The 57,671-nt window shown below is 64.9% G+C and carries 49 protein-coding genes (2 of these 49 only partly in view); 35 read left to right on the plus strand and 14 right to left on the minus strand.

Annotated features, from left to right (window positions below):
- On the minus strand, positions 1 to 677 hold the 5' portion of the coding sequence (locus F4827_RS21625; protein WP_311674076.1) for a YdcF family protein. It extends 13 nt beyond the left edge of the window; only the first 677 of its 690 coding nucleotides appear in the window; it begins with the start codon at positions 675 to 677; its stop codon lies off the left edge, out of view.
- 345 nt (positions 678 to 1,022) lie between these two features.
- Here F4827_RS21625 and F4827_RS21630 point away from each other — a divergent pair, with 345 nt between their 5' ends.
- On the plus strand, positions 1,023 to 1,346 hold the full coding sequence (locus tag F4827_RS21630; protein ID WP_183726914.1) for a hypothetical protein: 324 nt from the start codon (positions 1,023 to 1,025) through the stop codon (positions 1,344 to 1,346).
- Positions 1,347 to 1,634: 288 nt separating this feature from the next.
- Here the strand turns inward: F4827_RS21630 and F4827_RS21635 are convergent, their stop codons facing one another.
- Both F4827_RS21635 and F4827_RS21640 read right to left on the minus strand, forming a co-directional pair.
- Positions 1,635 to 1,952: a hypothetical protein gene (locus F4827_RS21635; protein ID WP_183726916.1), complete on the minus strand. Its 318-nt coding sequence runs from the start codon at positions 1,950 to 1,952 to the stop codon at positions 1,635 to 1,637.
- Positions 1,953 to 2,343: 391 nt separating this feature from the next.
- Positions 2,344 to 2,745: a transposase gene (locus F4827_RS21640; RefSeq protein ID WP_027818239.1), complete on the minus strand. Its 402-nt coding sequence runs from the start codon at positions 2,743 to 2,745 to the stop codon at positions 2,344 to 2,346.
- 423 nt (positions 2,746 to 3,168) lie between these two features.
- On the opposite strand from F4827_RS21640, the gene F4827_RS21645 reads away from it, so the two are divergent.
- The 9 genes from F4827_RS21645 to truB all read left to right on the plus strand — a co-directional run bounded on the left by F4827_RS21645 (position 3,169) and on the right by truB (position 15,754).
- Positions 3,169 to 4,071 (plus strand): LysR family transcriptional regulator, encoded by a 903-nt coding sequence (locus tag F4827_RS21645; protein ID WP_183726918.1) that lies wholly within the window; start codon positions 3,169 to 3,171, stop codon positions 4,069 to 4,071.
- A 99-nt stretch (positions 4,072 to 4,170) separates the two neighbouring features.
- Positions 4,171 to 5,412, plus strand: coding sequence for a pyridoxal phosphate-dependent aminotransferase (locus F4827_RS21650; protein WP_183726920.1), 1,242 nt, complete (start codon positions 4,171 to 4,173; stop codon positions 5,410 to 5,412).
- Between the two features lie 360 nt (positions 5,413 to 5,772).
- Positions 5,773 to 6,738, plus strand: a complete 966-nt coding sequence (gene scpB, locus F4827_RS21655; protein ID WP_183726922.1) for an SMC-Scp complex subunit ScpB — start codon at positions 5,773 to 5,775, stop codon at positions 6,736 to 6,738.
- 63 nt (positions 6,739 to 6,801) lie between these two features.
- Positions 6,802 to 8,676 (plus strand): 23S rRNA pseudouridine(2605) synthase RluB, encoded by a 1,875-nt coding sequence (gene rluB, locus F4827_RS21660; RefSeq protein WP_183726924.1) that lies wholly within the window; start codon positions 6,802 to 6,804, stop codon positions 8,674 to 8,676.
- Between the two features lie 487 nt (positions 8,677 to 9,163).
- A complete protein-coding gene (gene rimP, locus F4827_RS21665) occupies positions 9,164 to 9,622 on the plus strand; it encodes a ribosome maturation factor RimP (protein ID WP_183726926.1) in 459 nt (152 codons plus the stop codon).
- Complete coding sequence (gene nusA, locus F4827_RS21670) at positions 9,619 to 11,094, plus strand: transcription termination factor NusA (protein ID WP_183726928.1); 1,476 nt, start codon at positions 9,619 to 9,621, stop codon at positions 11,092 to 11,094. Before rimP ends, nusA begins: the two co-directional genes overlap by 4 nt.
- Positions 11,095 to 11,271: 177 nt before the next feature.
- Positions 11,272 to 14,217, plus strand: coding sequence for a translation initiation factor IF-2 (gene infB, locus F4827_RS21675; protein ID WP_183726930.1), 2,946 nt, complete (start codon positions 11,272 to 11,274; stop codon positions 14,215 to 14,217).
- Positions 14,218 to 14,418: 201 nt separating this feature from the next.
- Positions 14,419 to 14,784 carry a 30S ribosome-binding factor RbfA gene (rbfA, locus tag F4827_RS21680; RefSeq protein WP_183726932.1) on the plus strand — a complete coding sequence of 122 codons (366 nt, stop codon included), beginning with the start codon at positions 14,419 to 14,421 and terminating at the stop codon, positions 14,782 to 14,784.
- A 10-nt stretch (positions 14,785 to 14,794) separates the two neighbouring features.
- Positions 14,795 to 15,754: a tRNA pseudouridine(55) synthase TruB gene (truB, locus tag F4827_RS21685; protein WP_183726934.1), complete on the plus strand. Its 960-nt coding sequence runs from the start codon at positions 14,795 to 14,797 to the stop codon at positions 15,752 to 15,754.
- A 103-nt stretch (positions 15,755 to 15,857) separates the two neighbouring features.
- Here truB and F4827_RS21690 read toward each other — a convergent pair whose 3' ends face one another.
- The 4 genes from F4827_RS21690 to F4827_RS21705 all read right to left on the minus strand — a co-directional run bounded on the left by F4827_RS21690 (position 15,858) and on the right by F4827_RS21705 (position 21,120).
- Positions 15,858 to 17,426 carry a DHA2 family efflux MFS transporter permease subunit gene (locus tag F4827_RS21690; protein WP_183726936.1) on the minus strand — a complete coding sequence of 523 codons (1,569 nt, stop codon included), beginning with the start codon at positions 17,424 to 17,426 and terminating at the stop codon, positions 15,858 to 15,860.
- Positions 17,427 to 17,550: 124 nt separating this feature from the next.
- On the minus strand, positions 17,551 to 18,777 hold the full coding sequence (locus F4827_RS21695; RefSeq protein ID WP_183726937.1) for an EmrA/EmrK family multidrug efflux transporter periplasmic adaptor subunit: 1,227 nt from the start codon (positions 18,775 to 18,777) through the stop codon (positions 17,551 to 17,553).
- A gap of 78 nt (positions 18,778 to 18,855) precedes the next feature.
- The gene (locus tag F4827_RS21700) at positions 18,856 to 20,460 is read right to left on the minus strand and encodes an efflux transporter outer membrane subunit (RefSeq protein WP_183726938.1); all 1,605 of its coding nucleotides are present in this window, start codon (positions 20,458 to 20,460) and stop codon (positions 18,856 to 18,858) included.
- 135 nt (positions 20,461 to 20,595) lie between these two features.
- Positions 20,596 to 21,120: a MarR family winged helix-turn-helix transcriptional regulator gene (locus F4827_RS21705; protein WP_183726939.1), complete on the minus strand. Its 525-nt coding sequence runs from the start codon at positions 21,118 to 21,120 to the stop codon at positions 20,596 to 20,598.
- Between the two features lie 407 nt (positions 21,121 to 21,527).
- Between F4827_RS21705 and typA the strand changes: the two genes are divergently transcribed.
- The 6 genes from typA (at position 21,528) to F4827_RS21735 (ending at position 31,324) form a co-directional block, all read left to right on the plus strand.
- A complete protein-coding gene (gene typA / locus F4827_RS21710; RefSeq protein ID WP_183726940.1) occupies positions 21,528 to 23,348 on the plus strand; it encodes a translational GTPase TypA in 1,821 nt (606 codons plus the stop codon).
- A 360-nt stretch (positions 23,349 to 23,708) separates the two neighbouring features.
- Positions 23,709 to 26,573 (plus strand): 2-oxoglutarate dehydrogenase E1 component, encoded by a 2,865-nt coding sequence (locus tag F4827_RS21715; RefSeq protein ID WP_183726942.1) that lies wholly within the window; start codon positions 23,709 to 23,711, stop codon positions 26,571 to 26,573.
- Between the two features lie 119 nt (positions 26,574 to 26,692).
- Entirely contained in the window at positions 26,693 to 27,958 is a 1,266-nt protein-coding gene (gene odhB / locus F4827_RS21720; protein ID WP_183726944.1) for a 2-oxoglutarate dehydrogenase complex dihydrolipoyllysine-residue succinyltransferase, read from the plus strand.
- 124 nt (positions 27,959 to 28,082) lie between these two features.
- Complete coding sequence (gene lpdA, locus F4827_RS21725; RefSeq protein ID WP_183726946.1) at positions 28,083 to 29,513, plus strand: dihydrolipoyl dehydrogenase; 1,431 nt, start codon at positions 28,083 to 28,085, stop codon at positions 29,511 to 29,513.
- Positions 29,514 to 29,642: 129 nt separating this feature from the next.
- A complete protein-coding gene (gene zapE / locus F4827_RS21730; RefSeq protein ID WP_183726948.1) occupies positions 29,643 to 30,740 on the plus strand; it encodes a cell division protein ZapE in 1,098 nt (365 codons plus the stop codon).
- A 128-nt stretch (positions 30,741 to 30,868) separates the two neighbouring features.
- Entirely contained in the window at positions 30,869 to 31,324 is a 456-nt protein-coding gene (locus tag F4827_RS21735) for a transposase (protein ID WP_183726950.1), read from the plus strand.
- A gap of 99 nt (positions 31,325 to 31,423) precedes the next feature.
- On the opposite strand, the gene F4827_RS21740 is transcribed toward F4827_RS21735, so the two are convergent.
- The 4 genes from F4827_RS21740 to F4827_RS21755 all read right to left on the minus strand — a co-directional run bounded on the left by F4827_RS21740 (position 31,424) and on the right by F4827_RS21755 (position 37,256).
- Positions 31,424 to 31,906 (minus strand): DUF2147 domain-containing protein, encoded by a 483-nt coding sequence (locus F4827_RS21740; protein ID WP_183726952.1) that lies wholly within the window; start codon positions 31,904 to 31,906, stop codon positions 31,424 to 31,426.
- Between the two features lie 182 nt (positions 31,907 to 32,088).
- Entirely contained in the window at positions 32,089 to 33,810 is a 1,722-nt protein-coding gene (locus F4827_RS21745; RefSeq protein WP_183726954.1) for a ShlB/FhaC/HecB family hemolysin secretion/activation protein, read from the minus strand.
- Between the two features lie 235 nt (positions 33,811 to 34,045).
- Positions 34,046 to 35,527, minus strand: a complete 1,482-nt coding sequence (locus F4827_RS21750) for a collagen-like triple helix repeat-containing protein (RefSeq protein ID WP_183726956.1) — start codon at positions 35,525 to 35,527, stop codon at positions 34,046 to 34,048.
- A gap of 70 nt (positions 35,528 to 35,597) precedes the next feature.
- Complete coding sequence (locus tag F4827_RS21755; protein WP_183726958.1) at positions 35,598 to 37,256, minus strand: collagen-like triple helix repeat-containing protein; 1,659 nt, start codon at positions 37,254 to 37,256, stop codon at positions 35,598 to 35,600.
- Between the two features lie 733 nt (positions 37,257 to 37,989).
- On the opposite strand from F4827_RS21755, the gene F4827_RS21760 reads away from it, so the two are divergent.
- From F4827_RS21760 to F4827_RS21825, 14 genes are all read left to right on the plus strand, one after another.
- Positions 37,990 to 38,160 (plus strand): Flp family type IVb pilin, encoded by a 171-nt coding sequence (locus F4827_RS21760; RefSeq protein ID WP_183726960.1) that lies wholly within the window; start codon positions 37,990 to 37,992, stop codon positions 38,158 to 38,160.
- 113 nt (positions 38,161 to 38,273) lie between these two features.
- Entirely contained in the window at positions 38,274 to 38,795 is a 522-nt protein-coding gene (locus F4827_RS21765) for a prepilin peptidase (RefSeq protein WP_311674088.1), read from the plus strand.
- A complete protein-coding gene (locus tag F4827_RS21770; protein WP_183726963.1) occupies positions 38,792 to 39,304 on the plus strand; it encodes a TadE/TadG family type IV pilus assembly protein in 513 nt (170 codons plus the stop codon). Before F4827_RS21765 ends, F4827_RS21770 begins: the two co-directional genes overlap by 4 nt.
- A gap of 91 nt (positions 39,305 to 39,395) precedes the next feature.
- Positions 39,396 to 40,328 (plus strand): Flp pilus assembly protein CpaB, encoded by a 933-nt coding sequence (gene cpaB, locus F4827_RS21775; RefSeq protein ID WP_183726965.1) that lies wholly within the window; start codon positions 39,396 to 39,398, stop codon positions 40,326 to 40,328.
- Between the two features lie 54 nt (positions 40,329 to 40,382).
- Entirely contained in the window at positions 40,383 to 41,840 is a 1,458-nt protein-coding gene (locus tag F4827_RS21780; protein ID WP_183726967.1) for a type II and III secretion system protein family protein, read from the plus strand.
- Between the two features lie 77 nt (positions 41,841 to 41,917).
- Complete coding sequence (locus F4827_RS21785; protein ID WP_183726969.1) at positions 41,918 to 43,156, plus strand: fimbrial protein; 1,239 nt, start codon at positions 41,918 to 41,920, stop codon at positions 43,154 to 43,156.
- Positions 43,157 to 43,159: 3 nt separating this feature from the next.
- On the plus strand, positions 43,160 to 44,500 hold the full coding sequence (locus F4827_RS21790; protein WP_167059613.1) for a CpaF family protein: 1,341 nt from the start codon (positions 43,160 to 43,162) through the stop codon (positions 44,498 to 44,500).
- Positions 44,493 to 45,578 (plus strand): type II secretion system F family protein, encoded by a 1,086-nt coding sequence (locus F4827_RS21795; RefSeq protein WP_183726971.1) that lies wholly within the window; start codon positions 44,493 to 44,495, stop codon positions 45,576 to 45,578. The genes F4827_RS21790 and F4827_RS21795 overlap by 8 nt, the downstream gene beginning before the upstream one ends.
- A complete protein-coding gene (locus F4827_RS21800; RefSeq protein ID WP_183726973.1) occupies positions 45,575 to 46,639 on the plus strand; it encodes a type II secretion system F family protein in 1,065 nt (354 codons plus the stop codon). Before F4827_RS21795 ends, F4827_RS21800 begins: the two co-directional genes overlap by 4 nt.
- 40 nt (positions 46,640 to 46,679) lie before the next feature.
- Positions 46,680 to 47,570, plus strand: a complete 891-nt coding sequence (locus tag F4827_RS21805) for a pilus assembly protein (protein WP_183726975.1) — start codon at positions 46,680 to 46,682, stop codon at positions 47,568 to 47,570.
- Positions 47,571 to 47,614: 44 nt separating this feature from the next.
- Positions 47,615 to 47,965: a DUF3613 domain-containing protein gene (locus F4827_RS21810; RefSeq protein ID WP_260175367.1), complete on the plus strand. Its 351-nt coding sequence runs from the start codon at positions 47,615 to 47,617 to the stop codon at positions 47,963 to 47,965.
- 1 nt (position 47,966) lies between these two features.
- The gene (locus F4827_RS21815) at positions 47,967 to 49,886 is read left to right on the plus strand and encodes a TadG family pilus assembly protein (RefSeq protein WP_183726977.1); all 1,920 of its coding nucleotides are present in this window, start codon (positions 47,967 to 47,969) and stop codon (positions 49,884 to 49,886) included.
- Positions 49,887 to 49,896: 10 nt separating this feature from the next.
- Positions 49,897 to 51,285 carry a sigma 54-interacting transcriptional regulator gene (locus F4827_RS21820; RefSeq protein ID WP_183726979.1) on the plus strand — a complete coding sequence of 463 codons (1,389 nt, stop codon included), beginning with the start codon at positions 49,897 to 49,899 and terminating at the stop codon, positions 51,283 to 51,285.
- 55 nt (positions 51,286 to 51,340) lie between these two features.
- Positions 51,341 to 52,087: a DUF2968 domain-containing protein gene (locus tag F4827_RS21825; RefSeq protein ID WP_183726981.1), complete on the plus strand. Its 747-nt coding sequence runs from the start codon at positions 51,341 to 51,343 to the stop codon at positions 52,085 to 52,087.
- 82 nt (positions 52,088 to 52,169) lie between these two features.
- On the opposite strand, the gene F4827_RS21830 is transcribed toward F4827_RS21825, so the two are convergent.
- Together F4827_RS21830 and hfq are read right to left on the minus strand one after the other, a co-directional pair.
- Positions 52,170 to 52,367: a hypothetical protein gene (locus F4827_RS21830; protein WP_183727290.1), complete on the minus strand. Its 198-nt coding sequence runs from the start codon at positions 52,365 to 52,367 to the stop codon at positions 52,170 to 52,172.
- Positions 52,368 to 52,536: 169 nt separating this feature from the next.
- Positions 52,537 to 53,043 (minus strand): RNA chaperone Hfq, encoded by a 507-nt coding sequence (hfq, locus tag F4827_RS21835; protein WP_183726983.1) that lies wholly within the window; start codon positions 53,041 to 53,043, stop codon positions 52,537 to 52,539.
- Positions 53,044 to 53,748: 705 nt separating this feature from the next.
- Here hfq and F4827_RS21840 point away from each other — a divergent pair.
- The 5 genes from F4827_RS21840 to F4827_RS21860 are packed head-to-tail and all read left to right on the plus strand — an operon-like array spanning position 53,749 to position 57,421.
- On the plus strand, positions 53,749 to 53,916 hold the full coding sequence (locus F4827_RS21840; RefSeq protein WP_183726985.1) for a hypothetical protein: 168 nt from the start codon (positions 53,749 to 53,751) through the stop codon (positions 53,914 to 53,916).
- 12 nt (positions 53,917 to 53,928) lie between these two features.
- On the plus strand, positions 53,929 to 54,540 hold the full coding sequence (locus tag F4827_RS21845; RefSeq protein WP_183726987.1) for a sigma-70 family RNA polymerase sigma factor: 612 nt from the start codon (positions 53,929 to 53,931) through the stop codon (positions 54,538 to 54,540).
- Positions 54,537 to 55,388 (plus strand): anti-sigma factor, encoded by an 852-nt coding sequence (locus F4827_RS21850; protein WP_260175368.1) that lies wholly within the window; start codon positions 54,537 to 54,539, stop codon positions 55,386 to 55,388. The genes F4827_RS21845 and F4827_RS21850 overlap by 4 nt, the downstream gene beginning before the upstream one ends.
- Positions 55,389 to 55,431: 43 nt before the next feature.
- Complete coding sequence (locus tag F4827_RS21855; protein ID WP_183726989.1) at positions 55,432 to 57,030, plus strand: FAD-binding oxidoreductase; 1,599 nt, start codon at positions 55,432 to 55,434, stop codon at positions 57,028 to 57,030.
- 31 nt (positions 57,031 to 57,061) lie between these two features.
- Positions 57,062 to 57,421 (plus strand): hypothetical protein, encoded by a 360-nt coding sequence (locus tag F4827_RS21860; RefSeq protein WP_183726991.1) that lies wholly within the window; start codon positions 57,062 to 57,064, stop codon positions 57,419 to 57,421.
- Here F4827_RS21860 and F4827_RS21865 read toward each other — a convergent pair.
- Positions 57,405 to 57,671, minus strand: partial view of an AMP-binding protein gene (locus F4827_RS21865; protein WP_183726993.1) — the 3' portion only. 1,527 nt of this gene lie beyond the right edge of the window; 267 of the gene's 1,794 nt are visible here — the last part of the coding sequence; the start codon falls outside the window, past its right edge; the stop codon is at positions 57,405 to 57,407. The genes F4827_RS21860 and F4827_RS21865 overlap by 17 nt on opposite strands.

Below are 57,671 nucleotides of genomic sequence, written 5' to 3' on the forward strand. Positions count from 1 at the left end.
AGCATCACGTAGACGTGAAACTGCGCAATCCCGATCAATTCGTGCAGGGCAGTTTCGACGTTACGCAGATTGCCCAGACGCGGCCACAGTCCGAGACGCACGTACCGTACCTCGGATACGGCCGGTACCGGATGCATGCCGAAGCGCTCGAAGTCCAGCATCGCACGCGCCATATGATAGGACGAGGTTACGACGAAGAGCGTATCGGCGCGCTGCGAGTGCACGATCGGGGCAACATTACGCGCGTTCTGCCAGGTCGTGAGGCTGGTGTTTTCCAGCACGAGATCGTTGCGCGCGATGCCTGCGCGCAACAGCCACGGGGCATAGGTATCGGCCTCGCTCGCACGATGACGTTGCGGATTGCCGCCGCTCGCGATCACCTTGCACTCGCCGCCGGCCGCGAGGCAGCGTGCCTGTAGCGCCGCCGCTAGCGCAATGCGCGCATAGACGTCCTGCTGTGGCGCGAGCGAGCCATCGGGCATCAGGTCGGTGCCGCCGCCCAGCATGACGGTGGCGGTGCGTGCGCCGAACCGCGCCTGCGCCGGATCATAGGGAGTCCGATATGCCGCGGGCTGGGCCAGATCGAGCAGCGGTTTCGCGAGCCAGCCCGACGCGAGCAGCCAGAAAAAGATGACAGTCGTGAGGACGATAGACCGTCGGGCGCGACGCCACAGCACGAATAGCGCAAAAAATAGCGCAAATAAACCGAATAGAATCAATTTGAATGAGGTAACGTATTGGTTTCGGGATGAAGCGTGTCTCGTGCGCATGAGCGGCAACCACGGCCGCCGCGTCGATCATGCCGGAAGTCACCGCCTCGCGCGGCGCGGCCCTCCATCATGAGCGGGCGGCGCGGCGCGCAGTGCCCAACGCTTTCGCGGGGCCCGAATAACCTGCAGTCCGTGCCACGGTGCAGGATAGCGGCTAGGCGCGTAGTGCCGGCCGATATTGCGCTGCACCAGGTCACACCGGGTCACATCAGACGCAATGGCAGCAGGACTGCATTTTAAGAAAGAAGTGAGATGACCACGTATTCCAACGAAGCAGTACTCGAAGCCTTGCGGCGGGTGCAGTATCGGCAGGTCCCGTGGGCGCGTAGTCCAAAAGTTTTCCAATATCTGCGTAACCTGGGTCTGATGGATACCGTCAGGCAACGCACCGTCGCTCCCGCACCGGGATTTCACGCTCCCGTCGATATCGCCGTGCTGACCGATCGCGGTCGAGCGGAATTCGCGCGGCTGGCGCGCGACGAACGCACCCTCCAATGGACCGACCAGCGTACGGCCGATTACGTCGCCGAAGCGCTTGTCCAGTCGTCCGACGCCGCGGGCTCCACCGCTTTATAGCCAGCCAAAAAAAAGCCCGTATCGAAAGATACGGGCCTACCGGAATTACTGCTGCCACGCTGTGCTTAATGGCAATAGATAGACCGCGCGCCGGCGCGGTGGTTCCCGTCATCGTCACGCCTTAGAGATGTCATCGATACGACGCGCGTGATCGTGCGCGTCCGACTGGTCGTCGATTTCATTGATCTCGCATTTATTTCTCATTGAGCTATTTCGCTTTGCCATGCGAGGCGTGCGCTTGGCCGTTGAGGTGCGATAGTCGCCGCGATAGCGACCGTAATAGCCGCGCTAATGGCGCGAACGCGGCGGCTGCGCTTGCGGATTCGGTGGCGGGCTACGACGGGCGTTGTCGACGATATCGCCGCGCAGATCGCCACGCGGCACCGGCTGTGCGGCGTTGTCGGCAGCACGGTTTCCTGTGGGGGGCCACGCATGGGCGCCCGTACGCGCGATCGGCCAATGAGCGGCGGCGGATTGCGGCGGCTGGGCCGAAGCGTCGTCCGACAGCCACGATGCCAGTTGGCCGGGCAATGTGAGCGACGCAAGCAGCGCGAGGGCGGACAGCGAAACCATGATGCCCCGATTGCGCAGAGTCATGGGATTCATGGCGGCCTCCCGTCAGAGCGGGAAATTGACGTAAGTGAACATGCTCCTAAGGTACGGGCGGGCGCGAAAGCATGCTGTAAATATTGGTAAATAGATGTTTCGCGCGCATCGATCTCGCGGACATCCGTGGGATGTTCGCGCAAATCGGAGGAAGCGCAGTTGCAGGCGTGAAACGCGTGCGCCGTCGCACCATAGTGTGGCGGGCAGACAACGGCTCGAACGCGTGGCTCAGAAGCGGCACCGGCAGCGTGTGCCGCGGGAAATGACAGCCGGGCGCAGATTGCGCCCGGCGGAGAGAGCGTGAGGAGTCAAACCGGGCGCTTTCACGCCCACCGGGTTCGGTCGATTGAACCCGGCCTACAGCAGATCCAGTCGCGGGATCAAGACGGCATCAAGCCATCTTGACAGGCGCGCGCCACGATTCCGGGTTGGTCCAGAAGGCTCCGCGCAAGCGGTCGCGGCTAGGCGGCGCGGGCGGCTTGGTGGCCGTCGCGCCAATGCGTCCGCGCAGCGAAATTTCGCGGCCGCTCGTGCCCAGGCGCTTCACGATTTCAGCGAGCGTGCCGTCGGCCTGCCATTCGTCGAAGCGGCGGCGGCAGGTAGGCGGCGAAGGGTAGCGGCCCGGCAGCTTGGACCAGCCTTCACCCGTCGACAGCACCCAAAGCACTGCGTTGACCACGGCACGCGCTTCGACGCGAGGCCGTCCGCGTCGCTCGCTCCGTGCGGGTTCCGCACAGAACAGCGCCTCGACCAGGGCCCATTCGTTATCTCTCAAATCGTCGAACAGCATCATGTTTCACCTCAGCGAAGCTATCTCCGGTGCGCTGCCCCGCGCTGCGCACTCTTCATGTACATCCGGCCGGTTGGCGGAGTACCAGGCGGAATCGGTTTGGACGGCCCAGTCTCATCAAGCATCGGACCGTCCGCCGATCCTGTGTCTGCCTTAATGCGAGAAGCGTGCCAGCTCGCACACTTTCGTCTCGAAGCCGCGTGCTATCAAGCCTGCGCGGGTGCTTGCCAGGGCCGTATTCGACTCGAAAACGCATCATCGGGAAATCGGGACAATCACCAATCTTGTGCAAACAGGCCCACCAGGCGTGCGCTTTCGCTGTATTGCTGCACTGCGGCGAACAATTGACGGGCGGATTCACCATGCTGTAACGATCCAGCAAGCGGCTAGAATTGCATCAAACTTAGTGATTCATGAGGGAAACGGATGAATGTGACCTTGCGGCAGTTGCGGGTGTTTATCGAAGTCGCGCGTCTGCAGAGCTTCAGCCGTGCCGGCGATGAAATTGGCCTCACGCAGTCGGCGGTGAGCCGCTGCGTGCGCGAGCTGGAAGCCGAGATGGGCGTCAAGCTCGTTGATCGCACCACGCGCGACGTGCAGTTGACCGACGTGGGCGCCAATCTGATCGCGACGATTCCGCGCCTGATTGGCGATCTGGACGACGCCCTGCGCGAGATCCGTGAAATCGGCGAGCAGCGGCGCGGGCGGGTGGTGGTGGCCGCGAGTCCGACCGTTGCCTGCCGTCTGATGCCCGAGGTGGTAGCCGCGTGCGGGCGACAGTTCCCCTACGTGACGCTTGGCCTGCGCGACGACGTGCAAAGCGACGTGCTGCGCAAGGTACGCTCGGGCGAGGTGGATTTTGGCGTGGTGATCGGGCCCTTCGTGGGCGCGTCGGCGGCCGAGGATCTGCAAACCGAGCTGCTCGCCAAAGATTCGTTCTGCGTGGTCGTGCGCGGCGATCATCCGCTCGCGGGCGGCGACGAGGTGCCGTGGAGAGCGCTCGATGGCGAGCGCCTCGTCATGCTCGATCACGCTTCGGGAAGCCGCCCGCTGATCGACGCGGTGATGCGCGAGCAGGGCGTCAATGCGCGCATCGTGCAGGAGTTGGGCCATCCCGCGACCGTCTTTGGACTGGTGGAGGCGGGCGTGGGCGTGAGCGTGCTGCCCTGGCTCGCCTTGCCCGTGCCGGCGGGATCGTCGCTGCAGGCGCGCTCGCTGGTACCGCGCGCCGAGCGCACGGTCGAACTCGTGCGTCGGCGCGACCGCTCGCTGTCGCCAGCGGCCGAGGCCGTCTGGGCGCTGATCCGCGAACTCGGCGCCCAGCGCTGAGGTCTGCTAAAAATTGGCGCCGGCGTGCGCGGCGCTACACTGGTGCGCGGCGGATTTGCGTCGCTCCGCCCACTTTCCACGCTTACCAGGGATTCCTCGATGCGCGCTCTCGACCTGTCTTCGCCCGCCACGCCTTCGCTGAACACGGTGTTTTCGTCGTCAAACGCGCCCGCCAACGCGCGCGAGGCGGTGCAGGCGCTGCGCGCGTCGCAGATCCGCGAGGTGGCGAATGCGGGTTTCGGCGTCGCCGACGTGCTGCCGTTCTGGTTCGGCGAATCGGATCGCGTCACGCCCGCCTTCATTCGCGAAGCCGCCGCTCAGGCGCTCACGCGCGGCGACACCTTCTACACGCATAACCTCGGCATTGCGCCGCTGCGCGAAGCGCTTTCGGGTTATGTGAGCGAGTTGCATGGCGCGACGCCGGCTGACCATATCGCCGTCACCAGCGCGGGCGTGAATGCGTTGATGCTGGCGGCGCAACTGGTGACCGGCGCAGGCGATCGCGCGGTCGCGGTGACGCCGCTGTGGCCGAATCTCGTCGAAATTCCCAAGATCCTCGGCGCGAATGTCGAAACTGTGGCACTCGACTATGGTGCGCTCGGCTGGACGCTCGATCTCGACCGCCTGCTCGCCGCGCTCAAGCCCGGCACGAAGCTGCTCATGATCAACTCGCCGAACAATCCGACCGGCTGGGTGATGAAGCGCGACGAACAACGCGCCGTGCTGGAGCATTGCCGCCGCCACGGCATCTGGATCGTGGCGGACGAGGTCTATGAGCGCCTGTACTACGGCGCCGCCAATGAGCGCACCGCGCCGTCGTTCCTCGATCTTGCCTCGCGCGATGAGCGTTTGATTTGCGTCAATTCCTTCTCGAAAGCGTGGCTCATGACGGGCTGGCGGCTGGGCTGGCTGGTCGCGCCGCGTGCGCTGATGGACGACCTGGGCAAGCTGGTCGAGTACAACACGTCCTGTGCGCCGTCTTTCGTGCAGCAGGCCGGTATTGTGGCGCTGGAGCAGGGCGAAGCTTGCACCCAAACGCTGGTGAACGATCTGCGCGCCTCGCGCGACCACCTCGCGGCGGCGCTCGCGCAATTGTCGGGCGTCGACGTCAAAGTCCCGCATGGCGCGATGTATCTGTTTTTCCGGCTCGCCGGCGCGCAGCATAGCCTCGAATTGTGCAAGGCGCTGGTGCGCGAAGCTGGTCTCGGACTCGCGCCGGGCAGTGCATTCGGCCCCGAAGGCGAGGGTTTCGTGCGCTGGTGCTATGCCTGCGACGTGGCGCGGCTCGATGCCGGCGTCGAGCGCCTCGAACGTTACCTGGCGCAGCACGGCGGGCGCTGAAACGCGCAGCGAGGGAGCATCGGCATGCGGACCGCATCGATCCTTGAACGATCCATGCGGTATTGACGCAAACGGGTTAAAACACGCCTCCGAGCGACTTTACGCCCCCGTTGTTTTTGCGTAAGATGATGTCCAGTCACGCGATTCCCTGCGGGAATTTCGCTGCTCCGTCCGGCTGGGTCTGGCACTTTGTCTCTCTCCAAGTGTACAAAGCGTCGTTTAGCGGCCCCCCGGTGCGTGCTCCCATCAATATGACCGATCAGAATCGGGCGAGCGCGTCTCCAGTTCCATATCGTCTTTCGTCTGTCTGATCCGGTTCCCTGAACCTGATTTACCTTACTTAGGGTCTGACCTGGCTGCATGAATACCCAAGAGGCGAAGATCGTCCTCGAGACTGCATTGATCTGCACGCAGGAGCCGCTGAAGATCGGCGAGCTGCGCAAGCTGTTTGCCGACGACATTTCGGCTGACACCGTCCGTAACCTGCTCGAAGACCTGCGGCAAGAATGGTCCGGGCGCGGCGTGGAACTGGTGGGTCTTGCGTCCGGCTGGCGCTTCCAGAGCAAGCCGGCCATGCGTACGTATCTAGACCGCCTGCATCCGGAAAAGCCGCCGCGCTATTCGCGCGCGGTGCTCGAAACGCTCGCCATCATCGCGTACCGGCAGCCGGTCACGCGCGGCGATATCGAGGAAATCCGCGGGGTCACGGTCAACACGCAGGTCGTCAAGCAACTCGAAGACCGCAACTGGATCGAAGTGATCGGTCATCGTGACGTGCCCGGGCGCCCGGCGCTGTACGCTACGACGCGCCAGTTCCTCGACGATCTCGGTCTGAAATCGCTCGACGAACTGCCACCGCTAGACGATCCGTCGAACCAGCTGGGCGAGCAGTTGCTCGCGCAGCACGCGATCGAATTCCCGGAAAGCGAAGTGGCGCAGCTGATCGCCGAGGCCGCTTCCGGGCGTGATGAGCAAGCGACGGGCACGGACGATGCGGATGCCGATGCCGATGTCGATGCGAACGCACCGGAGGCCGTCGAGGAACCAGCTGCTGACGCAGCGACGCACGACGCGACTGAACACGCGGTTTCGCAACCTGCCGCCGTGCAGGCGCATCTCGATGGAACCGCGTTCGCGCAGGACGCGCATGACGCGCAGGAACTCGACGTCGAGCTTGCTCATGCAGGCGCGACGCAGGCGAATGCAGCGCAGCCCGCTGGCCACGCCGCCGGCGAGCCCGCAGAAGAACACGAAGACCGCCGCGATGCGGCGCAGGACGACCCCGTCTCGACGACGGACGACGCCGCCGCCCAACGCGGCATCTGAAGCAACAAACACACTGACGCGCCCCTCTCATACGGGCGCGCAACCTGACATTTCGAGGTTGTTTTGACTGATATCCACGACACCGATTCGACCGACGCGTCCGAATCCGCGCGTCGCGTGTCCTCCACGCGCGATGACGACACGCGCGCCGCCCACGATGGCGGCGAAGTCGCTGGCCCGCAGGCAGGCGAGCACGCCGCCGAGGGCGAAGACCGTCCGCGCCGCGGCCTGCGCCGCGGTCCGCGCAGCCTGATCGCACGCCGCCGCGCGGGCGCCAAGGGCAAGAACGAAGGCGCCGCCGATGACGCGCCGGAAGCGGGCGCAGCCATTGAAACGCCGCCCGACGGCGTGGTTGCCGCGCAGGTGCGCACGCCGCGCAAGGACAAGGACGCAGGCGCGCCCGCGAAGAAGGGCCGCCGCAGCGCCGCACCCAAGGCCGCGGAAGGCGCGAACGCCGCTGCTCCGGTGGCCCGGGCCGCGAAGGGCGCCAAGGGGGCAAAGGGCGCGAAGGGCGCTGGTGGCGGCAAGGGCCGCGCCGAAGCGCCGGCTGCAGTCGAGGCGAGCGAAGGCAACCAGGACGACCTGTTCCTGTACGTCACCTCGCCGGCGTTCGACGCCGACAACGGCGCAGGTACCGGCGTGCGTGCGCCGATGCTGCGCCGTGGCGGCCGCATCCAGCAGCCCAAGCGCGTGCTGAGCCCGGACGACGACGCACCCAAGCTGCACAAGGTGCTGGCGGATGCGGGCATGGGCTCGCGCCGCGACATGGAAGAGCTGATCATCGCCGGGCGCGTCTCGGTGAACGGCGAACCCGCGCATATCGGCCAGCGCATTCTGCCGACCGATCAGGTCCGCATCAACGGCAAGCCGATCAAGCGCAAGCTGGCCAATAAGCCGCCGCGCGTGCTGATCTATCACAAGCCGACCGGCGAGATCGTCAGCCATGCCGACCCGGAGGGCCGCGCCTCGGTGTTCGACCGCCTGCCGCCGATGAAAACGGCGAAGTGGCTGGCCGTCGGCCGTCTGGACTTCAACACCGAAGGTCTGCTGATGCTGACCACCTCGGGCGATCTGGCCAACCGCTTCATGCACCCGCGCTACAGCGTGGAGCGTGAATACGCGGTGCGCGTGGTCGGCGAGCTGAGCGAAGGGATGCGTCAGAAGCTGCTCAAGGGCGTCGAGCTCGAAGACGGCCCGGCGAGCTTCCTGCGTATCCGCGACGGTGGCGGCGAAGGCACGAATCACTGGTATCACGTCGCGCTTGCCGAAGGCCGTAACCGCGAAGTGCGCCGTATGTTCGAAGCGGCGGGGCTGATGGTGAGCCGTCTGATCCGTACGCGCCACGGCCCGATCGATCTGCCCAAGGGCCTCAAGCGCGGCCGCTGGGAAGAGCTCGAAGACAACCAGGTGCGCGCGTTGATGGCGTCTGTCGGCCTGAAGGCGCCGAGCGAAGAGAAGGGCGGTCGCGGCGCGAAGGAAGAGCGTCGCCAGCCCGACCCGATGCAGACGTCGATGGGCTTCATCAATCGCGAGCCGGTGCTCAGTTCGCACGGTGCGATGGGTCAGCCGCGTCAGCAGCGTGGCGGTGGCGCAGGCCGCCGTGGCGCGCAGACGGGCGGGTTCGGCGCGGGCAGCGGCGCGGGTGGATTTGGCGGTGGTTTCGGCGGGGGCATGGGCGGCAACGCCGGTGGCCACCGTGGCAGTCGCGCCAATGGCGGCGGCAATGGCCGTAGCGGCGGCGCGCGTGGCGACGTCGATGGCAACCGCGCACCGTCCGGCGGCAAGCGGGCAGGCGGCAATGCCGGCGGCAACGCAGGCGGCAATCGCCGTGGTGCAGGCAACAATGCCGGCAGCAACGCCAACGCCAATCGTTCAGGCGGCGGTGGCAATCGCCCCGGTCAGCGCGGCGCTCCGCGCGGACGTACGCGCGGGCACTGAGCGGTGGCACCCGCGAGCGCGCTGGATAATCAGGCAGCGCTCGCTAAGGCGGCTGCTCGCCCCCGCAGCAATCAACTGCACGCCGTTCCCCGTGAATCGCCCGGAACCGGGCTTGAAAGGCTTTCGGCACGGCCATATCCGCCCTCGGATATGGTGGCGCCAGAGCCTCGCGGTTTGCGTTAAAAGCGAAAAAAGGCTACAATCTCGAAGTCGCTGGGCGTGCGGCTTTTATTTGCGTCCCAGGTGCGACCACCTGGCTAAGTGAGAAGATGGGCGTTTCGCCCATTTTTTTTTGGTTCGGCCGATTGTGTTCGTTGCTTTTAACTGGCATCGGGCGTCATCGTGCAATAAAACCAGTCATCACGTCAGGTCGGGCTCGCCAATCTGGGTTGAAGTGCAAGAGCGCGCGCTCACCTGGCGCGCGGCCCGCGAATCCCGAATCAAAGGAAGTTGCCGGCTCGCTGCGCGAACATCTGGAGTGGGCATTGTGCAACTGACGGAACTGATTGAAACCACGGTCACCGGGCTCGGTTACGAGCTGGTCGACCTCGAGCGCACCGGGCGCGGCATGCTGGCCATCTACATCGATCAGCCAGCAGGTATCGCGATCGAGGACTGCGAGAAGGTCACGCGTCAGCTGCAGCACGTTCTGTTCGTCGAGAACATCGACTACGAACGTCTTGAGGTCTCGTCGCCCGGCCTCGACCGTCCGCTGAAGAAACTGGCGGACTTCGAACGCTTCGCGAGCTGCGAAGCGGTCATCACGTTGAAAAAGCCATTGGACGGACGGAAATCGTACCGCGGCATCGTGCATGCCCCGGAAGGCGAAACCATCGGTCTGGAATTCGAAGGGAAGGCGGGACCTGCGATGCTCGATTTCACGCTCGCGGACATCGACAAAGCCCGTCTTATCCCCAAAGTTGACTTTAGGAGCCGCAAACAATGAGTCGCGAAGTGTTGATGCTGGTGGATGCGCTGGCACGCGAGAAAAATGTCGACAAGGACGTGGTGTTTGCCGCCCTTGAAGCGGCGCTTGCGTCGGCCTCCAAGAAACTCTTCGACGAGGATGCGGACATCCGTGTGCATATCGACCGTGAAAGCGGCGAGCACGAAACGTTTCGTCGCTGGCGCGTCGTGCCGGACGAGGCGGGTCTGCAGGAGCCGGATCAGGAAATTCTCCTGTTCGAAGCTCGCGAGCAGAACCCCGAAGCGCAGATCGACGAATTCATCGAGCAGCCGGTGCCGTCGGTCGAGTTCGGCCGTATCGGTGCGCAGGCCGCCAAGCAGGTGATCCTGCAGAAGGTCCGTGACGCCGAGCGCGAACAGATCCTGAACGACTTCCTCGAGCGCGGCGAAAGCATCATGACCGGCACGGTCAAGCGCATGGACAAGGGTAACTTCATCGTCGAATCGGGCCGTGTCGAAGCGCTGCTGCGCCGCGACCAGCTGATTCCGAAGGAAAACCTGCGCGTGGGCGACCGCGTGCGCGCCTGGATTGGCAAGGTCGACCGCACCGCGCGCGGCCCGCAGATCGAACTCTCGCGCACGGCGCCGGAGTTTCTGATGAAGCTGTTCGAGATGGAAGTGCCGGAAATCGAGCAAGGCCTTCTCGAAATCAAGGCGGCGGCGCGCGATCCGGGCGTGCGCGCCAAGATCGGCGTCGTGGCTTACGACAAGCGCATCGATCCGATCGGCACCTGCGTCGGTATCCGCGGCTCGCGCGTGCAGGCTGTGCGCAACGAGCTCGGTGGCGAAAACGTCGACATCGTGCTATGGTCGGAAGATCCCGCCCAGTTCGTGATCGGCGCGCTCGCGCCGGCAGCCGTGCAGTCGATCGTCGTCGACGAAGAAAAGCACTCGATGGATGTTGTCGTCGACGAAAGCGAACTTGCAGTCGCCATTGGCCGCAGCGGCCAGAACGTGCGTCTTGCCGGCGAGCTGACCGGCTGGCAGATCAACATCATGACGCCGGACGAATCCGCGCAGAAGCAGAACCAGGAGCGCACGGTGCTGCGCGACCTGTTCATGGCGCGTCTCGACGTCGATGAGGAAGTCGCCGACATCCTGATCGACGAAGGCTTCACGAGTCTCGAAGAGATCGCCTACGTGCCCCTCAACGAAATGCTGGAAATCGAGGCGTTCGACGAGGACACCGTGCACGAACTGCGCAACCGCGCGCGCGACGCCCTGCTCACGCAGGCCATCGCGAACGAGGAAAAGGTGGAAAGCGCCGCGCTGGACCTCAAGAGTCTGGACGGCATCGACCCGGAGCTGCTCGCGAAGCTGGCGCAGCACGAAGTTCATACCCGCGACGAGCTCGCCGAGCTGGCCGTGGACGAACTGACGGAAATGACGGGAATGGAAGAGGACGCCGCCAAGGCGTTGATCATGAAGGCACGTGAGCACTGGTTCGAATGATCCGCGGGGGAGCGATCCCCTCAAGATGATTCACCAGGGCGTGACGAGCAGGAAGCGACCATGACCCACTGAACTGATCGCGGCCGCCCCGCAGCTAGCAGTATGAGCGCGGGGCAAACGGTGCCGCATGACCCGATGTCAACCGCAAGGAATCGGTCCTTGCACTAAGAGGAATGAATGGCGAGTAACAACGTAGCCCAATTTGCCGCGGAACTGAAGATGCCTGCTGGCGTGCTGCTTGAACAGCTGCAGGCGGCGGGCGTCACGAAAGCGAGCGAAGCTGACTCCTTGTCCGAAACGGACAAGGCGCGTCTGCTCGACCACTTGCGCAAGTCTCACGGCTCGACTGATGCAGACAAGCGCAAGATCACGCTGACGAAACGGCATACGTCGGAAATCAAGCAGTCCGATTCGACGGGCAAGGCTCGTACCATTCAGGTCGAGGTGCGCAAGAAGCGCACGTTCGTCCGCCGCGACGAATCCGCCGAACAGGCGGAGGCATCGAATCATGCCACCGACGCCGCAGCCGCCGCTGAAGAAGCGGAACTGCAGCGCCGCGAAGAAGAAGCTCGCCGCGAGGCCGAGCTTCTGGAGCGTCAGGCTCAGGAACTCAAGGAGCGCCAGGAGCTTCTCGCGCGTGAAGAGGCCGAGCGCCGCGAACGCGAAGAAGCCGCCGAGGCGCAACGCCGCCGTGCCGAAGAAGAGGCCGCCAACAAGAAGGCCGCGGCAGATACCGCTGCGCGCGAACTGGCCGCTCAGGCCGTCGCTGCCCAGCGCAATGCCGAAGCAGAAGCGAAAGAAGTGAAGCAACAGCAAGACGATGACCGCGCAGCCGCTGAGCGTGCTGCGCAACGCGAAGCCGCACAGAAGGCCGAAGTAGCCGCGCGTGAAGCCGCCGAAAAGGCGCAGAAAGAACAGGAAGAGATCGCTCGCCGCCGCGCGGCTGCAGAAGCCGAAGCGCGCGCGATCCGCGAAATGATGAACACGCCGCGCAAGGCGCAGGTCAAGGCGGTCGAACCGCCGAAGCCCGTCGAGCCGGCCAAGCCCGCCGAAGCCAAGGGCACGCTGCACAAGCCGGCCCGTCCGGAAGGCGCCGCAGCGCGTCCGGCAGCCGGCGCCGCTGCGAAGAAGCCTGCCACCACGGTAGCGCCTTCGACGAGCGCACCCGGTGCCGGCGCGGGCGACCGCAACAAGAAGCCGGGCGCAGGCAAGGGCGGCTGGCAGGACGACGCTTCGAAGCGCCGCGGCATCAAGACGCGTGGTGATTCGTCGGGCGGCGTGGACCGCGGCTGGCGCGGCGGCCCCAAGGGCCGTGGCCGTCACCAGGATGCTGCATCGTCGTTCCAGGCACCGACCGAACCGATCGTGCGCGAAGTGCACGTGCCGGAAACCATCACCGTGGCTGACCTCGCGCACAAGATGTCCGTGAAGGCGTCGGAAGTCATCAAGGTGATGATGAAGATGGGCCAGATGGTCACCATCAACCAGATGCTGGACCAGGAAACGGCGATGATCATCGTCGAAGAACTGGGCCACCGTGCCGTCGCTGCGAAGCTCGACGATCCGGAAGCGCTGCTGGTCGAAGGTCAAACCACCGTCACGGACGCAGAGCAACTGCCGCGTCCGCCGGTCGTCACCGTCATGGGTCACGTCGACCACGGCAAGACCTCGCTGCTCGACTACATCCGCCGCGCGAAGGTTGCAGCGGGCGAAGCCGGCGGCATTACGCAGCACATCGGCGCTTATCACGTCGAAACGCCGCGTGGCGTCATCACGTTCCTCGACACGCCGGGTCACGAGGCCTTCACGGCCATGCGTGCTCGCGGTGCGAAGGCAACCGACATCGTCATTCTGGTGGTCGCGGCCGACGACGGCGTGATGCCGCAGACGAAGGAAGCGATCGCCCACGCCAAGGCTGCGGGTGTGCCGCTCGTCGTGGCGATCAACAAGATCGACAAGCCGGATGCGAATCCGGAGCGCGTCAAGCAGGAACTCGTCGCTGAAGGCGTCGTGCCGGAAGAGTACGGTGGCGATTCGCCGTTCGTGCCGGTGTCGGCCAAGACCGGCGCAGGCATCGACGATCTGCTCGAAAACGTCTCGCTGCAAGCCGAAGTGCTGGAACTGAAGGCACCGGTCGCAGCGCCGGCCAAGGGTCTGGTCATCGAAGCGAAGCTCGACAAGGGTAAGGGTCCGGTCGCAACGATCCTCGTCCAGTCGGGTACGCTCAACCGCGGCGACGTCGTGCTGGCAGGCAGCGCCTATGGTCGCGTGCGTGCAATGCTCGACGAAACCGGCAAGCCGACCAAGGAAGCCGGCCCGTCGATCCCGGTCGAAATCCAGGGTCTGTCGGAAGTGCCGGGCGCAGGCGAAGAAGTCATCGTGCTGCCGGACGAGCGCAAGGCGCGTGAAATCGCCCTGTTCCGTCAAGGCAAGTTCCGCGACGTGAAGCTGGCCAAGCAGCAGGCCGCGAAGCTCGAAAACATGCTCGAACAGATGGCGGAAGGCGAAGTGCAAAACCTGCCGCTCATCGTCAAGGCCGACGTGCAGGGCTCGCAGGAAGCGCTGGTGCAATCGCTGCTCAAGCTGTCGACCGGCGAAGTGCGCGTGCAGATCGTGCACAGCGCGGTCGGCGCGATCAGCGAGTCGGACGTCAACCTGGCGACGGCTTCGAAGGCGGTCATCATCGGCTTCAACACGCGTGCGGATGCACAGGCGCGTAAGGTTGCCGAGGCGAACGGCATCGACATCCGTTACTACAACATCATCTATGACGCAGTGGATGAGGTGAAGGCGGCGATGTCGGGCATGCTCGCGCCGGAGAAGCGCGAAGTCGTGACGGGTATGGCGGAAGTGCGCCAGGTGATCCGCGTGCCGAAGGTTGGTCTGATCGCGGGCTGTATGGTCACGGATGGTTTCGTCAAGCGTTCGTCGTCGGTGCGCGTGATCCGCAACAACGTGGTCATTCATACCGGCGAACTCGACTCGCTCAAGCGCTTCAAGGACGACGTCAAGGAAGTCAAGCAAGGCTTCGAATGCGGTATGTCGATCAAGAACTTCAACGACATCGTCGAAGGCGACCAGTTCGAAGTGTTCGAGATCACGGAAGTCGCGCGCACGCTGTAATCCAGCGGCGCACGCGGGCGGGCCCTGCAATAGCAGGGCCGCTCGCGGGCTTAGCCGAAAAAGGGCGGGGCGGGCGATAGCCAGCCTCGCCCTTTGTCTTTTCCCGACAGTTTATTGTCAGCCAGTGTTGCGCGGCCGCGCGCCGGGATGTTCCTGATAGCAGCGCGCCGCAACGAATGCCGCCACAGAGGTGGAATCATCATGCCGAAAAAACGTACTTCCCCGAATCGCAACGTGCAGATCGCCGATCAGATCCAGCGCGATCTTTCCGAACTGATGCGCGAAGTGAAAGACCCGCGCGTGGGCCTCGTGACGATCCAGAGCGTTGAGCTGACGCCGGACTACGCGCACGCCAAGGTCTACTTCACGACGCTCACGGGCGATCCGCAGCAGACCCAGGACGCGCTCAACCACGCGGCCGGTCATCTGCACAACCAGCTCTTCAAGCGCCTGCACATCCATACCGTGCCGACGCTGCATTTCCATTACGACCAGTCGGTCGAGAAGGGCGTGGCGATGTCGCGTCTGATCGACGAGGCGAACGCTTCGCGCGCCAAGGACGACTGATCTCGCCAGCATGACTGCATCATCGAAGAAGAATCAGGGCGAGCAACGTCCCAAGGTGCCGCGCCGCCTGCTGGACGGCGTGCTGCTGCTCGACAAGCCCGTGGGGCTGTCGAGCAACGATGCGCTGATCCGCGCCAAGCGCCTGTATCGCGTGAAGAAGGCGGGGCACACGGGTACGCTCGATCCGCTCGCTTCGGGTCTGCTGCCGCTGTGCTTTGGCGAGGCCACCAAGTTTTCGCAGGATCTGCTCGAAGCCGACAAGACCTACGAGGCGACCATGCGCCTGGGCATCCGCACCACGACGGGCGACGCCGAAGGCGAAGCGCTCGACACGCGCGAGGTGCTCTGCGACGAAGCTGCGGTGCGCCAAGCGATGGCGCGTTTTCTGGGTGACATCGTGCAGATTCCGCCGATGTACTCGGCGCTCAAACGCGACGGCAAGCCGCTTTATGAGTACGCGCGCGCGGGCCAGACGGTCGAGCGCGAAGGGCGCAACGTTACGATCATCGCGCTCGATATGATCGCCTGCGAACTGCCCGATGTGACGTTCCGCGTGACCTGCACCAAGGGCACGTATGTGCGCACGCTCGCCGAGGATATCGGCGAGGCGCTGGGTTGCGGCGCGCATCTGGTGATGTTGCGTCGCACGGGCGTGGGTGCGCTCACGCTCGAGCATGCGGTGACGCTCGATGCGCTCACGGCGATGGACGAACCCGCGCGCGATGTCTGGTTGCAGCCGGTGGATGCGCTGCTTTCGACTTTCCCGCGCGTCACGCTCGACGCCGAATCGGCGCGACGCTTCACGCATGGCCAGCGTCTGCCGCTCAACGCGCTGGTGATCGATCGCGTGGAATGCGAAGCCGCCGAGCGCGTGCGTGTCTATGACGAAGCCGGGCGGCTGCTGGGCGTGGCCAAGGCCGCAAACGGCGTGCTTGCGCCGGAACGCCTGGTGGTGAGCGGGGCGGTCTGATCGACTGCCACGATCCGCGAAAGCAAAAAAACGGCACGCCGGTTTCGAACCGGACGTGCCGTTTTTTATGGGTGCGCGCGAAGCGCTTCTTGCAGTACGCTGTTTAGTGCGCCGCCGAAGCGGCCGCGCCTGCATCGGCGCTGCCGGCGCGCTCGGGGCGTGTGATCCAGATCAGCGCGATCAGCACGATAAAGATCACCGACGAAATCCAGAACAGGTCGTTCACGCCCAGCTGTGCCGCCTGCTGCGTCACCATGCGGTCGAACATGCCGTGCGATTGCGCCGGATCGAGACCCACCGAGTTCTGCATTTGCTGCATCGACTGGTTGAATATCGGGTTGGTCGGCGTGGCCTGCTCGGTCAGGCGCGCGTGGTGGAAGATGGTGCGATGGTCCCAGGCGGTTTCGAAGATCGAGGTGCCGATGCCGCCGCACATGATGCGCACGAAGTTCGACAGCCCCGACGCCGCCGGAATGCGGTTGCCAGGCAGACCCGACAGCGTGATCGACACCAGCGGAATAAAGAGCCCCGCCATGCCGATGCCCTGGATCAGCGTCGGCACCGTGAGCGCCCACGTATCCACGCCGGTGGTGTATTGCGAGCGCAGCCAGAAGCACAGCGCGAACACCACGAACGCCGTGGTGGCGATATAGCGCGGATCGGTGCGCGGCAGGATCTTGCCCGTGATTGGCGAAAGCAGGATCGCGAAGAAGCCCACGGGCGCCATCACGAGCCCCGCGTCGGTCGCGGTGTAGCCCAGATCGGTCTGCAGCCACAGCGGCAGCAGCACGAGATTGCCGAAGTAGAGGCCGTAGCCGACCGACAGCGCAATCGTGCCGCCTGTGAAGTTACGCCGTGCGAACAGCGAGAGGTCGACGACCGGATGCTCGGCGGTCAATTCCCAGATCACGAAGAACGCGAACGAGATCACGGCCGTCAGCGCGAGCACGATGATGGTCGTGGACGAGAACCAGTCGAGGTCCTTGCCCTTGTCGAGCATGATCTGCAGCGAGCCCACCCAGAGGATCAGCAGGCCCAGACCCACGCCGTCGATCGGCGCCTTGCGGATCACCGAATCGCGCGTGCGAAAGATCATCCAGGTGGCGATTGCGGCAACGATGCCCACCGGGATGTTGACGTAGAAGATCCACGGCCACGAGATATTGTCCGAGATCCAGCCGCCGAGAATCGGACCCGCCACCGGCGCGATCAGCGTGGTCATCGACCACATCGATAGCGCAATCGGCGCTTTCGCGCGCGGATAGCTCGCCAGCAGAAGGGTCTGCGAGAGCGGAATCATCGGGCCCGCCACGGCGCCTTGCAGCACGCGTGCGGCGAGCAGGAAGGGCAGCGTGGGCGCGAGGCCGCACAGCCACGACGAGATCACGAACAGAATGATCGACGCCATGAACAGGCGAACCTGGCCGATGCGCTCGGTGAGCCAGCCCGTGAGCGGCACGGAGATGGCGTTCGCCACCGCAAACGACGTGATGACCCACGTGCCTTGATCGGAGGCCACGCCAAGGTCGCCTGAGATCGACGGGATCGACACGTTCGCGATCGACGTGTCCAGCACGTTCATGAACACCGCGAGCGAGACCGCGATGGTGCCGAACACGAGTTGCGCGCCTTGCAGCGGCGGATGGACGACGGGTTGTTGTGCTGCTGCCATTGAGTGCTTTGTTATGCGCTGCTAATTGCTGCCCGGAGTACAGCCCTGAATGCGGCCCTGAATGCAGAAACCTCTGCTGCCGGACGCGCCAGGCATTGGCCCGGCGCGTCGCGTGGTCCTGAGATCAGCCGTGAGTTGCGGGCTTCGCCGCACGCTCGCTCGCCGACGACACCTGCTTCGTGTTCTGGCCGGCATTTTCCGCGATGATGCGGGCGATTTCCGCGTCGGCTTCGTCGCCGTACTTCTCGAACACGTTGGTCTGGTAGACCGTGTTCTGCGCGTTGCCGAGCTGGCTGCCCGTGTCGTCCTTGATGTTCACGTCCACCTGCATCGACAGGCCGATGCGCAGCGGGTGCTTTTCGAGGTCGGCGGGATCGAGCGCGATACGCACCGGCAGACGCTGCACTACCTTAATCCAGTTACCGGTGGCGTTTTGCGCCGGCAGCAGCGAGAACGCCGAACCCGTACCCGCCGAGAAGCCCACCACCTTGCCGTGATAGACCACCGACGAGCCGTACACGTCGGCCGTCAGCTCGACCGGCTGGCCGATGCGCATATGCTTGAGCTGGACTTCCTTGAAGTTGGCATCGACCCACACGGCGTTCAGCGGCACCACCGACATCAGCGGCGTACCCGGCGAAACGCGCTGGCCGACCTGCACCGAGCGCTTCGCAACATAGCCCGTGACCGGCGCGGGCAGCGTGTTGCGGGCGTTCGTCAGGTAGGCATCGCGCACCTTCGCGGCAGCGGCCATCACGTTCGGATGATCGGCAATGGTCGTGTTGGCCGTCAGCGCGCGGTTCGCGGCGAGTTGCTGTTGGGCGGCGTCGAGGGCGGCTTGCGCGCTCTTGACCGCGTCGCGTGCGTGCGAGATTTCTTCCTGCGAAACCGCGCCCGTCTGTGCGACCTGCATACGGCGGCGCAGATCGTCCTGCGCGCGCGAGAGGTCGGCCTGACGCACGGCCACCTGCGCCTGGTACTGGCTGTCGTCGGCAAACAGACCGCGCACCTGGCGCACGGTCTGGCCGAGGTTGGCTTCGGCCTGCTGCAGCGCGATGCGCGAATCAGCCGGATCGAGCTGCACCAGCGGGTCGCCGCTCTTGACGGTCTGCGTGTCGTCGGCGTTCACGGCGATCACCGTGCCGGTCACCTGCGGGGTGATCTGCACGACGTTGCCGTTGACGTAGGCGTCGTCGGTGCTTTCCGAGAAGCGCGCGACGAGGAAGTAATAGAGGCCGTAGGCAATGGCTGCGATCACGATCACGAGGACTAGCAGCGTCATCATGCGCTTGCGCTTGCCGTTGTTCGCGGTCGGCTGCGGATTGGCCGCCGGTTGCTGAGGGGTGCTCATGGAAGGATCTCCGGGTTCTTGCGTGCTGTTCGTTCAGTTATCTGGCCAGCTTCTGGCTTTCTGGCGGTTTTGGCTATTTCAGTTCGCGGCCGAGTTCGTCGCGCTTGCGGCAGGCGTCGCCGAGGCGGGCGCCGTCCATGGCGCATCGCGCCACGGCCCGCCGTTCACATCGCTCTGGCCTTTCACGTCTTTCGCGTCGCTGCCCACCTGCGTCGGCGCGACGAGGTTCACGTCGTGCGCGTTGTGGGCATCGAAGCCGCCGCCGAGCGCCTTGATGAGCGCCATCTGCTGGTCGCGGCGCTGCGCCTTGAGGCTCGTCACGTTCTGCTCGGACGCGAGGCGGTTCTGGTCGGCGTTGAGCACCTGCAACTGCTCCGAGAGACCCGCCTTGTAGCGGATCACTGCGAGCTGATACGCCTTGGTCGACGCATCGAGTGCGTTCTGAGCATCGACCAGCTGCTTGTCCGCCGAGCGGATCGACGACACCGTGGTCGCCACGTCCTGGAACGCGCCGATCAGCGTCTGGTTGTAGTTCGCCACGTCGAGATCGAAATCGGCATAGCGGCCCTTCAACTGCGCGCGCAATGCGCCCGCGTCGAAGATCGGCAGATGCACGGCGGGGCCGAACTGTGCCTGACGGCTGGTGAAGTTGAGGAATTTGCCCCAGCCGAACGCATCGAAGCCAAAGCCGGCTGCGAGGTTCACGTCGGGGTAGAACTCGGCCTTCGCTTCCTTGACGTCGTGCATCGCGGCTTCCACCTGCCAGCGCGCGGCGACGATGTCCGGACGGCGCGCCACCAGATCGGCAGGCAGATTGTCCGGCAGCGCGATTTGCGCGACCGGGTTCATGACCGGGTTGGCGATCTGCAGGCCGCGATCCGGGCCCTTGCCCAGCAGCGCGCCCAATTGATAGCGCACGGTCTCGATCTGGCCGTCGAGCTGTGTAAGGTTCGCCTGGCTCGTTGCGATATTGCCGTTGGCGGTCTGACGCTCGACGTTGGTGTCGAGGCCCGCGACCACGCGGCCATTGGTGATCGTGCCGATGGTCTTGCGGTTGTCGATTTCACGCGCGGCGATGTCGCGCAACGCGTAGAGCTGGGCAAGCTGGTTATACGTGCGTGCTAGCGAGGCGGCGAGCGTGATGCGCGCCTGTTCCATGTCGGCCTGCGCGGCGCGTTGCGCCGAGACGGCCTGTGCGAGACGCTGGCGATTCTTGCCCCACAGATCGAGATCCCACGATGCGCTGGCGAGCGCATTGTTTTCGCTGTACCAGGTGCCGCCGTACGGCGGCGGGAAGAGCGCGTTGGCCGAATACAGCTCGCGCGTCCACGAATAGCTGGCGTTGACCTTGGGGGCGAGCGCCGCTTTCGAGGTATCGATATACGACGACGCCTTGGCAATGCGCGCCTGCGCCTGGGCGATGCTCGGGTTGCCGTCGAGCGCTTCGTCGATCAGCCTGGGCAACTGCGGGTCGCCGAACTGCTGCGCCCAGTCGAGCGTGGGCCACTGGCCGCCCTGTGCCGGGATGCTTTGCGAGGTTTCGAACTGTTGCGGCTGCGCGATAGTCTTGTCGCTCTTGATGCCGAAGTAGTTTGCGCAGCCCGAAAGCGCGAGCGCCGCGACCGCGGTCGCAACCGCTGCTCGACAGGAGTGCGCTGGCGCAAACTGGGTTAGGGATGTCATTGCTCGTCTCGTTGCGTGAGAGGGTGAGGTGATACTGGACGATGCAGCCATTTTTTCGTCTGACGCTTTCAAAATTGCCTGCCTCGTCATCTATCGTAAGTACCGGTTTGGTGCAGATCGATAGCGATTGACGCATCAATCGCCCGATGACTGCTGGCCAGATGCCGCGTTGGCCGCGTTCGCGTTCTGGTTGGCTTCGCAGCTATTGACCAGAAGCCGCCGCAACATGCTCTTCAGGAAGCCGACTTCCTCGGGCGTGAAGCCCCTGGATAGCTCGTCGGTGACGCTCGTGAAGATGGCCGGCATGCGCGCCGCGATGGTTTCGCCTTCGGGCGTGAGCGCCAGGCGTACGGCACGGCGGTCTTCGGAACTGCGCACGCGGCGCAGGAGGCCGCGCTTTTCCAGCCGGTCCACCAGCCGCGTGACGGCGCTGGCGTCGATGCCGTATTCGCGCGCCAGTTCGGCCGCGAGCACGCACTTGCCGCTCGCCACCATGAACAGCACGCTGGCTTGCTGGCTGGTGACGCCAAGCTCCGCCACGGTGCGCTGCGTGACCAGGTTCGACATCGACGAGCGCACGCGGGAAATCAGGTAGCCAACGCTTTCGCCGAAGTCGTAATCGAGCACTTTGGGCGGCGGCGTGGAAGTCGGTTCCGTCATGGTTCTGCTGCAACTGCAATGGTTGACCAGGCAGGAATTATAGGGTTCGTTAGTTGACGCGGCAAGGTTTATTGTCGCAGGCCCGAGAAACCTTTGCTAAGTAGGGTCTTAATTGGCCGGGTGCGCGCATGAGAGAATGGCGCGCGTCGCGTGGATGCCGCATGTCACGGGTAATTTCACACGAAGCACACGGATGAGTCAGATCAAGTCATCTTCGCGTGCTATAATTTCAGGTTCCCAAAAGTGTGTCATGGCACCGTTGCCGAACCGACCCGCCAAGCGCGTATTCGAATGTACCCAAACGGGGTATCCGAGCGCGTCCGGCAACAGGGCGGGGCGGCGTCCGAGCCCTCCTGTGTGGCCCGCCGTCGAGCCCGCATGACGCACCCAACTGTACCCAGGTTCCTATGTCCCGCGCCCTTCGCAACATCGCCATCATTGCCCACGTCGACCACGGCAAGACCACGCTCGTCGACCAGCTCCTCCGTCAGACCGCCACGTTCCGTGACAACCAGCAGGTCGCCGAGCGCGTGATGGACTCGAACGACATCGAAAAAGAGCGTGGCATCACGATTCTTTCGAAGAACTGCGCGGTCGAGTACGAAGGCACCCACATCAACATCGTCGATACCCCGGGCCATGCCGACTTCGGCGGTGAAGTGGAGCGCGTGCTGTCGATGGTCGACTCGGTGCTGCTGCTCGTCGACGCCGTCGAAGGCCCGATGCCGCAAACGCGCTTCGTGACCAAGAAGGCGCTGGCGCTCGGCCTCAAGCCGATCGTCGTGGTCAACAAGATCGACCGTCCGGGCGCGCGTATCGACTGGGTGATCAATCAGACGTTTGACCTGTTCGACAAGCTGGGCGCGACCGAAGAACAGCTCGACTTCCCGGTGGTCTACGCTTCGGGCCTGAACGGCTATGCATCGCTGTCGCCGGATGCGCGCGAAGGCGACATGCGTCCCCTGTTCGACGCCGTGCTCGAACACGTGCCGGTCCGTGACGCCGATCCGGAAGGCTCGCTGCAGCTCCAGATCACCTCGCTCGACTACTCGGCCTACGTTGGCCGTATCGGCGTGGGCCGTATCAAGCGTGGCCGCATCAAGCCGGGTCAACCGGTTGCCCTGCGCTTCGGTCCGGATGGCCAGGTGCTGAACCGCAAGATCAACCAGGTGCTGGCGTTCAGCGGCCTGGAGCGCGTGCAGGTGGAATCGGCTGAAGCCGGCGACATCGTGCTGATCAACGGTATCGAAGACATCGGTATCGGCGCGACCATCTGCGCGCTCGACAACCCCGAAGCGCTGCCGATGATCACGGTCGACGAACCGACGCTCACGATGAACTTCCTCGTGAACTCGTCGCCGCTCGCCGGCAAGGAAGGCAAGTTCGTGACGAGCCGCCAGATCCGCGACCGTCTGACCAAGGAGCTGAACCACAACGTGGCGCTGCGCGTGAAGGACACGGGCGACGAAACCACGTTCGAAGTGTCGGGCCGGGGCGAGCTGCACCTGACCATCCTGATCGAAAACATGCGCCGCGAAGGCTACGAGCTGGCCGTGTCGCGTCCGCGCGTGGTGCTGCACGAAGTCGACGGCGTGAAGCAGGAGCCGTACGAAATGCTGACCGTGGACGTCGAAGACGCCCACCAGGGCGGCGTGATGGAAGAGCTGGGCCGTCGCAAGGGCGAAATGCTCGACATGGCGTCTGATGGCCGTGGCCGCACGCGTCTGGAATACCGCATTCCGGCGCGTGGCCTGATCGGCTTCCAGGGTGAATTCATGACGCTCACGCGCGGCACCGGCCTGATGAGCCACGTGTTCGACGCCTACGGTCCGATCAAGGAAGGCACGCTCGGCGAGCGCCGCAACGGCGTGCTGATCTCGCAGGACGACGGCGCCGCTGTCGCCTACGCGTTGTGGAAGCTGCAGGATCGCGGCCGCATGTTCGTGAAGCCGGGCGACGCGCTGTACGAAGGCATGATCATCGGGATCCATAGCCGCGACAACGACCTCGTCGTCAACCCGATCAAGGGCAAGCAGCTCACCAACGTGCGCGCCTCGGGCACCGACGAAGCCGTGCGCCTGGTGCCCCCGATCCAGATGTCGCTCGAATACGCAGTCGAATTCATCGACGACGACGAACTCGTCGAAGTGACGCCGCAGTCGATCCGTCTGCGCAAGCGCCACCTGAAGGAACATGAGCGTCGCCGCGCAAGCCGCGAAGCCGAATAAGTTTGCTGTCGAAACTTTTTCGCGCACTGCAATGCATGTAAGAAAACAAGAAAGCCGCCGCTGTCTGGGCGGCTTTTTTGCATCCTTTTTTACGTCTGGCGGCGATTGCCTTGCAGTGCCGGAAGAGTCTGTTGTTGAAGTTGCAAAGCGCCGCAAAAGCCCTTGTAGTAAGGGTTTGCGTGCGATGATGTGTCGCATTGCATCTTATGGGGAGTATCACTTATGTGCTATGCTCCGCGGATGCATGATTTAGGTCCTTCCAAGCAGACTTGATTCGCAATCCGCTAAACGGTCAGGCCGTGGCGCGGAAGGTTGAGTAACCCGCTATTTCTCGAGAAACTCGAAGAAAGGTGAGCGTAAATGTCGGAAACGATGAAGCAATTCCAGCTGAACTCCTATCTGTTCGGCGGCAATGCTCCGTATGTCGAAGAGCTATACGAAGCATATCTTGACAACCCTGCGTCCGTTCCGGACCAATGGCGCGAGTACTTTGACGCACTGCAAAACGTGCCGTCGTCGAGTGGCTCAACCGACAGCGATGTCGCTCACGGCCCGATCGTCGAGTCGTTTGCGCAGCGCGCAAAAGCCAATGCTTTCGTTCCCAAGGGCGGTGGTGAAGATCTCGCCACGGCACGCAAGCAAGTCTACGTTCAGTCCCTCATCGGCGCATATCGCTTCCTGGGCTCGCAATGGGCCAACCTGGATCCGCTGAAGCGTCGCGAGCGCCCCGTCATCCCCGAACTCGAACCTGCGTTCTACGACTTCACTGAAGCCGATATGGACCAGACGTTCAGCGCCACGAACCTGTATTTCGGTTTCGAGCGCGCGTCGCTGCGCGAGATCGTCAAGGCGCTGCGCGACACGTACTGCGGCACCCTCGGCGCCGAGTACATGTACATCAGCGATCCGGAACAGAAGCGCTGGTGGAAAGAACGCCTTGAGTCGATCCGCTCGACGCCGAACTTCTCGAACGACAAGAAGAAGCACATCCTGCAGCGCCTTACGGCCGCTGAAGGTCTTGAGCGCTTCCTTCACACCAAGTACGTCGGCCAGAAGCGCTTCTCGCTCGAAGGCGGCGAATCCTTCATCGCCGCGATGGACGAAGTGGTCCGTCACGCAGGCGCGAAGGGCGTGCAGGAAATCGTCATCGGCATGGCCCACCGCGGCCGTCTGAACGTGCTCGTGAACACGCTCGGCAAGATGCCGGCCGACCTGTTCGCCGAATTCGAAGGCAAGCACGTCGACGACCTGCCGGCTGGCGACGTGAAGTACCACAAGGGCTTCTCGTCGGACGTCGCCACCGAAGGCGGCCCGGTCCACCTGTCGCTCGCGTTCAACCCGTCGCACCTTGAAATCGTCAACCCGGTGGTCGAGGGTTCGGCGAAGGCGCGTATGGATCGCCGCGGCGATGCAGACGGCCTGCAGGTTCTGCCGGTGCAGATCCACGGCGACGCGGCTTTCGCGGGTCAGGGCGTCGTGATGGAAACGCTGAACCTCGCGCAAACGCGTGGTTACGGCACGCACGGCACGCTGCACATCGTCATCAACAACCAGATCGGCTTCACGACGTCGGACCCGCGCGATGCGCGCTCGACGCTGTATTGCACGGACGTGGTCAAAATGATCGAAGCGCCGGTGCTGCACGTGAACGGCGACGATCCGGAAGCGGTCGTGCTGGCCATCCAGCTCGCGGTCGAATTCCGCATGCAGTTCCACAAGGACGTGGTCGTCGATATCGTCTGCTTCCGCAAGCTCGGTCACAACGAGCAGGACACCCCGGCTGTCACGCAGCCGCTCATGTACAAGAAGATCGCGCAGCACCCGGGCACCCGTGCGCTGTACGCCGAGAAGCTGGTGCAGCAGGGCGTCATCACGGCTGAAGACGCGGACAACTACGTCAAGGCGTACCGCGCCGCGATGGACGAAGGCCACCACACGGTCGACCCGGTGCTCTCGAACTACAAGAGCAAGTACGCGGTGGACTGGGTGCCGTTCCTGAACCGCAAGTGGACCGACGCCGCCGATACGGCCGTGCCGCTCGCCGAACTCAAGCGTCTGGCCGAGCGCATCACCACGATCCCGGAGAACTTCAAGGTTCACCCGCTGGTCGAGCGCGTCATCAACGACCGCCGCGCGATGGGCAAGGGCGAAGCGAAGCTCGACTGGGGCATGGGCGAGCACCTCGCGTATGCGTCGCTGGTCGCTTCGGGCTACTCGGTGCGTCTGACGGGCCAGGACTCGGGCCGTGGCACGTTCACGCACCGTCACGCCGTTCTGCACGATCAGAACCGCGAGCGCTGGAACGACGGCACGTATATTCCGCTGCAGAACATCGGCGAAAACCAGGCGAACTTCACGGTGATCGACTCGGTGCTGTCGGAAGAGGCGGTGCTGGGCTTCGAATACGGCTACTCGACCGCCGAGCCGAACACGCTCGTCGCGTGGGAAGGCCAGTTCGGCGACTTCGTCAACGGTGCGCAGGTCGTGATCGACCAGTTCATCTCGTCGGGCGAAGTGAAGTGGGGCCGCGTTTCGGGTCTCACGATGCTGCTGCCGCACGGCTACGAAGGCCAGGGTCCGGAGCACTCGTCGGCGCGTATCGAGCGTTTCCTGCAGATGTGCGCCGAGCACAACATGCAGGTCGTTCAGCCGACCACGCCGGCGCAGATCTTCCACGTGCTGCGTCGCCAGATGATCCGTCTGTTCCGCAAGCCGCTGATCATCTTCACGCCGAAGTCGCTGCTGCGTCACAAGGAAGCCGTGTCGGATCTGTCCGAACTCGCGAAGGGCTCGTTCCAGCCGGTGATCGGCGAAGTGGACGACACCATCGACGCGAAGAAGGTCAAGCGCGTGGTGGCCTGCTCGGGCCGCGTGTACTTCGACCTCGTGGCGCACCGCCGCGAAGCCAAGGCAAACGACGTCGCGATCATCCGTATCGAACAGCTCTATCCGTTCGCGCACAAGCAGTTCGAAGCCGAGCTGAAGAAGTACGACAACGCGACGGAAGTGGTCTGGGTGCAGGACGAGCCGCAGAATCAGGGCCCGTGGTTCTACATCGAGCACCACCTGAGGGAAGGCATGAAGGAAGGCATGAAGCTGGCATACAGCGGCCGCCCCGCTTCGGCTTCTCCGGCTGTCGGTTACTACGCGAAGCACTACGAGCAGCAGAAGTCGCTGATCGAAGGTGCGTTCGGCCGCCTGAAGGGCGCGCAGGTCGCGAAGTAAGCACATTGAGCTAATCGAACCGGGAAAGCGAGCGAACGTACAGCGCGCTTTCCCGCGCTCATGTGCGCGACCCGGTTCGTACCCACGGGTATATCCCGAACAGTATTCAGGAACATCAAATGGCTATTGTTGAAGTCAAGGTCCCGCAGTTTTCGGAGTCGGTGTCGGAAGGCACGATGCTGCAGTGGAAGAAGAAGCCGGGCGAAGCGATCGCTCAGGACGAAGTTGTCATCGAGATCGAAACCGACAAGGTCGTGCTCGAAGTGCCCGCACCCGCAGCCGGCGTGCTGGCTGAAGTCCTGGTCGGCGATGGCGCAACCGTCACGAGCGACCAGGTCATCGCGAAGATCGATACGGAAGGCAAGGCTGGCGCCGCGGCAGCGCCCGCAGCCGCTGCTGCCCCGGCAGCCGCGCCCGCCGCAGCTCCGGCCGCTGCCGTTGCCGCATCGACGTCGAGCAGCAGCATCGCATCGCCCGCAGCGACCAAGCTGATGGCGGAAAAGGGTCTGGCAGGCGGCGACGTCGCCGGCACGGGCCGCGATGGCCGCATCACCAAGCAGGACGTGCTGGGCGCAGGCGCGCCGAAGGCCGCTGCGGCAGCGGCGCCCGCCGCCCGCACGGCGGCTGCGAAGCCGTCGCTGCCGCAAGTCAACGCGCCGGCGTCGGCTGGCAACTGGCTCAACGACCGTCCGGAACAGCGTGTGCCGATGTCGCGTCTGCGTGCGCGTATCGCCGAGCGTCTGCTTGAGTCGCAGCAAACCAACGCCATCCTCACGACGTTCAACGAAGTGAACATGGCGCCGGTCATGGATCTGCGCAACAAGTACAAGGACAGGTTCGAGAAGGAACATGGCGTGAAGCTCGGCTTCATGTCGTTCTTCGTGAAGGCCGCGGTTCACGCCCTCAAAAAGTTCCCGCTCGTCAACGCGTCGATCGACGGCAACGACATCGTCTACCACGGCTACTTCGACATCGGCATCGCGGTCGGTTCGCCGCGCGGTCTGGTGGTGCCCATCCTGCGCAACGCAGACCAGATGAGCCTCGCCGACATCGAGAAGAAGATCGCCGAATTCGGCCAGAAGGCCAAGGACGGCAAGCTGTCGATCGAAGAAATGACGGGCGGTACGTTCTCGATCTCGAACGGCGGCGTGTTCGGCTCGATGCTCTCGACCCCGATCATCAACCCGCCGCAGTCGGCCATCCTGGGGGTGCACGCGACCAAGGAACGCGCCGTGGTGGAGAACGGCCAGATCGTCATCCGTCCGATGAACTACCTCGCGATGTCGTACGACCACCGCATCATCGACGGCCGCGAAGCTGTCCTGTCGCTGGTCGCGATGAAGGATGCGCTGGAAGATCCGGCTCGCCTGCTGCTCGATCTGTAAAACGCGTTGTAGCGCGAGTCCGGATTCAGGTCCGGCTCGCGCATCCAGTCTCACACTGGGCGCTGCGCGCGGAACTCCGCAAGCCGGAGTCCGCGCGCAGCGCTCACGTATCGAAAGGATGACCATGTCCAAAGAATTTGACGTCGTCGTGATCGGCGCCGGTCCCGGCGGCTATATCGCGGCAATCCGCGCGGCTCAGCTCGGCAAGTCGGTTGCCTGTATCGAGAAGTGGAAGAACCCGGCTGGCACGCTCAAGCTCGGCGGCACCTGCCTGAACGTCGGCTGCATCCCGTCGAAGGCGCTGCTCGCTTCGTCGGAAGAGTTCGAAAACGCACAACACCATCTGATCGACCACGGCATTAGCGTGGGCGACGTGAGCATTGACGTTTCGAAGATGCTCGGCCGCAAGGAAGCCATCGTCGAGAAGATGACGAAGGGCATCGAATTCCTGTTCCGCAAGAACAAGATCACGTGGCTCAAGGGCCACGGCAAGTTCACCGGCAAGAACGACGCCGGCGTGCAGATCGAAGTTTCGGGCGAAGGCGAAACCGAAACCGTGACGGCGAAGAACGTCATCATCGCCACGGGTTCGAAGGCGCGTCACCTGCCGGGCATGCCGGTCGACAACAAGATCATCGCCGACAACGAAGGCGCGCTCTCGTTCGACTCCGTGCCGAAGAAGCTGGCCGTGATTGGCGCAGGCGTGATCGGTCTGGAACTGGGTTCGGTGTGGCGCCGTCTGGGCGCGGAAGTCACCGTGCTCGAAGCGCTGCCGGAATTCCTCGGCGCGGCTGACCAGGCGCTCTCGAAGGAAGCCGCCAAGCTCTTCAAGAAGCAGGGCCTGGACATTCACGTCGGCGTGAAGGTTGGCGAAGTCAAGGCAACCGACACGAACGTCACGATCAACTACACGGACAAGGACGGCAACGCGCAAGTGCTCGAAGCCGACCGCCTGATCGTGTCGGTGGGCCGCGTGCCGAACACCGATAACCTCGGTCTCGAAGCAATCGGCCTGAAGACCAACGAGCGCGGCTTCATCGACATCGACGACCACTGCGCGACGGCGGTGCCGAACGTGTACGCGATCGGCGACGTGGTGCGTGGCCCGATGCTCGCGCACAAGGCCGAAGACGAAGGCGTGCTGGTGGCCGAAATCATCGACGGCCAGAAGCCGCACATCGACTACAACTGCATTCCGTGGGTGATCTACACCGAACCGGAAATCGCATGGGTCGGCAAGACGGAACAGCAGCTCAAGGCCGAAGGCCGCGAGATCAAGACGGGCCAGTTCCCGTTCATGGCAAACGGCCGCGCGCTGGGCATCAACAAGGCCGATGGCTTTGTGAAGATGATCGCCGACGCGAAGACCGACGAGCTGCTCGGCGTGCACATCATCTCGGCAAACGCATCGGACCTGATCGCGGAAGCCGTGGTGGCGATGGAATTCAAGGCTGCCGCCGAAGACCTCGGCCGCATCTGCCATCCGCACCCGTCGCTGTCCGAAGTCATGCGCGAAGCGGCGCTCGCCGTCGACAAGCGCGCGCTCAATATGTAATGCAACAGGGCAGGGCGGCGGTGCCGTGAAGGCCGCGCCCGGCCCGCAATACCTTGCGGTAATTTGCATCGCGTACAGAGGCGGACGGGTTAGAACCCGCTCCGCCTTTACTCATTTGTGGCCCACGAAATGAACGTCACCGAATACTACGAATCAGAACTGCAGAAACGGGGGTATCAACCGGATGCGGCGCAACGCGTCGCCATCGATCGACTGCAGCGGTGCTACGACGAGTGGGTCGAGTACAAATCGCGTCGCTCGAACGCGTTCTGGAAGCTCATCAATCGCCCAGATCTGCCGCGCGGCGTGTACATGTGGGGCGGCGTGGGGCGCGGCAAGAGCTTCCTGATGGACAGCTTCTACGCGGTCGTGCCGGTGCAGCGCAAGACGCGTCTGCATTTCCACGAATTCATGCGCGAAGTCCATCGCGAACTCGAAGAACTCAAAGGCCAGGCCGATCCGCTCGATGAACTCGCGCGTCGCATCGCCAAACGCTATCGCCTGATCTGCTTCGACGAATTCCACGTCTCCGATATCGCGGACGCGATGATTCTCTATCGCCTGCTCGATCGTCTCTTTGCCAACGGCGTGCAATTCGTGATGACCTCGAACTACGATCCGGATCTGCTTTATCCCGATGGCCTGCATCGTGACCGCATGTTGCCGGCGATCGAGCTGATCAAGGAAAAGTTGGATGTCCTGAACGTCGATGCGGGTGTGGACTATCGTCAGCGCACGCTTGCGCAGGTTGAGGTCTATCACACGCCACTCGGTGCGGCCGCCGACAAGGCGCTGCGTCACTCGTTCGCCGAGCTCGCCGCGGTGCCCGACGAAAGCCCGATCCTGCGCATCGAGAAGCGCGAACTGAAGGCGCTGCGCAAGGCGGACGGCGTGGTGTGGTTCGATTTCGCCACGCTATGCGGCGGCCCGCGCTCGCAGAACGACTATCTCGAACTGGCGAGTCGCTTCCATGCCGTGATTCTGTCAGACGTGCCGCAGATGACGCCGCGCATGGCGTCCGAGGCGCGCCGCTTCACCTGGCTCATCGACGTGTTCTACGACCACAAGGTCAAGCTGCTGATGTCGGCAGCGGTGCCGCCCGAGGACCTGTATCCCGAAGGGCCGATGGCCAACGAATTCACGCGCACGGTCTCGCGCATCGTCGAAATGCAATCGAAGGAATATCTGGAAACGCCGCGGCGCGTGGTGGATACGGCGCTGACCTGAAGGGGGAGACCGGGACGCGGCATTGAACGGCAGCCGGATTGTTTTTCAAGATTCGGACTCGTCTGATATGGGCGGCCGGGTCAAGTCGATATCTTTTGTCAGGACCGGTTCTGACAAAGGAGTAGACCATGACCCCCCATCGCGATATTACCGAGGAAGAATGGCAGCGCGTCATGCCGCTGCTGCCCGAACTGCGCCCGCGCTCGGAAATGCGCGGCCGGCCGCTCGCCAATACCCGTTCGGTGCTCAACGGCGTCCTGTGGGTCATGTATAGCGGCGCCACCTGGTCTGCCATGCCGCGCCGCTATCCCTCTTATCAGACCTGCCATCGCCGTTTCAAGGCGTGGCACGACGACGGCGTGCTCAAGCATGTGATGGGCGAGCTGTTTGGCGAAGAAGGCGTCGCGTTGTGCGACACCATCGAGACACGCATGCGCAAGCATCTGAGCCGCGCGGAGAAAGCCGCTGCACGCGTTCAGGAGGGCCTCCAGGCCGCGCCGCGCAATTCGCCGTTCAGTCCCGCTGTTGCGCAAGGTGTGCCGCCGTCGCTGGGCTATCGGTCGGTGTATCGGCATACGGCGTAACGCTGTTTAACGCTGGCGCTGCGCCCTGAATGAAACGAGGCCGCCTTTTGACAAGGCGGCCTCGTTATTCAGGCGCGGTTTATATCGTTGTGCGAATGATTATTGCTGGCGCACCCAGGTTTGCGAGCGGCCCAGCAGCGAGATGCCCATATAACCGCGCACGACCAGTTTCTGGCCGCCATCCTCGGTGTGCATCTTGCAGCGATAGATCTTGCCGTTTTCCGGGTCGAGGATATTGCCGCCATCCCAGTCGTCGCCGGTCTTCTTCATGCCGTCGATGATGGTCATGCCCAGAATCAGTTGGTCCTTGCGCGCGTCGGTGCAGGCCGTGCAGCGGCGATCGGGCTGATCGTTCGCGCCCAGACCCTTGATGACCTTGCCGGAGAGCGCACCGCTGCCGTCGTCGCTGATCTGCACGAGCGCCTTGGGCTGGCCCGTGTGATCGTCGATGGTCTGCCATACGCCAACAGGCGAATTCGTTTGCGCCTGGGCGGCTGCCACTGCGCCGAGCAGTGCGCCTGCGAGCGCGACCTGCCGCGCCGCGCGTGCGGCGAACGAGGTGGAACGATTGAGTGCTTTCATGGTGTCTTCCTCCACTGATGTTTATCTATGTGTGATGAACCGCTTCGCGTCGGGCCGACAACTGCGCGCGACGGTGAGGGCAGGATACGCGAAAGCGCAGCGTGCGTTTGCGAGGAGAAACTCTAGTCGGCAGGCACAGCCAGGCATCGCATGGCGCGTGCCTGCCAGCACATCGGGATCGATCAATTCAACTGATACGAGAACGTCGCGTTAAAGCGTGGACTGCGCGAGGCGCTCTCGACCGGCGCATCGGCCAGCGCCTTCGCCACCGAGAGATCCACGCTGTAATAGCGCCCGTCGCTCAAACGGAAGCCAATCGAAGCCGACGACAGCCGCGAAGGCGAGGGCGTGCCCGCATGCAGATAGACGCGCGCCATGTCGAACGACACATAAGGCGTGAGCGTCTGCAGCCACACCTTGCCGATCTTGAGCGGCCGGTTCAATTCGAGCGAATACGCCCAGCCCGAATCGCCCGACGCCTCGCCCGGCTCGTAGCCCGCCGCAAACCGCTGCGCACCGAACGAAATCTGTTCGGAGGTCGGCAGCGATACCGGACTATATTGCCCGATCACGGCCACGGCGGTGCCGAAACCCATCGGCCAGTCGTTGGTCTGCGAGAACGAGGCGTTGGTGCGCACGAAGTTCAGCGACGCCGGATTTTGCAGCGTGAGGCCTGGAATATTCGTATCCGCCGATTTCGACGCGCCGAGCACATTGAACGCCTTCGCCACCGCGATGCTCGCCTTGCGCACCTGACCGGTTTGCACATCGGTGTAATCGGCCTGCAACTGGACGACGCGCACCTGCGATTTCAATCCGTACTGCAGACCATTGAGGGTGTTGTGGTAGCGATCCTCATCATGCGTCGCATAGGCGCTCACGGTGCCCACCACGCTGCGCGTATTGCTCAACAGCAGCGGGTAGGAGAGCGCGCCCGTGATCTTGTCGCTGATGACGGTGCGCTCCACGGAACCGGGCAGGCCCGGATTGTCGGTTGGATTGCCGCGATAGTGCGAGGCGTCGACCTTCGCGATCAGACCGTCGCTTGCGATCGGCACGGCGGCGTGCGCGGCGAGATACGTGACATTGTCGCGACCCTTGGGCAGCAGCGCGGAGACGCTCAGCTGTTCGCCGAACGGCGTGAGGCCGTTTTCCGTGAGCGTGAGCAGCCCTTGCACGCCGGGGTGATTGAAATCGATCCCGGTACTGATGTCGTAGGGCTTTTGCGTGGCGTCCAGTTCGAGCGTGGTCGCGCCGTCCGTGTTGGTCGGCGGCGCCACGTTTGCCTTTACCTTCAGGCCGGGCAGCAAGCCAAGCACGTTGATATAGCGCTGGAACGTCGCGGTGCGCAGCGGCCGGTCTTCGACGATATGCGCCGCGATCGAGCGCATCTTGTCTTCAAGCTTGCCCGGCTTGCCGGTGACCTTCACGTCCTTCACATAGCCTTCGACGACGGTGATGCGCACCACGCCGCCCGCGAAGTCCTGGGCAGGCACGAATGCGAAGGAGAGCGCATAGCCGCGCTCCTGATAGAGCTTCGTCACCTCGTTGGCCGTTTCGATCAATTGGCCAATCGTGATGTCGTGATTCGCGAGCGGCGCGAACTTCTTCACCACCTCGTCGAACGGAATCGATTTCACGCCCTCGACCTTGAAGGTGGCCGGCGTGATATGCGTAGCGAGTAACTGCTGCAGTTGCGGCGTCTGCTGCTCCACCTGCACCGTTACGTTTGGCGCCTTCTGCGGCGCGTTGATCTGAGGCAGTGCGTCGAGCGGGTTCCCTGCTGCTGGATTGCCGCCCGACGCCGGCCTGTTTTGCTGTGCTACTGCCACCCCCGTCAAGCCGATGCCCGCCCACACTCCCACCACGGCGAGCACGGCCCATTCTGCGACTGCGCCTTTCATCGGACTACCCTCGGACTTGTCGGACAGCGCGCAACGGTTCCCTGAAACCTCCGCTGCGCGCCGCCTCTTTGTGTCGCCTTTGCGGCGATCTGTGGCTCCCTGATTGCCTGTGTTTATTATTTTTGCGTACTACGTACTACCTGTCCCTGTGATACCCGGGCCAGTCGCGGCGCGGCGTCCCTCTCAGGACCCCGTGCCACGCAGCGCCCATGTTGCCCGATGATTGTTGCGCGCGCTACGGCAGCTTATGAAGCAAGCCGCTCAGTAGTCCCCCCGATGTACTCGTGTTGCCAGAACTGCTTGAAGAAGTCGTGCTGCCCGTGGTCGTGCCGAGTGCGCCGGTCAGCGTGCTGACGAGCGTGGTCACCGGTTGCAGCAGCGCCCCCGCGCCGCTCGCCGTCGTTGAGCCCGTCGTGCCCGAGGTGCTGCTCGATGCGGAGCCCGCCGCCGTGCTCGCGCTCGACACCACGCCCGAGAGCAGGCCGCCTACGACAGGCACGCTTGTCAGGCCGCTCGTGATGGCGCTGGTGCCGCCCGTCGTCCCGGTCAGGCTCGTGAGCGTGCCGAGCGGCGAACCGCCGAGACCGAGGCTCGCGATCACCGAGTTGAGCGGGCCGAGCACGCCGTTAGCCGCTGATCCCGTCGGCGGGCCATTGGCGACCAGCGCCGTGCTGCCGCCCGCGAGGCTCGTGATCAGGCCGGGAATCGGTGCAGCGCCGTTCGGGCCGTTCGGATTCACCAGACCGCCTGCGTTGGTGACGGTGTTGCCCAGCGCGCTGACCAGCGTGCCGACGTCCGCGCCCACCGGCGAGAGCGGGCCGAGGGCGCCGCTCGATGTGGTGCCCGTCGTCGACGAAACCTTCGCGCCCGCCGTTTGCAGCGCGCCGCCCACTTGCGCGAGCAGGCCCGAGACCGGCGTGGCCAGCCCCGTCGACGTTCCCACTTGCTGCGTGATGAGGCCGGTGGTGGTGACGATCGGCGTGATCGCCGTGCTCAGCGGCTGCGTGATCTGCTGTACCGGCGCCGACGACAGCGCATTGCCGAGCATCTGCCCGGTGGCGTTGACGGTGTTGGCGGTCGTATTGAGCGCGGAAGCGAGTGGCGTGGTGACCGGCGCCAGCGGCGCGAGCGGGCCGCTGCCCAGACCGTTGACGGTGGTGGCGACGCCCTGGACCACGCCGCTGGTGGCGCTCACGACATTGCCGAGACCGGCGACGGTGGTGCCGACCGGATTGGCCGTCGAGCCGGTCTGGCCGAGGCCGTTGGAGACCGCATCGGCGAGTGCGCCCGCAACCGTCCCCGTGCTCGACACCGTCTGGCCGAGCCCCGAGGTGACTTGCGAGCTGATACCGCCGGGCAGGGTGGTCGAGCCGATTGCGCTGCCCAGATCGCCCGTGGTCTTGCCGACCGAGGTGACGACGCCCGAGGTGCCCGTCGAGCCGCTGGTGCCGCCGCCCGAAGTCGAGCCGCCCGAGGTCGAACCGCTGGTGCCGGTGCCGCCGCTGGTGGAGCCGGTGGTGGTGGTGCCGGTGCCGCCGTCCGAACCGGTCGACGCCGAAGGCGGGGTGTAGCTGCTGCCGCCGCAGGCGGCGACGCTGCAGGCGACGGCCGCGGCGAGCGCGCTCAGGCGCAGGGTGCGCACGAGTGCGGCGGCGTGAGTTTCATGTTGGATTGCGCTTTGGATCGCGCTTTGTATCGTATTGAAACGGCTGGACATGACGCTGGCTCCTGATCGAATTTGGGGACGCTTATCTGTCTGGTTGCGTGTATTGGGTCGATTACCGGGATTACTTCCTGGCGCCGAGCAGGCCGCCTACGAGCGAAGTGAGGCCGGCGAGCGGGCCAGTCGTGCCGCTGCCCGAGGTGCCGCCCGTCAAGGAGGAAAGCGAAAGCGCCGGCGTCGAGCTCGTGCTGCTCGACGAACTGGACGTGCTGCTGGTCTTGGCGCCGGCTGCGACGCCCGCGCCCGCGACGATCGAGCCGCCTGCCGTGCCGACGCTGTTGACCGTGGTGGTCACGGCGCCGACGACGCCGCTGACCAGACCCGTGACCGGCGCGAGTGCGCCCGTGCTGCCGCCCGTAGCCGAAGTCAGGGCGGTGGTGACGGTGGTCAGCGCGCCCGTGACCGGAGCGAGCGGGTTGCTGCCGCCCGAGGTCGCGACCACGCCGATCCCTGCGCCGACGCCGATGGCCGCGCCGCTGCTGCCGGACGAACTGCCGCCCGAGCCGCCCGTGAGGCCGCCCGCAAGCGTGCCCAGCAGACCCGTGACCGGGTTGGAGCCGCTGCCGCCGCTGCTGCCCGTGAGCAGATTGCCGGCGGTGGCGACGGTCTTGCCCGTATCGGCGACGAGGTTGCCCACGCCCGTCGTCACGGGGTTCGAACCGCCCGACTGCGCGACGAGCGCGCCGCCCTTCTGCAGGCCGCCGCCGAGCGTTTGCAGCAGCCCCGCGACCGGTGCGCCAAGGCCCGTTGCCGTGCCGACCGTCTGCGTCGTATTGGCGACCACCGAGGTGATCGGCGTGATTGCCGAGCTGAGCGTTTGCGTAACCTGTTGCACCGGACCGGTCGAGAGCGCGGTCGTGAGCGTGCCGCCGGCGTTCGTCACGGCGGAACCCAGCGTGCTGACGGCCGTGCCCAGCGGCGTGGTGACGGCCGCGAGCGGGGCGAGCGGGCCGCTGCCCAGGCTCGTGACGAGCGCCCCCGTGCTGGTGACCGCCTTGCCTGCGTCGGCAACCACGCCGCCCGTGCTGGAGAGCGTGGTGCCGACCGGATTGCTGGTCGAACCGAGCTGGCCGAGGCCGTTTGCCAGACCGCTGCCGAGCGTCGACACCGCATTGCCGACGTTTTGCACGATGCCGCCCGCGGCTTGCGTCGTCGACGAGCTCACGCCCGGAATCGATTGCGAGGCAATCGTGCTGCCGAGACCCGACACCGTCGAACCCGCATCGCTCACGACGCTGCCGGCGGTATGCACGACCTGGCCGACGGCGTTGGCGGCGGTGGTCGAACCCGTGCCATTACCGCTGCCATTGCCATTGCCATTGCCATTGCCATTACCGCTGCCATTGCCATTGCCGCCGCTGCCGTTGTCGCTGGAGGACGAGCCGTTGCCACCGCCGTTCGTGCTGCCGTTTCCGTTGCCGCTGCCGGTACCGTTACCGTTGTCTGCGGTGCTGGTGCCCGAGCCGCTACCGTTGCCGCTACCGCTACCGTTGTCACTGGTGGTCGTGCTGCCGCTGGAGCTGCTCGTGCCGCTGCCGCTCGAACCGCTGCCGTCGCTGCCCGCGCCGCCGCTCGTGCCGCCACTGGTTTGCAGTGCGCCGCCGCCGCCGGTGCCGCTGCTCAGCGATCCCGATCCGCCGCAGGCGGTGAGGGAAAGCAGGGTGGCGATCGTTGCTGCGATAGCGGTGAGGCGTGCTGCCTGTGCGATGTTGTGGTTGTTCATGGTGTGCCCTCGGTCTCGTATGGTGTGTGTGTTGTCTATGTGTTGTGTGCTCGGTTTGTCAGACCTGCGCCACCTACACTGCAACAGCTGTGCCAATTCGAAATCGCGCTCGAAAAACAACAGCATTTGCGCGTCGAGGTTTTCGTCTAATCAAGGCGTGACAAGCCTTTGCCGGATCGTTTCGTCAAACGAATAAGACGAGTTAATCCGCGCGGTAATAGCGTGACGTGCGTTACGTCACGTAACGTGGCGCGTGCGGTGTTACGCGGCGCGGGGGTAACGATGCGAACACCTATGCGGATTGGGAAATGGCGGGGCGAATTACACACCCGGCGAATCGCGCTCAAGCGCGCGGCATAGCCTGCTCAAAGGCTTTTATGCGCGAAAACGTTTGGCGTAAAAATGCTTTGCGACTCCTGAATAGTTGTGTAATGGTTTATCCGGAGGCGGTGATAAAACGCCTATGCCGATAATGACGTTACGACCTGTCCGTTGCGTAACGAACGATTGCGTAACGTTTCGGGTTACGCTATAAAAAACGCACTGGGCACAAAACAACACATAACAGAGCTGCACGTTGGCAAGTCCGATGGGAATGCTTACGATTCGGCCGTCGTTGTTGGCGGACTGTCATGAGTCCGTGGACCGGATGTATCGACGCAATTCAAATAGCATACGCAGGCGTCGATGCAGATCAGCGTGAGAGCGCTATAAAGAGAGAGAGGGCCGAAAAATGAACAAGCTGGTGAAGCATTTCATGAAGTCGGAAGACGGGGTAACCGCACTGGAGTATGGGCTCATCGCGGGGCTCATCGCAGTGGTCATCGCAGTGAGCGTGGGTGGTCTGGGCACCAAGCTGAATCAGGTGTTCACCTACATCACGTCGCAGATCTCGGTGTCGTAACGCCAGATCTCGCTGATGACGCGTGGCGTGATCGCCTTGGACGGTCTCGCCGATTCATTCAGTTAAACGTAGCGGTTCCGCTCCACGTGCGCCGTCATTCAGGCACGCGCGGCGTGGCTGCACGTCCATACGCGATGACCTCATTGATCTTCAGCCTCACGTTTGCCGCGTGGGCATTGGCCGTCGCTGTCTGCGACTGTCGCTCGCGGCGCGTGCCTAACACGCTTGTCGGTGCAGGTTTGTGCGCCGCGCTCGCGGCATCGCTCGTGAACGCGAGTCCCGCGCATCATGGCGTTCTCCCGGCACTCGCCGCAGCGGCGGCGGGGCTGGCCGCGCTTATGCCGTTCTTCGTGCTCGGCATGATGGGTGCGGGCGATGTGAAAGTCTTCGCGGTGCTCGGCGCCTGGTGCGGAATGCAGCCGCTGCTCGATCTCTGGATCGTCGCGAGTATCGCTGCGCTGGTTCATGTGGTCGTGAGGATGCTCGTAATGCGCTCGCGCTCGCATGCATTATCAGGACGCCGAATCAGTAACGTAACGTCGGGTGGCTGGCGCGGCACGCCGTACGCCGCATGCCTTACTTTGCCCGCGCTCGTGTGGCTCGCGTTCCAGTGCGTGCCTGGAGGTCTGCAATGAAAACGCGTGCCTTCAAACCGCGACTGCGCAAGCGAAATGGCGCTCGGCGTAACGGCAATCTTAACCGGCAGCGTGGGGTGGCCGCGATCGAGTTCGCGCTTGCGTTCCCGCTTTTCTTCGCGATCCTCTACGGCATCGTGATGTACAGCATGATCTTCCTCGTGCAGCACAGTCTGACTGCGGCGGCTGCCGAAGGCGCGCGCGCGGCGCTCGTCTATCAGAACGCGGCGAATACCAGCGCGGCGCTCACGAGCCGGGCGAACGCCGCCTGCACGCGCGCGCTCGCGGTCGTGAACTGGCTCACGCAAGCGCCCCAGTGCACGCAGACCGTCAGTACCGCGCCCGCCGGCTGCTCAAGCAACACCGCGATGGACTGCGTGCAGATCACGCTGTCCTATCCGTGGAGTTCGAAACCGCTGGTGCCACCGCTGCCGCTGATGGGTTTGATATCGCCGACTTCACTTGTCGGCCAGGCCACCGTGCAGATCGATCCGGTGAACATCCTGTGAAAACCGCTCCCTGCATCGTCGCCTGTCTATTGAATCATTCGTCACGTTCGTCGCGCGGCGCACACCTTGTACGCATCCGGAATCATCGTTGATGGCCAATCTGACCAAAATTGCCGCAGGACTCCTGATTGCCGCCGCGCTCGTGCTCGGACTGTTCGCGATCATGCTCGCGCGCCGTGCTCCGGCCCCGCAACCCGTTGTGCAGCCCGCCACCACCACGCAGGCGCTCACGCCAGTCGTGGTGGCCACGCGCACGCTGCCTGCAGGCCAGCCGATTCCCGCTGATGCGCTGCGCGTGCAGCCGCTGCCGATTCATCCGGTCGGCTCGGTCAACGACAGCGCGCTGGTCGCGGGCCGCGTGCCGCTCACCGATATCGCCCCCGATACGCCGGTGCTCGATCAACAGCTTTCTTCGAGTCTCGCCGCCAGTCTCGCGGCCGGCGAGCGCGCCGTCGCGGTGCGCGTGGACGAGACCAACGCCGTCGGCAACCAGTTGCACGCGGGCAACTACGTCGACGTGTTCTTCACGCTGCGCCGCGACAGCAATGGCGCGGGCTCGGGGGAAGTGGGGCGCACCCAGGCGCGCCTGTTGATTTCGAAGGCGCGGGTGCTGGTGTTTGGTTCCCAGCAGGACGACAACCCGGCAGGCGCACAGCGCACCAGCAACTTCGGCACGCAGAACGCCGTGCCGCGCACGGCGGTGATCGCCGTGCCGGTGACCCAGGTCGATCAGCTTTCGCTTGCGCAAAGCCAGGGACAACTGATCCTCGCGCTGCGCAATCCGACCGACGACGATCAGGTCGATCCGGATGCATTCGGTCCGCAGCCCGGCGTGCTCAAGGTGGTCTCGAAGGCGACGCCGCAAGGCACGACGCGGGCAGCCGCGGGTGTTGCGCTCGACCAGCTCGCCGGCGGCAGCGCGCCGAAGACGGTCGTGCAGGCCGCGCCGCATCAGGTGAGCGCGCCCGCGCGCGGCGCACTGGAAGTGATACGGGGTGGGCGAGCCGAAACGGTCGCCTGGTAAGTAAAAAAGAGCGCCGCGCACGACGCGGCCGCACACGAGAGAAGCAGGAACACGATGACGATAACGATAACGAGGAAACTCGCCGTGGCCGTTGCCGCGTCCGCTTGCGCCAGCGGTCTCGCGCTCGCCACTTTGGCCGCCTGGGCTGCGCCGCCCGCGCGCGCCGGTGCTGGTGTTGCGCTGGAACCGCTGCCGTCGAGCTTCGATATCGCGGTGGGCGAGCAGCGCACGCTGCCGGTGAATGGGGCGTTGACGCGCGTCGCCGTGGGCGACCCGTCGGTGGCCGACGTGCTGGTGATACGCGGCGACCGTCGAGGCGGTCTGCTGCTCGTCGGCAAAGGGGCGGGCACAACCAACGTGATGGTGTGGGAGAACGGTGTGCAGCGGACTTTCACGGTCAACGTGACGACCAATGCGGCGCGCGCGCTGCTCGGTCCTGGCACGCCTGACGTAAAGGTGCTGGGCGGCACCGCCATCATCACCGGCAGCGCCGCGAACATGGAGCAGCACCAGCGCGCCGTGGCGGCAGCACAGGGTTCGGTGGCCGCAAGCGGCAACGGCGGCAAGGGCGGCAAAGGCGGCGGCAAGGACGGCCAGGATGGCGGCGACGCAGGCGGCGGTGACGGCACGGTGCTCGACAACTCGACCATCGCCACGCGCTCGGTCGTCCAGGTGGACGTGCGGGTGGTGGAGTTCAGCCGCACCGTGCTCAAGGAGATCGGTTTCAACTTCTTCCGCCAGAACAACGGCTTCTCGTTCGGGTCGTTTACGCCGACGTCGCTGACCTCGAGCACCGTGGGTTCCTCGTCGACGACGGTGCAGAGCACCTTGCCGATCTCCTCGGCGTTCAACCTCGTGTTTTCGTCGGCGACGCATGGTCTGTTCGCCGACCTGAGCCTGATGGAAACGAACAACCTCGCGCGCGTGCTGGCGGAACCGACGCTCGTGGCGCTGTCCGGGCAGAGCGCGAGCTTTCTCGCGGGCGGCGAAATTCCGGTGCCGGTGCCGCAGGCGCTCGGCGCCACGGCGATCGAATACAAGTCGTACGGGATCGGCCTGTCGCTGACGCCGACGGTGCTTTCGCCGCAGCGCATCGCGCTGAAGATCGCGCCCGAGGCGAGCCAGCTCGACTTCTCCAATGCCGTGACGATCAGCGGCGTCTCGGTGCCCGCGATCACGACGCGGCGTACTGAAACGACCGTCGAACTCGGCGATGGCGAAAGTTTTGTGATCGGCGGCCTGATCGATCGCGAGACGGCGTCGAATGTGAACAAGGTGCCGCTGCTGGGCGATCTTCCCGTGATCGGCGCCTTCTTCAAGCAGTTGAACTACCAGCAGAACGAAAAAGAACTGGTGATCGTGGTCACGCCGCATCTGGTGTCGCCGCTCGCGAAGGACGCGAAGCTGCCGACGACGCCGGGGGAGCTGGCCGAGCAGCGCAACGCGCCGGTGTGGCGTTCGCTGCTGGGCGGCGCGGCGGCGCGCGAACCGGTGCCGGGTTTTTCGCCCTGATTTACGCCTTGAGATAGCGCCGTGCAACGGCGGGCGCGCAGGCGTACGCCGTTGCACCGGGATGCATGGAGCCTGTGATGAATGCGAGAGCGCACTTGATGACTCAAACCACCGTGGCGGATTCGTTTGTCTTCGCTTCGGCGAACGACGCGCACGCGCGCTGGCTGGCGCAAACGCTCTTTCCGGCGGGCAAGGTGGAGTCCGTCGCACTCGACCCCGCGTTGGTCTCCCAGCGTATTTCGCAGCATATGCCGTCGCTGCTGCTGGTCGATTTTTCGCAGGGGCGCGGCGCCGCTGCAAGCGCCGTGGCCGCGGCCGCGCACGCTGCATTTCCCGGGCTTCAGGTGGTCGCGCTCGGCACGCTCGCGGAACCGGAGAGCGCGCTGTCCGCGTTGCGCGCCGGCGTGCGGGATTTCGTCGATGTAGCGGGCGACGGTGAGGATGCCTTGCGAATCGTCCGCCAGGTGCTTGAGAACCGCGTGGAGCCTGTGAGTCGGCATGGCCGGCTGACGGTCCTGCTCGGCGCGCGCGCCGGCATGGGGGTGACGACGCTGGCCGCGAGTCTTGGCGCCTTGCTCGCGCGCAAGGGCGCACCGACCAACCGCCACGCCGCCTTGCTCGATCTCGGCCTGCCGGCTGGCGACGGCGCACTGCTGCTCAACGCCGGCAACGGTTTCAATTTCGTCGATGCCGTGCGCAATCTGAACCGCTTCGACCAGACCTTTGTGCACACGGCGCTCGCGCGTCACGAAAGCGGTCTGGCGCTCACCACGCTGCCTGCCGATCTCAGCGCCTTCCGCGAAGTGTCTTTCCAGTCTGCGGTGGCGCTGCTCACGCGTCTGCGCGCGTTTTTCGACCAGCAACTCGTCGATCTGGGCGGCTTCAGCAATACCGAATTCGTTTCCGAAGTCGCGCATGCCGCCGATCAGGTCTGGCTCGTATGCGACCAGAGCGTGGCGTCGATCGTCGCGGCCTCGCGTCAGCTCGAAATGCTACGCGAGGCCGGCGTGGAGAACGATCATCTGCGCCTCGTGCTCAACCAGTACGAAGCGGAGATCGACCTGAGCGCGGCGCAGATCGCCGAGCGTCTGGGCATCGATCTCGCGGGCGCGTTGCCCGCGCGTCGCGTGGCGCTGTGCCAGGCCGCCAATCGCGGCCAATTGCTTGCGGATAGCTCACCACGCGACCCGTACGTGCGTGCGCTCGAAGCGCTCGCGGCGCAACTGGACGGCGTGCGCTCGCGCCCGCCCAACAAGCTGGACGCGCTGCGGCGTCCTTTGCGCGGTCTTTTCCCTCACTCATCGAAGCGTTCGTAGACCATGGCGGATAACATCGAGTTTGCCGACGACGCGCCGCTGTTCGCGCACAGCCAGCAGTTCCAGGACATCAAGAACGCCGCGCATGAGCATCTGCTCACCCGCATCGAGGAACTGGGCGCCGAATTCGGCCGCTGGTCGCGCCACGCGATCAACCAGTTCGTCGATCTGGAAATCGACAGCTTCGTGCGGCTGCGCCACATCCCGATCAACGAAAGCGAGGTGCGCGCGATTGCCGAAGCGCTCACCAAGGAGCTCGCGGGCTTCGGTCCGATCGAGGATCTGCTGGGCGACCCCGCGGTCGAGGACATTCTCATCAACGGCTATAACGATGTGTATGTCTCGCGCCACGGCATTCTCGCCAAGATTCCGGTGCGCTTTTCCGATAACGCCCACCTGTTGCGCATCGTGCGGCGCATTCTCGCGCCCATCGGCCGGCGTCTGGACGAATCGAATCCGATGGTCGATGCGCGCCTGCCCGACGGCGGCCGCATCAACGTCGTGATCGAACCGCTGTCACTCGCGGGCCCGATCGTCTCGATCCGCAAGTTCCGCAAGGACCCGCTGCGTCCCGACGACCTCGTGAGCAACGGCACCTTCGGCACGGAAATCGGCGCGCTGTTCGAGGCGGCGGTGCAGGCGCGCTGCAATATTCTGGTGTCGGGCGGCACGAGCTCGGGCAAGACCTCGCTGCTCAACGCGCTGGCGTTCTATATTCCCGACGTCGAACGCGTCGTGACGATCGAGGACACGGCGGAACTCTCGCTCAACCACCCGCATGTTGTGCGGCTCGAAACGCGGCCTGGCGGCTTCGACGGCGTGGGTGTGGTGACGATCCGCGATCTCCTGCGCAACACGCTGCGCATGCGCCCGGACCGCATCATCGTGGGCGAAGTGCGCGGCGGCGAGGTGCTCGAAATGCTGCAGGCGATGAACACGGGCCACGACGGTTCGATGGCGACGGTACACGCATCGTCGCCGCGCGAGTGCCTCTATCGCCTCGAAATGCTGGCGGGTTTCGCGGGCTTCCAGGGCACCGAAAGCAGTCTGCGCCGCCAGATCGCCAATGCGATCGACTTCATCGTGCAGATCGGGCGTCTGTCCAACGGCAGACGGCGCATTCTTTCGGTTACCGAAGTAACGGGCCTGGCCGATAACATCATCGCCACCCAGGAGCTGTATCGCTACGAGCCGGTGACGACGCCCGACGGCGAAGAACTCGACCGCTGGGATTCACTCGGCATCCATCCGCATTCGCCGAAGCTCGCGCGCTTCCGCCAGGCGGTGTCGGCATCGTCGAATTTCGGTTTCGGCGGCGGGCGTGATGGAGGATTCAATGTCTAGCCTGCTCGCGCTCGCCGTGGGGCTCGCGTTGTTGTGCGCGGGCGGCGGGCTGATGCTCTGGCAGCGTGCGCAGCAGCGCACGGCGCGCGAGCGCGTGTCGCGCTTCGTCGATAGCCGCGTGGCGGCGGCCAGCCAGGGTGGGGCGGCGGGCGCAGTCGCGGGCGGCGCGGGTGGCGCATCGGTTTCGGGCAGCCAGGGCGTGGGAGCGAAACACGACGCCATGCGTGCGGCCTATGTAGGCGGCAATGCAAGCACGCGCGGCGGGGCCGTCGCGGGCGGCAACCAGGCGGCGAATGCCGCCGCGGCGTCCACCTTGCAGCGCTGGCGCGTGCGTCTGGCGCTGGCCTTCCAGCACACCTTGAGCCGGGCCGGTATCGTCGATGCGCGCAAGCCGCTCGCCTTCATCGGCTTCGTGACGGTTGCGCTTACGCTGTGGGCGTTCATCCTCGGCGGCGTACCGGCGGCCATCGCGATGCTGGCCGCGGTGCTGGCGTGCGTGGCCTTCGCGCTGTCGATGCGCATGCAACGACGTCGCGCTCGGCTGGTGACGCAGCTGCCTTCGTTCCTGGACGGCATCGTGCGCCTGATCGTGCTCGGCAACAGCGTGCCCGCCGCGTTTCAGGCAGCGCTCGTGACGACCGAAGCGCCGCTGCGCGAATGTCTCGATCATGTCTCGCGCATGTTGCGCTCAGGCGTTGAGATCGATCGAGCGCTGCATCAGGTGTCGCAGGTTTATCGCACCAAGGAACTCGAACTGGTGGGCGCGGTGCTGCGCCTGTCCGTGCGCTACGGCGGCCGCGCCGACGTGATGCTCGAACGCATGGCGACGTTCATGCGCGATCTCGAACAGGCGCAACGCGAACTGACCGCGATGTCGGCGGAAACGCGGCTGTCGGCCTGGGTGCTCGCGTTGCTGCCGCTCGGCATCGCCGGCTTTCTTATTCTCACCAATCCCGTGTATTTCGGCTCGATGTGGAATGACGATGGCGGGCGCAAGCTGGTCTATCTGGCGGTGGCGCTGCAGGTGAGCGGGGCGTTTTTATTGCACCGTCTCACGCGGCTCAAGGGGGCGCTATGAGCCCGCATGGACTCGGGGTCTTCGCGCTCCTGCTTGCGGCGCTCGGCGTTGGACTGCTGGCGGCGCTGGCATGCCAACGCCTCGTAGCGGCGCGCAAGAGCACGCGTACGCTTGAGCAGGCGATGGCGCGCACGGTGGCGCAAACGGTCGGTGCGTCCGGTACCCCAGGCGCGGCGGCCTCGGCGCTCGCGGGCGGCCAGGCGGGGGCGGGCCGCTCCGTGCCGGGCGGCCAAGCGGCGCAAGCCGCGAACACCGGTGCCGACACGCTGCCAGGCGCGCGCAAGCGCTCAGGATTGCAAGGCATGATCGACGCGCTCGGCACGAAAGGGGTGCGTTGGCTCGACACGCCGTTGGGCAAGCTGATCGTCGCCGATGAAGATCGCCGTCTGATCGAGCAATGCGGTTATGTCGATCCGCGCGCGCGTGGACTGTATTGCATCATCCGCCTCGCCAGCGCCTTTATCGTCGCCTGTCTGGGCATGTGGTACGCGCTCGCGAACGATTCGAAGCCGCTGGTGTTTGGCAGCATCGGATTGCTGCTGGGTTTTTTCATTCCGAAGGTGTTTATCGGCCGGCGCGCACACGCGCGGCTCGAATCCGTCGCCGACGAATTGCCGATGCTCGTCGATCTGCTGCGTCTGCTGCAAGGCGTGGGGCTCTCGCTCGACCAGAGCCTGCAGGTGCTGATCAACGAGTTCCGTCTCGTGCTGCCGGTGCTGGCGGGCGAGATGGAAATCGCGCAGCGTCAGTTCGTGACGGGCCGCACGCGCGAGCAATCGCTGCAACGGATGTCGTCGATTTACGAAAACGAGGATCTGCGCGCCGTCATTCGCCTGCTCGTGCAGGTGGACAAACATGGCGGCGCGGTGCAGGAGCCGCTCAAGCAGTTCGGCGACCGGCTGCGCGACGTACGGCGCGCCACGCTGCGCGAGCGCATCGGCAAGCTCACCGTGCGCATGACCGGCGTGATGGTGGTGACGCTATTGCCGGCGTTGCTCATCGTCACCGCGGGGCCGGGCATTATCGCCGTGCTGCACTCGCTTTCCCAGATTCATCGTTGAGGCCCAACGTCGGAATGCCATGAATACGGCCGGAATCATCATGAAGAATTTCAGTGTTTTGATGCGTCGAGCGCGTGCATTGTCAGGCGGCGTGAGCTGTGCGGTTTTGATGGCCGCGCTGGCCGCCTGCAGCACGCAGCAAGGTTACGGAGTCGGCGCGCAGGCCCAGGCCGAAATGCAGATGCGCGCGGCGACCAGCAAGGACGCGGCGCCCGATACGCCGGGCATGTATCTCGGGCTGATTTCGCGCATGCAGGCTGAAGGACTCTATTACGCCTCGCTCGCGCATATCGACGCGTTCGAGCGTCAGTACGGCAAGTCGCCTGATTCGATCGTGCTGCGCGCGGACGCGCTGCGCCTCACCGGTCAGCCAGCCGCAAGCGCGGATGCGTACACGCAGTTGCTCAATACGCCGCTGGCGGCGCGCGGCCATCGCGGTCTTGGACTGCTCGCGGGCGCGGCGGGCGATTTCCACAAGGCCGCGCTGGAGTTGAACGAAGCCTCGACGCTCGATCCGACCGACTCGACCACGTTGTCCGATCTGGGCTACGCATGGCTGCGCGATGGCGATGTGGCGCGCGCGCGCGTGCCGCTGCTCAAGGCGCTCGAACTCGACGCGCACAACGCGAAGATTGTCGCGAACGTGGCGCTGTTGTTCGAGGCGAGCGGCAGCGATGCGGATGCGCAGGCCATGATGGCGCAGCAAGGTTTGCCGCCCGCCGCGCGCGCCGCGGTCATGAGCGACGCGCAGAAAGTGCGCGACGTGCAGCGCGCCCGCGAAGTCGCGGCGCATCGCGCGACGATGGAACAGGAAGCGCAACGCGTCGCGAAGATCGCGGCCATGCCGGCGCCGCGCGCGCTGGCGAGTTCACAGGGCAACTGGCCGGGCAGCGACGTGCAACCGCGACTGGTCGACCGCTTCGCGCAATGACGAAGGGCGCGCGGCGGCAAGCCCGCGCCTCACGGGGAGAAACGATGAAAACAAACCATATTGAGAATACGACGCTCGCGGTGAGATTCAGCAAGATGGCATGCGCCGTGGCGGGGCTCGTCGGCGCGTTCGCCTTGGTTCCGGCAGCGCATGCGCAAAGCGCCGATGTGTCGAACACCGAAGTCGGACATTCGACCCAGGCCTGGCTGGAACTGCAGCGCAGCAACGCCCAGGCGGCGCCGGCGTTGCCGATGCTGGGCGCCGAGGCGGGCTACGCGTGGCAGCGCTATATGAAGTCGTTCGACACGGCCATTCCGGCCAGCTTCGGTTCGACAGTGATCACGGGCGGTTCGCAGGGCGGCGGCTCGGGACTGTCGAGCGGCGGCTCGAACTGAGATGATCGGGCATTCACGCCGGACAGTCCGGCCTGCGGTGTCGGCGCAGTGCAAACGCCCGGCATGGCGGTGGCGCGCGCGTGGGCGCCCGGCCCGGCAGGGCCGCGCCGGGCGGCAGCGCGGCTCGTTCGCGGCAGTGGCGGCGCTTGGGCTGGTGCTCGCCGTTGCGGCGCTGGGCGTGCTGGACGTAGCCAATCTCTATCTGTCCAAACGCGCGTTGCAGAATGTCGCCGACCTGGCGGCGCTCGCGGCCGCGCAGCAGATGGACGACCAGTGCGTGCAGCCGCTCGCGACCGCCCGGGCCAATGCGGCGAGCAACGGCTTCAGCCTCACCGGCACGACCAACACGCTGGCCGTGCAGTGCGGCCGCTGGGATTCGAGCAGTAGCGGCGCGATGAATTTCGTGACCACCAGCGCTACGCCGCCGCTCAACGGTGTGCTGGTGACGGTCACGAAAGTCGTGCCTTATTTCTTCGTTGGCCCGAAGCGCACGCTCACGGCCACCGCGACGGCCAAGGCGACGGTGATCGGCAGCTTTCAGGTGGGCACTTCGCTCGCCCAGGTGAATCTGCTCAACGGCTTGCTCAGTTCCTTGCTGGGCGGCACGGCGGTGAACCTCGACGCGGTGTCGTGGCAGGGTATCGCCAACGCCAACATCAAGGTTGCCGATCTGGCGGCGGTCGCGACCACGGCGGGTACCTACGACGGCTTGCTGGCGGCGCAGACCTCGGTGACGGGCTTGGCCAACATCCTGCTCAGCGCCGTCACGCGGGATAGCGCACTCACGGCCAACGTATCGGCGGCGCAGAATGCGCTTTCCGCCATTGCGACGCTCGTGCCGCAGGGCTCGCTCAACAGCATCCAGCTCGCGTCGATCAGCGGATCGCAGGCGCTTTTGCAGCTGGGCGTCGCGAATGCGCAATATGCCGCCGATGCGACCGTGAACGTGTTGCAGATGCTGATCGTGGGCGCGGAAATCGCGGCGGCAGGCAAGTCGCCGGTGGCTTTAAATGTGAGTCTGGGCGGGTTGAGCGGAGTGTTGCCGCTGAGCGCCGACTTGACGTTGCAGGTGATCTCGCCGCCTACGATAGCGGTGGGCGAACCGGGCTATATCGCCGGGACGACGACTTGGCGCACCCAGGCGCAGACCGCGCAGATCCTGCTGGGTGTGAATGCCGCGCTCTCAACCGGGCAGGGCACCGTAAGTTCGTTGCTGACCTCCTGGCTGCTGGACGTCTACCTGCAACTGCCGGTGTACGTGGTAGTGGCTCAGGGCCATGCCTGGCTGCAGTCCGCGCAATGCGCGGCGACCAAGGCCGCCAGTACGCAGACCATCGGCGTGCAAACCGGTCTTGCGAATATCTGTCTTGGCACACCGTTGGCGACCGGCGTCACCTCGAGCGGCGTCAGCGGATTCACTTGCCCCACTTCGCGCTGGACGGTCGCAAGCGTCAAGCTACTCGGCGTTCCCATCGCAGCGGTGACCGCGCCGACAATCCAGATACCGGCCATTCCCGCCGGTGATATCACCTCGCCCGCGACGCTCTCGTTCGACGGCAACGGCAACCCGCTGGCCGGCAATTCGGTCAACTCGAACCAGATTGGTTCTGTGCTCGACAACTCGCTGCAATCGATCCTGACGCAAATTTCGCAGCTCGCGGGTTCAAACGGGTTGCAGTTCCAGTTGTTCGGCAGCACCGACCTCGTGATTGGGCCGATCCTCAGTCTGGTTGGCGGACTGATCAGCGGAATCGTGATGCCAATCGTGAACCAGCTGCTCGGGCAGAGTATTTCCGCCATCCTCAACGGCCTCGACACCGTCCTGCTCGGCCCCTTGCTCCAACTGCTCGGCGTCCAGCTCGGCGTCGCCACCGTGACCGACTACCCGCTCGCCTGCGGCGTCGCAACGCTCGTCAAATAAAAACACCACGATGAGAACCACCACTGCCATCGAGGAACTCGACCTCTACGTCTGGGAAGGCAAAGCCGATATCGTCGAGCGCGTCGCGCGCTGCATGGCGAGCCTGGACGTCGAGGTGATCCGCGCCGACGACATCGCCATCTCGCCGCAGCGCATCGACGCGCGCGCGTCGATCGCTGTCGTCAGTGTCAGCGTGATCGACACCGGCGCGCTCGTACTGCGCGACTGGCAGGCCACGCACGGCATGCCCGTGATCTGGGTCGGCGCGGCTCCGCGCGACAATGATCCGGCGTCCTATCCCTCCGAGTATTCGCACATCCTGCCGCTCGACTTCACCTGCGCGGAATTGCGCGGCCTCGTTTCCAAGCTGGTGGTCCAGTTGCGCGCGCACTCCGCGCAGACGGCCGGTTCGGACGTGCTGGTCGCCGAATCCGAGAGCATGCGCGCGCTGCTCAGGGAGGTCGATACCTTCGCCGACTGCGAGACCACCGTGCTGGTGCACGGCGAAACCGGCACCGGCAAGGAGCGCATCGCCGAGCTTTTGCATCGCAAGAACAACCGCTATGGCACGGGACCGTTCGTGGCGGTCAACTGCGGCGCGATTCCCGACGGCTTGTTCGAGTCGCTGTTCTTCGGCCACGCCAAAGGGTCGTTCACGGGCGCGGCGGTCGCGCACAAGGGCTATTTCGAGCAGGCCGATGGCGGCACGCTGTTCCTCGACGAAATCGGCGATCTGCCGCTCTATCAGCAGGTCAAGCTGCTGCGCGTGCTGGAGGACGGCACGGTCACGCGCATCGGCTCGTCCACGCCGCTCAAGGTGGACTTCCGGCTGGTGGCGGCCTCCAACCGCCATCTGCCGCAGTACGTGAAGGACGGCAACTTTCGCGCCGATCTTTACTATCGGCTTGCAGTGATCGAGCTGAGCGTGCCGTCGCTGGAGGAGCGCGGCGCGGTGGACAAGATCGCGCTCTTCAAGGCCTTCGTGGCAACCGTGGTGGGCGAGGAGCGTCTGGAGGCGCTGCCCGAACTGCCGTACTGGCTGGCCGATTCGGTCGCGGCGATGCGCTTTCCCGGCAACGTGCGCGAATTGCGCAATCTGGCCGAACGGGTGGGGGTGACGGTGCGTCAGATGGGCAGCTGGGACGCCACGCGGCTGCGGCGTCTGCTGGCCAGCTCAGGAGGGGCGCAACCGGTCGCGGCGGAGCCCGCGGCGCCCATCGTGGACCGTAGCAAATGGGATATGGCCGAACGGGGCCGTTTGCTCTCCGCGCTCGACGCAAACGGTTGGCGTCGCAAAGATACGGCCCAATTCCTCGGAATTAGTCGAAAAGTGTTGTGGGAAAAGATACGGAAGTACCAAATTTTCGACGAGGAACCCGCAACCGGCGAAAGTGAGTAATAATTGTGCCGATTTGTAAAATCGTAAAAATAGAACTGTTCAAAACAGGGACTTCATGGACTACAAGTGGAGAGTTCGACAAGTCGCGTTGGCCGCGCTTTTGTTGATCGGGGGTGTCGAAACCGGCTGCGCTCAACCGCTGCCGGATAGCGCCGCGGCGAATGCTGCGGCCCAGGCGGGTTCGGTTGCCGCGCAGGATTCGGGGGCAGCCGTTCAGCAGGCGCAATCCGCTTCGGCGGCGCAGCCTCTGCCAGGCACACCCACGGCGCTCACACCGGCCGAAGCGCAGCAAAGCGCCGCCGGCAATGTGGCGGAGCTGCAGCAGATGATCCGCGGCTCGGAGCTCAATGAGCTGCGCACGACTTACAACGGCACGTATGGCGCGAGCCTGCTGTTCTACGGCAAGGAGATGACGTACTACGTGGCGCTGTTCCAGAACAAGACGTTCTGGCGCGTCATCAAGACGAGCGACGAAACGCGCGCCGAGCTGATCTACCGCGACTTCGTGCAGAAGACGCTGCAGCTCTCCGACGTCGAGATCCGCCGCACGCGTCTGGATGCGCAGAAGGCATTCACGACCCGCATGATTGCGCTCACGCAGGATCATGCGAACCGGCTGCAGGCCGACCTCCAGGTCGCGCAGCAGCAACAGGCGATCGTCGCGGACCAGCAGAAGCAGACGCGCGATCAGGCCAACGCCCTGCAGGCCGAGAAGGCCGCGGCGCAGGATCAACTGCGTGCGGTGCAGCGCCAGGTGCGCGATCTGCAACGTCAGGTGGAAGGCGGTCTGCCGGTTCACTGAGCGCGGGCCAGACGGTAGTTGGGCTACACGAAAAAGGCGGGCGTCGACGATGCGCCGCCTTTTTTTCATTTCTGCGGCTGGCTCAATGCTTGCCGTGGCGATGATGGGGATCGTGACCCTTCTTCGCGTCGTCTTTGTGTTTGGGGCTGGCCGGGGCAGGAGCGGGAGCAGGCGAAGGATCGATGGAGATCGGATCGCTGGCCGGGAAGGTCTCTTCGAGCGCTTCGTCGAGCGGATCTTCCTGCTGGGTCGGGGGGGATTTCGGTTTGGATGCGCTCATGGCGTTCTCCGGTGCGAGACAGGTCGCACCCAGAATAACGCAAAGGCCAGATCCGTGACGCAAGGCGGATTCCTCGCAGGATTGCGCGCGAAAGAATGATGCGGGCTTGAGGCGGACATGCGAAAAAACGATGCGCGCGGGCGGCGCGCATCGTCGCATGACAGACGGCTTAGCTGTTGTTCGAGCCGTCCTGGCCGTTGCCGCCATTGTTCACCGCGCCATAGAGGCGGCGGCGGCGCGTGACGACGACCGGACCATCCTGCGACTGGGACGAACGCTCGGACGAAGACGGCGCGGAAGGCGACGAAGAACCCGACCACGATTCGCGCGGCTCACGAGGCTCGCGGGGTTCGCGCGATTCACGGGGCTCACGCGGACCATGGCTGCCATGACCGCCGTGATTACCGTGCGGGCCGCGGCTCGTGTGCTCGCCGTGCGCCGGGCGCGGCGCACGCGGACCCGGACGCGTGCCGGTGTCGAGCTGGATGGTGGAGATGGCGCGTTTGTAGATGCCTTGCAAGCCGACGGGCGTGCGCAGCATCACCAGGTACTGATCGAACGACTCGATGCATCCGGTCAGGCGAATGCCGTTGACCAGATAGATTTCTACGCGCTTGCGCTCTTTGCGCGCGGCGTTCATGAAGTCGTTTTGCGGGTGCGATTCTGCGGAAGGCATGGACGAATTCTGGCCGGGCGGCTCAATGCCGCAATTCAATTGGAAACGTTTGCTCGCCGGGATTCTACCTTGTGTCGGCGAAGCGCGCGTGCGTGGACAACCTTTACTGCAGAACTATACCGGCTCCGGGCCGGCCCGGCAGTTCGCCGGAGGCAATGCATTGTTACGTCCCTGTGCATGACGAGTCGAGAGCGGCGCGGCCTTTAGCGTATTGGACGGGCGTTGTCGCGCGTGTTCGCAGCGAGTACGCGTTTTTGAAACAATACACGAAAGCGGGGTGCGATCTGTGGCAGTTGGACGCACTTGCAGCATATACGTTCAACAGCGTAGTGCATGGCGCGCGCCAGTGCGCGCCAAAATCCCCGCTATTTTCAGGCCATTTGCGGCATTTCCCGGGCGTCGCGCCAGCGCGCGCGTGTTGCAGTTTGTTACGTATCTTCACGCCCCTTAATCCCGATAGTGCCGGTTGGCGTTCGAGCGCACCGTTCGGCGGCGCACGTGCGGTCCGGGGCGTAAAAAATCATCGGGCCCATCACACGAACCGGGAATAAGCGCACCGTGGGTGCCGTTTAACACTGTGTCGATGCACGTTGACGATGTTCGCTTCGCGGCCCGGTTCGAGGTGTATCGGCCCAACCGGCAATTCGCTATCCCAGGCATTCGCGCCGATGCTGTATCGGCATGCGTCCTGGGTGGGAGATCATCATGAAGCGTCTTGGTAGTGTGCGTAGGGTGCTCGCCGTTGCTCTCTGTTTCGCGTTGACTGCGGTGTCCGGTGCGGGACTCGCCGCCTGCAGCGACATGAACGCCGGCAGCGGCTCGTCGAATAGCGCGTCCGGCAGCTCGGGCGGTTCCTCGTCCGGCGGCTACTGAGCGGCGCGCACCGTGTTCGGCCGTCCCTCACCGGAATTCGAAGCGCAGGTGGTCGCGCAGCTCGCGCGCATGCGCCGCTACGCGCGCACGCTCACCGGCGACGCTGCCTGGGCCGACGATCTCGTGCAGGACGCCGCCGAGCGCGCGCTGTCCCGGGCGGCCTCGTTCCGGCCCGACAGCAATCTGCGCGCGTGGCTGCTGACGATCTTGCGCAATATCTATATCGACCAGTTGCGCGGACGCCGCGAGTTCGCAGTGGACGACGAAAGCGCGCCGTGGCGCACGCTGGAAGCGCCCCACGGCGAGGTGGACGGTCTCGTGCTGCGCGATCTGCAACGCGCGCTTTATCAACTGCCGGCGGCGCAGCGTGAAGTGCTGCTGCTGGTGTGCGTGGAGGAGCTCAGTTATCAGGAGGCCTCGGCGGTGCTGGGCGTGCCCGCGGGCACCGTGATGTCGAGGCTTGCGCGTGCGCGCGAGCATCTGCGCGTGCTGCTCGACCGCGATCCGGCGCAACAGCCGACACAACAGTCGACCCAGGACGCGGCGCGGCATGCCACGCCGCTGCGCGTGGTTGGCAAATCCGTGGGCAAATCCGATGGCAAAGCAATGGGGACGACGCGATGAACGACGACGATCTCGAATGCGAACGCGGCGCGCCAGCGGCTGTGCCACAAGAGGATCTGGCGGACCTCGCGGCGCTGGGCGCCTTCGTGGACGGCGAACTGCCGCACGAATCGCACGCCGCCATCCAGGCGCGTCTGCATGCCGATGAACCCGCGGCTCGCCGCGTCGATGCGTATCGCGCGCAGAAGGCCGCGCTCCAGGCGCTGAGCAGCGTGGGCGAAGAGACGGCGGTGCCCGCCTGGGTGGTGCTGCGCCGGCGCGATCCGTGGTGGCATCGTGCGGGCCTCGCGGCGGCGTGGGCGGTGGCGGGCGCGGGCTTCGCGGTGGCGGCGGCTTCGATGCTGCCGCACTGGCTGCCGCAGGGTGCGGGACAGGACAGCGCACTGGTCGCGGGCAGCACGAACGAAGCGGAAAACTTTGCGCACCGCGCCGATGTGGCCTACGCCGTGTATTCGCCCGAAGTGCGCCATCCGGTGGAAGTGGGCGCAGCCGATGAAGCGCATCTCGTTGCGTGGCTTTCGAAGCGGCTTGGACGGCCTTTGTCGATTCCGCCGCTTGGCGAATACGGCTACACGCTGGTGGGCGGCCGGCTGCTGCCTGGCGCGGCCGGGCCGGCGGCGCAGTTCATGTACCAGAACGATGCGGGCGAGCGACTGACGCTCTACGTCAGCGAGTCGGGACGCGAGCGCGACGCCGTGCACCTGTTGCGCGACGGCGGCCGCCGCACCTTCTACTGGAGCACGGACCGCATGGGTTACGCGCTGTCGGGCCCGGACTCCGAAGCACGCCTGCGCAAGATCGCGTACGAGGTGTGCGGCACGCTCGGGGGTAACTCGGCGCAATGGTGAGGGCGCGCGCGTTGGGGCGGCAGGTGGCACACAGGAAGGCACGATGAGCACTGATCCCGTATTGCCGCCCGGCATGAGCGCGGCGCGGTTTGCGCGCGCGCTCGCCGCTTTCGAAGCGATCGTCGGCGCGCCCAACGTGTGCCGGGGCGGCGCTGCGCTCGCGCCATACTTCGACCCCTTCGCGCCAGTCGCCGATGCGCGTGCGTTCGCGCCGTCGGCGGCGTTGTTGCCCGCCGGGATCGATGAAATCCGCGCGATCCTGCGCGTCGCCAATGCGGCGCGCGTGCCGCTCTGGACCGTGTCGACCGGCCGCAACTTTGCGTATGGCGGCGCGGCGCCCCGTCTGGCCGGCTCGGTGGTGCTCGACCTGCAACGGCTGAACCGTATCCTCGCAGTCGACGAAAATCTCGCCTGGGCGCTGGTCGAGCCGGGCGTGAGCTATTTCGATCTCTACGCGTATCTACGCGAGCACGGCCTGAAGCTCTGGGTCGATCCGCCCGCAGCGGGGTGGGGCAGCGTGATCGGCAATACGCTGGAGCGCGGCTTCGGCTACACCGCCTACGGCGATCACGCGGCGGCGCAATGCGGCATGGAAGTCGTGCTCGCGAATGGCGAGGTGGTGCGCACCGGCATGGGGGCGCTCGACGCCGGTACGCTCGCGCTCTCGTCGTGGCCGCTCTACAGGGCCGGTTACGGGCCTTCGTTTGATGCGCTGTTCACGCAATCCAACTACGGCATCGTCACGAAGATGGGGCTCTGGTTGATGCCCGCGCCCCCGGCTTATGTGATCGGTGAAATCCAGTTTGCGCACGAGGACGATCTCGGTGTCATCGTCGATACGCTGCGCACGCTGCAACTGCGCGGCACGATCGTGCAGCACGCGGTCATCGAAGGCGCGATCCGGCGCGCGGCGGGCATCGACCCGCGCACGCGCTGGTATGCGGGCGACGCGCCGATGCCGGAAGCCGCCATCGCAGCGATGCAGCGGGACCTGGGGATTGGGCGCTGGAATCTGCACTACGCGCTGTATGGCGAGCCCGCAGTGATCGACGCGCAGCAGCGCATCGTCGAGCGTGCGTTTGCGCCGGTTGCGGATTCACGCGCCATGGCGAAACGCTATACCGGCAACGAGGAACCGCAAGGCGGCGGCGACCGCAACATGGCGGGCATTCCGACCATGAGCGCGTTTCGCATGCTCGACTGGCGCGGCGGCGAGGGCGCGCATGTGGACTTCTCGCCGCTGTGTCCCGCCGATGGCCGCGATGCCTGGCGGCAGTACAGCCTCGTGAAAGCGCGCGCGGCGGAATATGGCTTCGATTACTACGGCGGATTTACGGCAGCAGGACGCGCCCTGCACCATGTGTTCGCCGCGATCTTCGTGCGCACCGATGCGCGCCAGGCGACGCGCGCCGGCGATCTGCTGCGTGCGTTGATGAGCGACGCGCGCGCGGCCGGCTATGGCGTCTATCGCTCGCATCTGCTTTATATGGACTACGCGGCGGCGCAATACGACTTCAACGACGGCGCGTTGCTGCGCCTCGCGCAAACCGTCAAGGACGCGCTCGATCCGCAGGGCGTGCTGGCGCCTGGCAAGCAGGGGGTGTGGCCGGCGGCGTGGCGCGATCGTCGCGGCTATACGTGAGGCGCGGCGGATTTAAAGAGCAGGATCGAAGATGAAGCGACGCAGCTTTCTCAAATCGTTAGGCGTAGCGGCAACGCCGCTTGTGCGATTCACGCCGCCGCTCGTCGCGCCAGAGCGCATTGCGCTTTACGATCGCGACCTGGCCAAAGGCCGCACGCTCGCGCACTATGCGCGGCGTGCGGGAATGCCAGCATGGTCGCTGCGAGACGCGGCAGCCGACGATATCGGCATGCTGTGGCATGTTCAGCTCGCGGCATTTCCGGCCCGCACAGACGCGCCGACGGTCGCGCTGTGCGCCTTGCGCGCCTCGGATCGCTTCGTGCTTGAACGGCTCGCCGGGCCGCGCGGATTCATCGTGATCGACGATAAAAATATTAGTGTTCCTGATTAGATGCCGACTTCTCCATTTTTCTGATTTCCTCGTCGCGCAACTCGCGGCGCAAGATCTTGCCGACATTGCTCTGCGGCAGCGCCTCGCGAAACTCGACGATGCGCGGCACCTTGTAGCCCGTGAGCTGCTGGCGGCAGAACTGGATCAAGGCGTCCCCGGTGAGCGCGGGATCGCGCCGCACCACGAAGACCTTGACGCGTTCGCCCTGCACGGCGTCGGGAACGCCGATCGCTGCGACTTCACGCACGCC

The organism is Paraburkholderia bannensis, from assembly GCF_014200455.1.
Taxonomy (GTDB): Bacteria; Pseudomonadota; Gammaproteobacteria; order Burkholderiales; family Burkholderiaceae; genus Paraburkholderia; species Paraburkholderia bannensis_A.

Excerpts from the sequence above, each read along its gene's own strand:
- F4827_RS21630 (WP_183726914.1), top strand. The coding sequence starts at position 1,023 with ATGACCACGTATTCCAACGAAGCAGTACTCGAAGCCTTGCGGCGGGTG.
- F4827_RS21635 (WP_183726916.1), bottom strand. The coding sequence starts at position 1,952 with ATGAATCCCATGACTCTGCGCAATCGGGGCATCATGGTTTCGCTGTCC.
- F4827_RS21640 (WP_027818239.1), bottom strand. The coding sequence starts at position 2,745 with ATGATGCTGTTCGACGATTTGAGAGATAACGAATGGGCCCTGGTCGAG.
- F4827_RS21645 (WP_183726918.1), top strand. The coding sequence starts at position 3,169 with ATGAATGTGACCTTGCGGCAGTTGCGGGTGTTTATCGAAGTCGCGCGT.
- F4827_RS21650 (WP_183726920.1), top strand. The coding sequence starts at position 4,171 with ATGCGCGCTCTCGACCTGTCTTCGCCCGCCACGCCTTCGCTGAACACG.
- scpB (WP_183726922.1), top strand. The coding sequence starts at position 5,773 with ATGAATACCCAAGAGGCGAAGATCGTCCTCGAGACTGCATTGATCTGC.
- nusA (WP_183726928.1), top strand. The coding sequence starts at position 9,619 with ATGAGTCGCGAAGTGTTGATGCTGGTGGATGCGCTGGCACGCGAGAAA.
- infB (WP_183726930.1), top strand. The coding sequence starts at position 11,272 with ATGGCGAGTAACAACGTAGCCCAATTTGCCGCGGAACTGAAGATGCCT.
- rbfA (WP_183726932.1), top strand. The coding sequence starts at position 14,419 with ATGCCGAAAAAACGTACTTCCCCGAATCGCAACGTGCAGATCGCCGAT.
- truB (WP_183726934.1), top strand. The coding sequence starts at position 14,795 with ATGACTGCATCATCGAAGAAGAATCAGGGCGAGCAACGTCCCAAGGTG.
- F4827_RS21690 (WP_183726936.1), bottom strand. The coding sequence starts at position 17,426 with ATGGCAGCAGCACAACAACCCGTCGTCCATCCGCCGCTGCAAGGCGCG.
- F4827_RS21695 (WP_183726937.1), bottom strand. The coding sequence starts at position 18,777 with ATGAGCACCCCTCAGCAACCGGCGGCCAATCCGCAGCCGACCGCGAAC.
- F4827_RS21700 (WP_183726938.1), bottom strand. The coding sequence starts at position 20,460 with ATGACATCCCTAACCCAGTTTGCGCCAGCGCACTCCTGTCGAGCAGCG.
- F4827_RS21705 (WP_183726939.1), bottom strand. The coding sequence starts at position 21,120 with ATGACGGAACCGACTTCCACGCCGCCGCCCAAAGTGCTCGATTACGAC.
- typA (WP_183726940.1), top strand. The coding sequence starts at position 21,528 with ATGTCCCGCGCCCTTCGCAACATCGCCATCATTGCCCACGTCGACCAC.
- F4827_RS21715 (WP_183726942.1), top strand. The coding sequence starts at position 23,709 with ATGTCGGAAACGATGAAGCAATTCCAGCTGAACTCCTATCTGTTCGGC.
- odhB (WP_183726944.1), top strand. The coding sequence starts at position 26,693 with ATGGCTATTGTTGAAGTCAAGGTCCCGCAGTTTTCGGAGTCGGTGTCG.
- lpdA (WP_183726946.1), top strand. The coding sequence starts at position 28,083 with ATGTCCAAAGAATTTGACGTCGTCGTGATCGGCGCCGGTCCCGGCGGC.
- zapE (WP_183726948.1), top strand. The coding sequence starts at position 29,643 with ATGAACGTCACCGAATACTACGAATCAGAACTGCAGAAACGGGGGTAT.
- F4827_RS21735 (WP_183726950.1), top strand. The coding sequence starts at position 30,869 with ATGACCCCCCATCGCGATATTACCGAGGAAGAATGGCAGCGCGTCATG.
- F4827_RS21740 (WP_183726952.1), bottom strand. The coding sequence starts at position 31,906 with ATGAAAGCACTCAATCGTTCCACCTCGTTCGCCGCACGCGCGGCGCGG.
- F4827_RS21745 (WP_183726954.1), bottom strand. The coding sequence starts at position 33,810 with ATGAAAGGCGCAGTCGCAGAATGGGCCGTGCTCGCCGTGGTGGGAGTG.
- F4827_RS21750 (WP_183726956.1), bottom strand. The coding sequence starts at position 35,527 with ATGTCCAGCCGTTTCAATACGATACAAAGCGCGATCCAAAGCGCAATC.
- F4827_RS21755 (WP_183726958.1), bottom strand. The coding sequence starts at position 37,256 with ATGAACAACCACAACATCGCACAGGCAGCACGCCTCACCGCTATCGCA.
- F4827_RS21760 (WP_183726960.1), top strand. The coding sequence starts at position 37,990 with ATGAACAAGCTGGTGAAGCATTTCATGAAGTCGGAAGACGGGGTAACC.
- F4827_RS21770 (WP_183726963.1), top strand. The coding sequence starts at position 38,792 with ATGAAAACGCGTGCCTTCAAACCGCGACTGCGCAAGCGAAATGGCGCT.
- cpaB (WP_183726965.1), top strand. The coding sequence starts at position 39,396 with ATGGCCAATCTGACCAAAATTGCCGCAGGACTCCTGATTGCCGCCGCG.
- F4827_RS21780 (WP_183726967.1), top strand. The coding sequence starts at position 40,383 with ATGACGATAACGATAACGAGGAAACTCGCCGTGGCCGTTGCCGCGTCC.
- F4827_RS21785 (WP_183726969.1), top strand. The coding sequence starts at position 41,918 with ATGAATGCGAGAGCGCACTTGATGACTCAAACCACCGTGGCGGATTCG.
- F4827_RS21790 (WP_167059613.1), top strand. The coding sequence starts at position 43,160 with ATGGCGGATAACATCGAGTTTGCCGACGACGCGCCGCTGTTCGCGCAC.
- F4827_RS21795 (WP_183726971.1), top strand. The coding sequence starts at position 44,493 with ATGTCTAGCCTGCTCGCGCTCGCCGTGGGGCTCGCGTTGTTGTGCGCG.
- F4827_RS21800 (WP_183726973.1), top strand. The coding sequence starts at position 45,575 with ATGAGCCCGCATGGACTCGGGGTCTTCGCGCTCCTGCTTGCGGCGCTC.
- F4827_RS21805 (WP_183726975.1), top strand. The coding sequence starts at position 46,680 with ATGAAGAATTTCAGTGTTTTGATGCGTCGAGCGCGTGCATTGTCAGGC.
- F4827_RS21810 (WP_260175367.1), top strand. The coding sequence starts at position 47,615 with ATGAAAACAAACCATATTGAGAATACGACGCTCGCGGTGAGATTCAGC.
- F4827_RS21815 (WP_183726977.1), top strand. The coding sequence starts at position 47,967 with ATGATCGGGCATTCACGCCGGACAGTCCGGCCTGCGGTGTCGGCGCAG.
- F4827_RS21820 (WP_183726979.1), top strand. The coding sequence starts at position 49,897 with ATGAGAACCACCACTGCCATCGAGGAACTCGACCTCTACGTCTGGGAA.
- F4827_RS21825 (WP_183726981.1), top strand. The coding sequence starts at position 51,341 with ATGGACTACAAGTGGAGAGTTCGACAAGTCGCGTTGGCCGCGCTTTTG.
- F4827_RS21830 (WP_183727290.1), bottom strand. The coding sequence starts at position 52,367 with ATGAGCGCATCCAAACCGAAATCCCCCCCGACCCAGCAGGAAGATCCG.
- hfq (WP_183726983.1), bottom strand. The coding sequence starts at position 53,043 with ATGCCTTCCGCAGAATCGCACCCGCAAAACGACTTCATGAACGCCGCG.
- F4827_RS21840 (WP_183726985.1), top strand. The coding sequence starts at position 53,749 with ATGAAGCGTCTTGGTAGTGTGCGTAGGGTGCTCGCCGTTGCTCTCTGT.
- F4827_RS21850 (WP_260175368.1), top strand. The coding sequence starts at position 54,537 with ATGAACGACGACGATCTCGAATGCGAACGCGGCGCGCCAGCGGCTGTG.
- F4827_RS21855 (WP_183726989.1), top strand. The coding sequence starts at position 55,432 with ATGAGCACTGATCCCGTATTGCCGCCCGGCATGAGCGCGGCGCGGTTT.
- F4827_RS21860 (WP_183726991.1), top strand. The coding sequence starts at position 57,062 with ATGAAGCGACGCAGCTTTCTCAAATCGTTAGGCGTAGCGGCAACGCCG.